The following is a 41,080-nucleotide window of genomic DNA, read 5'->3' as shown; positions in this document are numbered from 1 at the left end:
GTACAATTCGCGTTCTTCTTCGGTCATTTTACTCATTTCCAAAATTCTAAATATTCTTTGGAATAGGAATTATAGCTTTTCTACTTCTTCTACGGAAAGGCCGGTAGTTTTGGCAATCAATTCAGCTGACATACCTTCTTTTTTGAGATTTATAGCGATTTCTAACTTCCCTTCTAATTTCCCTTCTAACTTCCCTTCTAGTCTCGCTTTTTTCTCCGCGTAACGAATACCGGCATTCCAGTCAGATTTTGCTTTCACATCCGAGTGGTACAATTCGCGTTCTTCTTTGGTCATTTTACTCATTTCCGCAATTTTAAATATTTTTTGAAATACTCTTTTGTCCAGAAAATCAGGAATTTTGTCCAAACGACTCAGGTTCTTTAAGAGGTAGAACCATTTATCCAGATCTGTGATTAGCTCGCTTTCCTTTTTATCAAAATTAGGTAATTCTAAAAACTTATAACCCATTCCTTTGTAAAAAATCTTTCCGGTATCCTTGTTGATCAGGGCAATGTTGTGCAGGTAATTGTTATTGATTTTGTTAAACCGGAGCTCCATAATACCAATCAGGTAAACTTCTTTAAGGGGTACATCCCAATTGGAAGTACCTCTGGGCAATTGACTGCTGATGAGCCTCGACATGTAAAACACGCATCTGTCCTTAAAAAACTCCTGATCCGCACGTTGCATTTCTATGATGAAGGTTTCTCCGTCAGCACCTGTACAAGTCAAATCAAATAATACTTTTTTCTCTTTGGAATCTTCACCGGCATGTTCGGTAGGGCGATAAATGATATCCGCAATTGTTTTTTCCCCTTCAAATAAGGCATTTAAAAAATCAATCATGATGTCTTTGTCTGGCTCATTGCCAAAAATGTGTTTGAACCCATAGTCGGTAAGCGGATCAATGTAACGGCTAGCTATATTTGTCATTCTGTTCAGTTTAAATGAACACAAAATACTGCAGATAAAACCGAAAAACCTGAGAATACAAAATAAAGTTTCTGAGTACAAATAGCTGAATTTTAATACAATAAAATGAAGTAAAACAACTAGCCCTGGTTTTATACTAGCTGAATTGAAAATTATCCAGCATATATTTTTGTTGTCTGCTTGCCCCAACCAACAAAGGATGCTCATTTTTAAAAATTTCGGCAAGACGTTCAGCGCTCGGCTGGGGACAGCTTTCCCTGACAATCAGGCAACGATAGGCTACTATCCCATGTTGTTCATCTTCCAAACCGGTAATCAGCCCCTGAAAGCACTGCACTTCAGATAATTTGAATGTTGGTTTAGGCAAACAAAAGGTGATCAACACAGGCTCTTCATCTTTGCCGACATTAGATTTGACCGATTCTTCATTAATGAGGTTCATGATGCAAACATCACTTTTGTTGTGTACAGAAACCTGTCCAAACCATTTTTGGCCAGAACCATCATTTTCTGCAGGTGAATGCATAAATTCCCCATCCGCACGTCCGGTCATTTCATTGAGTGTGATCTTAATATGGTCTTTGACGATCTTGTCATTGGCACGTTTGAAATAAACTTTAAACTTCCCTAATATGTCCTTCGGAAAGAAGAGAAGGTGCTTGTTCTTGACTTTATGTCTTTGAAGAAACTGCCTCAGCTCTACCAGGCTTTGAATTCGGTTATTAGGCTGACTAAGCAGGTTTTTCTTCCGGTCATACAAATAACTTCGGAACTCTACGGGGGTCTTTTTGTAACCTGCCGTTTTATTGGCATAGTTACCAATATCCTTTAATGTGATTTTCGGATTTAGGGCCTGAACGATTACACTTTTGGTGACCAGCCGCTCATTAGCAGCCCTACGGGTATAATGTCCGAGAAGGACAATATAATCATGGGCAACTGCATCGCCCAACCGAATCACCATATTGGTGCGCCGGCCAGTCTCCCCTTCCGGAAGCAAGTCGATAAACATATAATCCGACTTACTATCCCGGGTCGCAATACCAATATTCCTCCGAACCTCTTGTTCAAATTTAAATTCGAGGGTTGCTTCTATATAGTTCGCAGCTTTTGCTAAAGTCAGCATGCCGATTGTGATGCCCCAGCTGCTGTCTTTTTCATCTCCCATTCGCTCATAAACCAAAAACTTACGTCCGGTAAAACTTTCCAATCCGGTATGGTGTTCCAGCAATTCACTACACATGGTTTTAAAATCCTTACCTTTTTCCAGGGCCTGCACCATTTTTCCCTGATTATATAAATTGCGAAAATCATTGATTTTAAGATCGTACGTATCTTTCGCCTCACCTGAAGATTTAAAATAAGTTAAAACACTATTGGCCAGTTTACGGGCATAGTCTGGCGAGAGCGTTACATATTCCTTTTTGGTAATTGGCCTGAACAAATCTCTCTCCAGCATTTTATCGCTTAAAGGTTTCTCATCATTTACCGTCCTTTGACTGAGCTTTACCAGATAATTAGACTTTCCTACCTGCGTTGTAATTTCTTCAGCAATAAAAATTTTTTCCAGTAAACTCATAAAAGCGGCAAGTTTTGGATCGTCAAATTTTATACCGGGGTTAGATTGTCGAGACATTGAGCGTTAGTTTGTTATTACTTTTGACTAAAGTATGAAATAATGAAAAAGTAATGCGCAAAAAGTAACCACAACGCTACAGAATCCACCAAAAATACTGAAATACAGGACATTAAAAATCACTTTATCTTAACGCTGATTAAGTGATAAAGTGATTTTTTCTTCCCATTTCATTTCCCTGCAACAATTCATTTTACCTTTAAGACAATGGACACAGGATTTGGATAATAAAAATCCAGACATCTTAAATAAGACAGGAAAGGAGGAAAAATGAAATTCTAAAAATCTACGCATCATCCCTATTACCCAATATTGCGTAAGACAGCTATTATTCAGTTTAAAAACTAAGCCAAATGAACAACTTTCCGACCTCCATCATCAAATTCAACATCCATCAAAGCCTGTTAATGTTTTTATTTTTAAGTGTAATCCTGGTAACCGGATGTAAGAAGAATACCGATTTGAACCAGACCGATCCACCTAAGGTAGAAGTTCCGGAACCAACCGTCGACATCAATTTCAATAAACTGGGTTACGGTATCGACCTCAGTGGTGAATATGCAAACATCAGCGCCACCCGGTTTAAAATCATCAATGTTGCTGCTTTGTATTTAAGCTCCAAGGACCGGGTCGTCATCGACAAATTATCGGGTCAACGAAACTATATCATTGCCGGTGAAAATGTCCTGGCTTATTCCAAATCACTTTCAGGCAAACTAAAGGCTTCCTCAAGCTTCTTTTCTTTCAAAGCATCGATGTCCTATTTTGATTCCCTTTCTTTCCGGTCAGATTATGTGTACGCCAGTTACAGTCTTCAAATCCGGCAAAAACAATTGAAGTTTAATGCCGATCTCGATTTGTTAAAAAAGAATCTCAGTGCTGAATTCAAGGCAGATATTCAAAACAAAAGTCCGGAATATCTGGTTTCAAGATACGGTACACACCTTATTGTTGACCTGATCCTTGGAAGCAAGTTTGAGGCGGTTTACCGTTCACAAACCACCAATACCGATCGTGAAAAAGCAGCAAAAGCGGGATTGTCCTTTGCCCTGGAAAGCATATTCGATCTGGATATATCCCTTGGTTCAAACTTCTCTTCTTCGCAGCTGAACAGCGATCAAAAATTATTTTATCGCACTGTTGGCGGTAATTCGTCTATCAGTCTGATCGGGGAAATTGATTTGGGGCCTACCGTACCGAAAAAAATCCAGATGGCGCAGTGGCAGGCATCTGTTGATGCTGACAACGCAGAATTGATTGATATCGGCAATGAAGATGGCGTCATTAATATAGCAGACCTGATCTCAGATGAAGCCAAAGCGCTGGCAGTTAGAAATTACGTCAAGCAGTACCTGATTGACCGCCAGGTAAAAATGGTGGATGGTCCTGCTCCCGTATACCAATTCTTTGATGCAGGGCCCTCCAATTTTGCCTACAGTATGGAAAAAGTACCCGCAATATACAGCAGGTTTATATTCCAGACACAAGTTTTCAAGGCTTACAATAAGAGCATCGATGGAGCAAAGCCAGTATATCAATATTACTCAGCTGCCAAGGGCGAATTTATCCTGACCCTGAACGCGAGTGCAAATCTGCCAGGCTACACAAATATGGGCGTTGTATTTTATGCTTATGATAAACAGGTTCCGGGATCAGTACCGGCATTCGAATATTATTATGAAGCAAAAATTAATAAAAAAATCTACAATACGCATTATTATTCGACCAGTGGTACGATTCCTGGCCGCGACTGGCATTACATGGGCTTACCATTCTATGTTTTCAACTGATTTGCCCGATCATTTAAAGTTAAAACAAGGCCGTCTCATTAACAAAAATGAGACGGCCTCTGTTTTTAATAAACCTACTTTTCAATCGGCTTATTAATCCTTATAAGTCCCCACTTCAGCAAGTGCAGCAAACTGCGTCCCGTCATACGAAGACTTCATATTCAATTTAAAATACCTGAAATTTTTCACTGTTGACAATATAATATCCTGTGGATTGGTCGTATCCTGTAAAGTAAACGTCCCCAGGCTTGTCCATGTACTGGCGTCGTTACTTGTCAGAATTTCCATACTTTTTACCCTTCTGGAATCTCTCTGCCAAAAAGTAAACCTGTTTACATCCTTAGCTGCGCCCATATTAATCACCAGGTTATGCGGATAGCTTGTCGCGCTGCTTGACCAGCGGGAATGCCAGTACGTAGAAATGGAATTGTCAATCACATTCGTTGCCGCACCGCTTTCACTGGCCGTCTCCTGTGAACTATAGGAAGTGATGCTCCAGTTTGTTTTACTGTATACCGGTTTATCAGCAATATTGATCTGTGGAATATCATTCGCAAAAGAATAATTAATCACCTGTGAACTGATGCTTCCATTCTCATGACAATACCTGATTGTAAATTCATAACCCGTATTTCCTTTCTCCCTGAAATCACTAACCGGCATACTTACATAAAAACTATCCGTTCCGATCGGTTTGGCGGCAAATGTTACCGAACGATAACCACCGGGATCAGTAGCAGCAATTCTATGGTACAATGCAATATCTTTCACTGCTTTAACAGCGCTAAATTTCCCGGAAACGATGATGTTTCCACTTTGATATTTGGCACTGAACTTTGTCAGCTGAAAACCCGGAGCTGCATACCAGTCAGACCTTGTTGTGCTGCTGAACACCTGGCAATTTGCAAGTATCGCTGCATCTGCAGGAGAAAGGTAAGTTGGTGATTTACCGAAGGTACTGTTACCGGATCCCATCAGGGTGGTTCCAAAGGTTACATTTTGCGATTCAGCTCCCCCATTGTGAGGAAGGTTAATTCCATGTCCCAGTTCATGTGCCAGTCCACCGATCCATATCGTCGAATACTTGTCGTTAGGTTTGCCAAGGTTAAGGGTATCCAAACCTGTATAATCCAGTGCGAAACACCAGCGTCCGATTCCGTAGAAAGGGCCTCCGCTGGGATAACCGTTTGTATCGTAGGAATAGGTTGGCGTAACCACCAGGATATGATCACTTGTTTTCTCTCCGGGATGCGCAGCATAATAAGCATTGATTTCTGTCATCATCTGAGCAGAGCCACCTTCATACGGATATTGCGCTTTTGGATAGGTACCTCTGATCACCGCCATCCTCAGTTTTCCCTGGGCATCGACAGGAATCCCAACCGTTTTATTTGTAAATCCCCAATGGTTCATCCATTTGGAAACAAAATTCTGCGTGTATACCATTACGCCATTTAGCCTTTTCTGATAACCAGGAACGGTATCCAGGTCGGATGGAATAAAATAAACAACATTCAGGTTATTTGTTCCGGACTGCGGCCCGTCACCTGTAGCGCCGAATTTATTTGCCGCTCTTAGGTTTTCTCCGACGGATACATCTGAAACTCTTTTACAACTGGCAAGAACGGCCAATGATGCAATCAGTAAAACTGCAGATAATGAAATTTTGTTCATAGTTTTTGGTTTAGGGTTATGATTGATTGGTTAATTCATCTGAACTGTTATTGAAACCGGCCATTCAAAATACCAACCTCACTCCCACCTACCTTTGAATTCTGATAACCGATAAACAATTACTAAGCAGCGGCTTACCTAAAACTATCGATTAAAAAATGAAGAAGATCCATTACATATTGCGCAAACGTTTGATTCCTGCCCGGAGGCTTGTTTTTCAGTAAAAAACAGAGGATAAACAACAGATCATTGCCATGAAATGATCCGAACCTATAAAACACTCCGGTTTAAGACACCTTTTATCACAGCATCCAGCCTTGTTTCCTATCGAAAACAAGGCAAACACAGCGTATTGACCAAGTATAGCGCAAACGTTTGCCTTACCTGCAAACAGAACAACCTAACGCTGTGGAGCAAGCCTCTCATTCATAAGCATTTGCTTTAAGGGGAAACATCCTGGAATGATACCGGGAAAAGAAAAATCAAACAGATCAGCCCTAATGCTTTTTCAGCAAATTCGGCCCGAGACAACGCACCTGAACGTTCTCGAAGCTCCCTTTGACGGAAATGTTTTTCTCTGCCCCTTCTTCAATGGAGTTTTTTCCGGAGAACTCAAAACTGCCACTGATGATGGCAATGTTGCCTTTTACCTCCACTGTGGTTAAAGTAAAAGTTCCGGTTTCCGCATCTGCGGTGATGTCCTTTGATGAAGCTTCTCCATCACCCGTATCTGAAAAAACCGCAAAGTTCGCAACCGCCTGATCAGCCATCGTACTCAGAACAGTTTTACCTGGTTTAAACTCCCCCATTTTCTTCAGGTCAATCATGAGGTTGATCAGACGGCCATCTTGTTCAAGACTACATTTTAGTCCAAAAATAGCCTTTTTATCTGCGCCGATCAGCGCATGTCCGTTGGTTACTTTAGCCGTATAAGCTTTGCCATTTTGCTGCAAACTGACCAGTCCGGAACGAGGGCCTGTTTGCGCAAAAGCGACAACTAAACTACTAAACATCAATACAATTACACAGGTTAAAATATGATTTATTTTCATGGCGCTGAAATTTAAGAAGACCAACACTACCACTCAAAAATAAATAAAAAACCAGACGATTCCAGTTAAAAATTATTAGTGCTCCTCAAAATCATTAAACATCTGAATCAGGCGTGATGCTGCGTCTTCGGCGTGCAGCATTTCCGTTGAATCCAATGTCATTTTTGTCACTGTTGCAGCCCTGATGAGCATCTGCTCTTCATATGCTGCGATCGCCGCGCTTAGCGTTGGAAATTCTTCATTGCTCAAACATTCGCTCAATTCCATTGCATCCTGCATGGCCATATTTACACCTTCGCCGGCATATGGAGGCATCACATGTGCCGCATCGCCGATCATTGTTAAGTTCGACTGTGTTTCCCATTGCTGATCCAGGGGGAAATGATACTGTGGCCTCGGCACAAAGGAGATCTCTTCTCCCTGAAACAGTTCCTGCCAAATCAAATCCCAGGAGCCAAATTCCTTTTTAAACCATTCAAAAACCTGTGATTTATCCGAAAAATCAATCCCACTCTCCTTTAGCCAGGATTCCTCCACCCTGCAACCGGTATAAAATGAAAGACTGCCATCCCCCTTGGCACTTAAGATCAGCGACTTCCCTTCGCCAAAGGCAAAAATCTTCCCGCCGTCCAGCAGTTTTTGTAAAGCAGGTGCATTTTGATCTGCGTGGTACACGTTTCCTTCAACGATCGTGATTCCGGAATAAACCGGGGCGATAGCCGTGATCAAAGGCCTGATTTTAGACTTTGCACCATCAGCAGCGATTACGATATCTGCAACGGCTGAACTTCCGTTTTTGAATTGTATGTGCCATTGATTTTCATATTGTACCATCGACACATACTGACTGTCCCAAACCACAGTCCCCGCCTCCAGGGATTCGAGTAAAATATTTCTTAACGGACCACGGTCAATTTCCGGACGATCGTCAATCAAGTCTCCGGGTTCATCCCAATCCATTTTTATCACGGCATCTTTGTCCATGATGCGCATTTTTCCTGCTCCCGGGCGAAAATTAGCATAAAATTCAGTCAGCAATCCTGCCCTGCGCAAAGCCTCTAAACCCGATTCCTCATGAAGGTCAAGGGTTGCCCCCTGAATCCTGTTCTCCTGATCAAAATCCCTTTCATATACCTTAACATCTGCCCCTTTGATTTGTAAAAGCCTGGCCAGTGTGAGGCCTCCCGGACCGCCACCTATAATGGCAATTCTCTTGTTCTTTTCCATTTTGATATTGTTACTATTTTATTGTGATTCAAAAGTAGCTGACTTTATCAGAAGAAAATAGCTACATTAGTCTAAAAAACAGTCGCAAATGGCCATCCTATGATTTTTGAGTTTACTGCTGCCGAGCACATCGGAATGCTGGCCGCCTTCGCAAAAGCGATTGGCAGCAAAATAGAAAATGGAATAGTGGAGCTTCCTGAACATTTAGGAAAGGGCTATATGAGAGGGCTCGATCTTGGTCCTCAGATCCGAATGATGATCCGGCAATATGAGCTTAAAGAAGATTTGGTTTTCCGGCGGACTGCTTCAGGAAAGGGGACCAAAGTAGTGGTCATTGCATTTCATAATTTTTTCCATCCTTCATCCGATAAAAAACCCGCTTTGCCTTTTGTACAGATTACCACAGCAGGGATTGATTATGAAGATTTTTTTCCGGTCAATTCAACGATCAATACGATCATTATTGCGGTAAATGTCGATTTACTGAAAGCGCTGCTGCATCCCGGCGAAGAGGACGCGTTGTTCCAAAACATTATCTTCGGCGACCAGCCTTTCCTCTATGAAGAGCTCATATCTCCACAAATGCAGGCCCTGGCCAGCCAGATTGTAACGGCTGAACATACCGGCACATTGCGCCATTTTTTCTACCGCCTAAAAGCAGAAGAGCTGATTTACCTGCTCTTTACAGCCTTGTTAAAACGCAGGGAAGCACCTGCTCAGACGCTGAATGTGGCAGATGTAAAAACGATCTATCAGGTAAAAGACAAGATCCTGGCCCATATAGACCATCCCCCGAAACTGGAGGAACTGGCAAAATTTTCCGGCATGAGCGAATCGAAACTGAAACGCCTGTTCAAACAGATTTTCGGAAAGAATATTTACGACTATTACCAGTCTTTCAGAATGACGGAAGCCGCTTATCTGTTAAAGGAAAAAGGTTTATCGGTATCAGAGACGGGTTACCAGCTGGGCTTTTCCAATTTGAGTCATTTTGCAAGGGTATTTGAAAAATACATCGGACTTAAACCAAAACGGTATTCAACAAAAGGATAAACATTAAAGCGGACTGGCCTTCCTTTTCCTTTCGTCAAAAGCGGCGATAATCTGCTGTGGCTCCCTATCTAAATGATCCGTTGCAAGCCGCAGTACCGTTCCATCCCGCAGGACCACGACCAGGGTATGCGTCGTGTTGAACGTATCCCCTTCCGCAGTTCTGTTTTTAAAGGTTTCTTTCAGAATTTCATAAGATTGGAGCTCCTGCCACTTATAAAATGCTTTGTCTTCAAACTGCACCCCTTCGTCGCTGAGAATAAGGTCCTGTGGACGTCTTAAATAAACGATCACATAAACGCCAATTGCCAATACGACAAGCATATAAATCAGGAGCAATATAAATACAAGGAGGTTTGTCTCGTAAAAATACAGCACCATCATCGCCGGAACAATGAAAACAATCACGTTAGCGACCTCCACAGGTAGGGATTTCCATGATTTCTTAATCACTAAGGGCCTCATAATCCAGGGTTTTAAAGGATGATCTATAAGATAAAGATCCTTAATTTATTTATATTTTCAAGCCTGATGTCTTTTCAAGCCCGATGTCGCAAGTCCCCCCTTTTATTGTCGGGTATGCACTTGATCTCCTTCCTTTAAGATTGGTATCTTAGTATAGCAATATACGTTAACCATAAAGCTTAAAAAACCATGAAAAACTCCATTTATCCTTGTCTGGGCATCAGAGGGAAAATCGCGGAAGCATCAGATTATTACATTCAAACTTTTGGAGAAGGAAAAGTTAGCCAAACCACTCCTTTTGTAATCCAGATTGAGTTGAGCGGCCAGAAATTTATGCTGCTCAACGAAGGGCCTTCTGCTTCCCCTAACCCTTCGATTTCATTTATGGTGGTTTCTGAAGATCCTGAAGAAACAGAAAAATACTGGAACAGACTCATCAAAGAAGGCAAAGCGCTGATGCCACTGGACAATTACGACTGGAGTCCTAAATACGGCTGGGTGGAAGACAAATACGGCGTTTCCTGGCAATTGTATACAGGCAATAAAGCCGATACCCCACAAAAGTTTAGCCCTACCCTGATGTTTACAGGTGCAAACGCAGGAAAAGCATCCGAAGCCATTGCGGTGTATACCAAATTGTTCCCTGATGCTACGATCGAAGGCATCTTAAAATACAGCAAAGAAGATGGGGAAAATGAGGACTTTGTGAAGCATGCGCAGTTTAAGATCAAAGACACGATCCTCATGGCGATGGACAGCTCTGCAGCGCATGCCTTTGCGTTCAATGATGCCGTATCATTGGTAGTGGAGTGTGAAACCCAGGAGGAAATCGACAAATACTGGACGCAGTTAACCAGCAAGGGAGGTTATGAGGTGGCCTGTGGCTGGTTAACAGACCCATATGGCATCAGCTGGCAGATCATCCCCAAAAACATCGTCAAATGGGTTACTGACCCTGAACGCAGCCAAAGGGTAATGAGCGTCATGATGAAAATGAAGAAGCTGATCATTGCAGATCTGGAAAATGCTTAACTGCAGCCATTAGCTTTTTACCGGGAACAGGAACACGACCTGTTCCCTCCATAAACAACCGTTACCCTCAATGCGATTAAATCTGGTGCCAAATCAAAAATTTGATTAATTTGCCGGCCTAAATCTACCGAATATGGAAAGTCTGGTTCTTGAAAACATTGCCGAAAAATGGTTTGATGCCTTTAACAAGCATGACCTTGAAGCACTTCTGGCACTGTATGATGAGGATGCACAGCATTTTAGTCCGAAGCTAAAAATCAGGCAGCCGGAAACCGGTGGATGGGTCCGCGGACAGGCGGCATTGCGGGAATGGTGGAAGGATTCCTTTGAACGTTTACCGACCTTACGTTACCAGCCTACCTCCTTCACTGCCAATAACGAGCGTGTTTTTATGGAATACATCAGAACGGTAGCAGGCGAACAAGATCTGCTCATTGCCGAGGTTTTGGAAATCAGCAAGGGAAAAATAAACGCTTCCAGGGTGTACCACGGATAAACTCAGTTCAACCTTCATTAAAAAATAAAACAATGGGAAAGTACCAGCAGGAATGGAAATCCTTACTTCAGAAAGAAGCAGCATTTCAGGATTGGCAAGTGAGGTCCAGTGGCGGCGATCTCCTTATCCGTGTCCCCGAAGATACCGATATGGATTTACTCAAAATGCAGTTTTCTGACCTCATCGGCCCCATGGCCCCATTGATTAAATCGCCTAAAGCTACCCTTAAATTCTATGTGGGGAACAGCAATGAAGCTGATTTTATATTTACGCTGAATTAGCCGTTTTTTAAAGCCGAATTGGCTTTCATTTAAACAAAATACATCTTCAGCTCCAAAGACAAAGCCAGCAGGAGCTTCAACTGATGCTGTGCAGTACCTTCATCAGCCTGATTTTCTTCGATATTGGCCGAATGTATGGCTTCATTGAGCTTTTGCAAATTCAGTCCGCTGCTGCGTTGAACACAATAGTCCAGGTGATCCAGAATTTCGTCAAATAACACGCCCGAATCCTGTTTTATATTTTGCCTGGCAGACAAAGACAAGGAGGCGATAATGGAATTGATCCTGTAGCTGAGCATCTGGATGGCATAAATCCCCGGCATGTCTACCTGTTTACTTTTCGGTTCCAGGTGCAGGTATTGGAGTGCTTCGGAAAACTTAGCCAGTTGGATATATCCATTTTTCCTGGCCAGTTTCGAGGCATTGATCCCCGTTTGAATGCCCCAGAGCTCTTCCTTTACTTTGAGTAAATAATTGCGGTTAGCTTCCAGAATGTTTGAGATCAGCCCCTTCAAACCTTTGGTTTCCCAGATGGGGAAAAGGAATGCGGCAAGGAAAGCTATGATACAGCCGATAATGGTGTACAAAACCCTCTCGGTAATGATATGGTCGGCATGTCCGTCATAAATACTAAGGCATAAGATCACCATGGAGGTAATGAACATCACACTTACGGCATACCTGATGCGGTTGAAAGTGAAAAAACCGAGCAGCATAAATGCGGAGATCACCAGCAGCACCGCCACCTGTTTAACCACCAGAATCAAAACAATTCCGATCACGGCACCAATGAAAGTACCGGACAAGCGTTCTACATTTCTTTTCCAGGTTAAGCCAAACCTCGGCTTGGCAACGATTACGATCGTGAGTAACAGCCAGTAACTATATTTTCCAAAAGGAAAGACGATGGTGATCAGATAGGCAAACAAACACAAAAGCGCCAGCCTTAAAGAAAACTTAAAAACTGCCGAACTAAAGGAAAAATGTTGTTTTAATGAAGTCAGGCTAAACAGCTGGGGAGATAAAAAATCCCCATAGGTCAGGTCATTTGAACTGAGGTCCGGATGAAGCAAAGAGATAGGCTGATCGCCTTTAATCACCTGAATGTGAAGCGCAATGTCTTCCATATTCCTCAGCACCTTATCCAGGATGCGGGAATTGATTTCATTTTCCTGATGCGCAAGGGCGATGAGTTCTGCCCGGGCCTTTTCAAATTTAAGGAAACGCTGAGAGGCTAAGATCTTCTTTGGCCTTAAAAAAATACCGCTGAGTACATCCAGTTCTTCCGCCAGGATTTCAATCAGCTCAATGATCAGCTGCAGGGCTCCGGTTTTGTCCAGGGCCTTTCTGACATCGGCATAGTCGTAATGAATGGCAGTCACCTGCTCATACAAATCGATTACGCTGATCGCGGTCCGCAACAATTGCTGCCCCCTTTCATTGGCAGGCTTCATGGCTGCTTTATCACTTAACAGCAGGTTTCTTACGAGCTCCTGCTTTTCACTTACTTTAATATGCAGGGCAATGGTTTCGCTATAACATTCATCCAGCGGGGCTTCCGGGTCATAACAGTTCGCTTTAGACCGCAGAAATGAAGCGGTACTGGTGATGCATTCAAAAATGGCCTGGTGTAAAGAACGGTAAGGCCAGATTGCAATCTGAATCAGGCTGATCAGATAGTACCAGCATCCGCCAAGAAAAACATACCAGCTGAACAACAAGGGATGAACCGGATGCAGTCCCAGGGTAAAAATACCAAGGATGATGGCCATGGTGCCGGTTAAGGCCATCCTGTTGCCAAAGATGGCGAACATAGAAAACACAAAAGACAACAGAAAGATCCCTGCCGCGGTTAGCCAGTGGTTGCCCAGTGAGGAAGAAATGATCAGCGCTGTAGCAAAGAAAGATAAAATACTGATGATGGCACTTTTGAATTTATTGGCCCTGTTTCCCGGCGCATCGGTTAAGCTGATCAGCAGGGCACCAACCCCTACTCCTATGGCCATTTTGGGTTGATGGTAAAAGAACAACGTTGCAAAGGGCAGCACAATGGTGATGGTATTTCGCAACGCATCCGTAAAATACTCTCCATAAATCAAACTGATTAACCTGGATGGTATGTTATCCCATTTCACCAAACCCTTACTAAACATAAAACGAACTGAATTAATTATTTCGCCGCAAAATTATTGTATAAAAACGGAATGTGGTTAAAGTTGATGCGATTTATTCGTTTTTTATCATTTCTTCCAATCTTGTCGGGTATCCGGCCGAAATAGCAAATCCTATCCGGAATCAAGGAGGGAAATGTTCTGTACCTTGCAGTACTGGAAATGCTTCCGGCTACACACGCGGCAAACAGGCTCTATATTAGGTCTATACTCGATGCAGCCCCGCTTGTAATCGTGTTAAAGGCGGGTAAGCAACTTGTATAAACCGGATGAAGATCCACTGAAAGCGCAACCGGTTAAAATGTCAGAAGCTGAACAGAAGATTGCTTTTAGGCAGCAACTGCAATGAGCTTAATTTATTAAGATCAGATTTTACTGCTATCGCCCGGCAAAACCAGCAGTGGAATGTTTGTATGTTTCGCCATTTTTTGTGTATCGCTACCTTTCAAAATCACATCGACAAAGTCGTGCGAACGGTGTACCATCACCAGTAAGTCGACTTGTTCTTCTTCACAGCACAAACTTAACCCAATACCTACCTGTTCATTTTCGATAGGTTTATAAAAAATATCAGGATAGCAGGTCTGGGCGATAACTTTTGTAATTAATCTGTTTACTCCCTCCTTATGATCAGCTCTTTCCTCATGAAGGGTATGAATCTTTGTCACCAGAATCTTTGCACTGAATGCACTGGCTAAAGGGACGAGGTTTGCAATAGCTTTAATATCCTGTTCCGGATAGCTGAAATCGGTGGCATACACGATTTTCCCTAATCTACCCAAATCTGCCATTGGAGGAACCAGTAACAAAGGATCTGTTGCGGAGTTGATCATATTTCTGGTATTGTTCTCTAAAAAGAAATGTCCAGTACCTTTACGGTGAGTTCCCATAACCACCATTTCTGCATCACAAATGTCCATTACGTTTTCCAATACATCTGAGAGCCTGCCCGTCTGATTGACACAGCTGATCTGCGGATGAAAACCAGCAGAATGATCGGTATGTTCAAAATGTTTCTTCAGGCGCTTCAGTTCTTCATGACTATCTTCAATGAGTCCGTCAAATCCATTCATTGACCAAACGAATCCTCCCGCCTCGGCAACTGCAACCGGAACAAAGATGGCATTACATAAAAGTACGTCTAACTGTAAAAATTTTGCCAAATGATAACCATATGCTGCAGCATGGTTACTACTCTCGGAAAAGTCTGTTAATAAAACTATTGTTTTCATATGATCTGGTTGAGTAATGGAGGATTTACAACACCAAATGTCCGGAATGATATTCCAGTAAGCTATGACACGCGTCATTTATTAAGCTGATCTGCATCACCCATATGGTTTTCATTTTAGCTGAACTTTATATTAGCGGCGTGCCTTTTACAAGCCATGTTGTTCCCAGCCGTTCGGTAATGATGCACCGCATCAGAAAAGACAAGGGCGGCAATTTATGGTTTACCGAAATGATGACAGACAGGCTGGGTAAGGTCACTTTGTAAAAGCGGCTACAATAACTACCATTTTGGATACATCCCTGCGGCGAAAAGGATAGAATTTTGTGATCAAATCAGAAAAGAAAATGAAAACAATATTCATCACGGGAGCCTCCACAGGTTTGGGAAAAGCAACAGCAAAATTATTTGCATCAAAAGGCTGGAAAGTAATCGCTACCATGCGTAAGCCTGAGGAAGAAAAAGAATTGAATTTAATAGAGAACATCGGCCTGTTGCCCTTGGATGTTACGAACCTTGCTCAGATTGAAGCAACAACCCGGGAAGCCATTGCTTCGGGCGATATCGATGTCGTTTTTAACAATGCAGGTTATGGATTAATGGGCCCTTTGGAGTCGACTAGCGATGCGCAGCTTGTGCGTCAGCTGGACACCAATATTTTAGGGGTAATCCGGGTTACACAGGCCTTCATTCCTTACTTCAGGGAAAGACAGGCAGGACTGTTCATCTCCACCACCTCTATCGGCGGTTTGATCACTTTCCCTTTCAGTTCGGTATACCATGCCACAAAATGGGCTTTGGAAGGCTGGAGCGAAAGCATGGCCTTTGAGTTAAAGAAAATCGGTGTGGGCATCAAGACCGTCTCACCCGGTGGTATAAAGACAGATTTTTTAAGTCGCTCTGCCGATATGTCTACACATCCGGTCTATGAGAAATGGGTAGAAAAGATGTTTTCAGGATTTGACGAAAATCATTTTACCCCGGCAGAACAGATTGCAGATGTGGTATATGAGGCAGCTACAGATGGCAAAGACCAGCTCAGGTATGTGGCAGGCGAAGATGCAAAAGCGCTCTATGCACAGCGACTGGAACTGGGCGATGAAGCTTTCAGAAAACAAATGGGACAGACCTTTTTAGGAAATTAAACTGCTTATCTTTATCAGGTGAAAAGAGAAGAAAACATTCCACATCAGTTCAATTCGATATCAGACTTACATCGGGTGCTGGGCTTGCCAAAGCCTTTGCATCCTCTGGTAAGCCTGGTCGACAATACTGCAATTGCCATAGATAAGGATCAGTTGCCCGGCTCTTTTATACTTAATTTCTATAAGATCTCCTATAAAAAAGGGCTTCATGGAAAGATCAAATATGGGCAAAGTTATTATGATTTTGATGAGGGCGGCATGGTCTTCACCTCGCCCAATCAGGTGCTGGCTACCGCCGATGATGATACAGAATACAAGGGGCATACCCTGCTCATCCATCCTGACTTTATCAGAAACTATCCCTTAGGGAAAACCATCAAAAACTTTGGTTTCTTTTCTTACGACACCAATGAGGCGCTTCATTTGTCTGACAAAGAGAAAAACATTATCATTTCGATCTTCAGGAATATTGAAGATGAACTGCAGTCTGCCATAGACGAGTATAGTCAGGATGTGATCGTTACACAAATCGAGTTGCTGCTCAATTACAGCAACCGTTTTTACAAACGTCAGTTCCTGACTAGGAAAGCGGTCAACAGTGATTTATTAAGCGCATTGGAAAGCCTGTTAAACAATTACCTGAACCTTAAAACAGCATTGGTTAATGGCTTGCCTACGGTACAATACCTGGCCGGGCAGCTCAATGTTTCCCCACGTTATTTAAGCGATATGCTCCGTTCCCTGATCGGTCAGAATGCACAGCAATACATCCACCATCAGCTCATTGATAAGGCAAAAGAGATGTTGTCTACGAGTAGTTTATCGGTTGCGGAAGTGGCCTATCAACTGGGATTTGAACATCCGCAGTCTTTCAATAAGCTGTTTAAAAGGAAAACCAATGTATCGCCCCTGGAATTCCGGCAATCCTTTAATTGATCAGCTGTAGATACTGAATTTAAGTACAATAAAAAAGCACGGACAACTTAGCTGCCCGTGCTTTTCTTTATGATCTTTATCAATTGATACTTATGCTCCAAGGCTCCAGCCCTGGCGGTATTCACGTTTAACAAACTGATTTACTTCATCAAAATTGGTGACCCTAAGGTTTTGCTTGTCCCAAAGTAGCTTAATGTCTCTTCCGGGATAGTCAAAACCATTGCCATCAGCTTTGGTCCTCCTCACGTCCGTTCCCCTGATCGCCAGGTTGGCGATTAGAAGTGTTTCTGTAAGCGGGCCTGCCGTTTCGAATGGTGAGCTCAGGTTTATTTTACCATAACCTGCAATCGCTGCTTCTGCCCATTGGGTATAATGTCCGTCTACCCCACCCGGTACCAAAGGAGTTTTTCTTTTCGTACGGTCTTCTGCATTCTTCGACAATGGCAATAACCTTGGGTTGGCACCATATACATCACACATCATTTTTCCTTTCGTTCCGATGAACAATACGCCATTGGCACCAAAAGCTTCGTTGGCTTCCAGTTCTTCCGGACGTTCGGGTTTAATCCCTCCGTCCATCCAATGAAGTTCCAGGTTACCTTTAGTTTTCTTCGTTTTTTCAAAAGTCATGATCACATGGCTCGATGGCGGACAACTGTCAGGAAAATATCCCCTTTTAAATTCATCTACATAAATGCTGCCCACACTGCACTGCACATCGATTGGTGTATCCAGTCCTAAGATTCTGAAAGGCGGCTCCACAAGGTGACAACCCATATCGCCGATAGCGCCGGTACCGTAATCCCACCAGCCTCTCCAGTTAAAAGGAACCATTTTATCGATATAAGGTTTGTAAGGAGCGCAACCTAACCACAAGTCCCAATCCAGTTCTTTTGGAATCTCTGCAGCTGTTGAGGGCCATAAAATGCCCTGAGGCCATACCGGCCGGTCTGTCCAGCAATAGACTGTTTCCACTTTACCGATCAGCCCGGCATCACACCAGTCCTGCAGCTGTCTTACCCCATCGCCGGATGCGCCCTGATTTCCCATTTGGGTAACCACCTGGTAACGCTTTGCCGCTTCTGTCAGCTTGCGTGCTTCGTAAATATCGTGGGTTAAAGGCTTTTGTACATAGACGTGTTTCCCGAGCTGCATCGCTGCCATGGCAATCATCGCATGGGTATGGTCTGGTGTGGAGATCACCACACCATCAATATTTTTGGCTTCCTTATCCAGCATCTGCCGGTAATCTTTATAATATTTGGCTTTAGGGAACCGCTTAACCGATCCCGCGGCCCTTCTGTCGTCCACATCACACAGAAAGGCGATGTCAGATTTACCTCCACTATAGACCCTTTCCAGATCACTCTCTCCTTTTCCTCCTACGCCAACACCAGCAACCATAAGCCGGTCGCTGGGCGCTAAAAATCCTTTTCCGCCCAATACATGACGGGGTACAATCATAAATCCTGCCGCTGCCAGTGCGGTTGTCTTAATAAAGTTTCTTCTTGAACTATTTGCAGCTGAATCTTTATTTTCTTCAGTCATTTTTATCTTCTTTTGTATTTCCAATACCATTTACCCTTTTTCAGGGTCTTTTATTTTTCGCTTTATTTGTCGTCTCAGGGATCAGCTGACTCCTCGACGGCCGGGTTATTTCCCTTTACTCAGGTCTTTGATTCTGATGTTTCTGAACTGTACCGGAGAACCATGACCAAGGAAGCCAATATGGCCGCTGTTGCGCATTAATCCAGGATGAGGCTGACCATCAGCTGCACCATTCTTTCTGGCATCAGTAATGTCTGCATCCAGAATTACCGTTCCGTTCAGGATCACTTTAATTTTAGGGCCTTTTACAATTACCTCTTCATAGTTCCATTCCCCTACAGGTTTTAAAAAGCCTCGTTTTGCTGGAATTGTACCGTAGATGGAACCATGATACTGATAAACATGCAGGTCTTTATAGATCGGTGCTTCACTATCCAGGATCTGGAGTTCCATTCCCTGGTAAGCGGCATCTCCCTCTAAAGGGGCCCTGATTCCTAAACCATTGTTTGCTCCCGGTGTCAGTTGAAATTCAAAACGGTAAACGAAATCGCTGAATTCTTCTTTGGTAAATAAGTTACCACCAGAACCTTTTCCCGGTTTCGGACGGATGGCAATGTTTCCATCTTCGATCACATAATCGGTGGTATTGCCCATCCAGCTGTGCATATTGGTACCATCAAAAAGCACTTTATAACCTTCCTTTTTTTCCTGTGCAGTCAATTCAAAAGCTTTCACACGTGGAAGCTCCCTGATGTACAGATCGCGGTAAGCTACCGGAGAACCATGCGCCTGCAATTCGATCTGCTCTTCTGCAAAAATCGCCATGTTCTTATCCCAATAATTTTCCAGGATCACATTGTCCGTTACCAGTACGCCGTTCAGATAAACCGTAACACGGTCACCTTTCATCAAAATGCGGAAGGTATTCCATTCATCCAGTTTATTGTCTGCAACCGTCAGTGGTTTACTTTCATTAACCTGGTTGTTATACAAACCTCCTGAGCCTACCTGGGCACCTACTTTTGTACGTGCGTTGTCCCAGATCTGAACCTGAGGTGTACCGCGAAGGTAAATCCCGGCATCGCCCTCTCCTTTTTTATCATCGATGATTTTCCAGTCTACCAGCATTTCAAAATCACCATATTTTTTAGCCGTAACCAGGTTGTCACCATGACTTGCAAACTGTAATTCGCCGTTGGCAACTTTCCAGCTGTCCAATGCTTTTGCATCTGCCTTTTTCTGTTCTGCCTCCAAGGTTTTGGCATCCATTTTTGAACGTTTAATCGGGTCAGCAACAAGACCTTTCCAACCTGTCAGGTCGGTTCCGTTAAACATCGACACGAAACCCGCTCCTGCTTTCATTTCTGAAATGTATTTGCGCATTCCTTCTTTTTGATAACCGCTGTCACCACCAGTGATGACCGCTATGGTTTTATTCAGCAAGCCTTTAACCAGCTCACCGTTATATTCACCAGCCATTGTAATGTTCATTACTGCATTTGCTGCCGACTGCTGTAAAGCAGCATCATCTAAATATTTACCTGCAAAAACGATGGCGTTGAAACATTTAGCCTGTTCTGTAGCTTTTAAGATCTGATTTTTCTGCTCCGGGCTTTGCGCAACAGCCATGGCATTGCGAAGCAATAACAATTTCTGCTCTGCAGGGGCATTGCTTACTTTTATGGCGCGCAGGTAACCATTAATTGCGGTATTCAGGAAAGCCGGATTTTTTGTCTCCCTTGCAATCCTGATCAATGCTGCAGCAGCAGTTCCATCCGTCCAGGCAGATAATGCCTCTAAAGCCGCCTGTTGCGTTTGTTCATTGCCGGAAGCATAACCATCAGACACTGCTTTTAAGGACTGTTCCCCACCTAAATTTGCAAGGACTTTATAGTAGAGTAATTTCTTATTTTCGGGAGCAGTATTCATTTGCTGCAATACAGCATCTACTTGTGCTGTCTTATCACCAGGGCCATTTACTGCAGCAATAATTGCCGCCTGTACTGCCAGTTCCTGCGTTCCGGAATTTTCATTGAGTAATGTAAACAGCTTTGGTAGATCGTTATTTACCACCACGGCACTTAAAGCGGTATAAGCTGCCTGCTGCACCTGAGGGTTTTTACTTCTCATTTGCGCATAAACGGCATTCAATTCTGAATTTGCAGCGCGCGAGGCAAGGATATTGATCAATGCAACCTGTACCTCTGGTTTTGCAGCGGGAATTGCCGCGGCAACTTTTGCCGGAATGCCATTGCCTTTCATCCGGTTAATCACGCCCGAAACGGCAGCAATATCTGTAGCATCAGCTTTGCCCATCACCTGTAATAAATCGCCAAGCACCTGTTCCTGACCTATATTTGTAGCCGCATTGATGGCAGCCAGTTTTACTTTTTGATTTTTACTCTTCAACAGTTTTAGTATTGCAGGTAAAGCTGCTGTAGCATTGCTTTCGCCAAGCATGTATACGATATCTGCCTTTGCTTCCTCATCAGCCTCACCTAGTTTTTTAACCCATGCTCCGGTTGAAGCAGCAGTTACATATGGAACCGCGAACTTTAATGCCGCCGCACGATAAGTTGCATTTTTGTCGCCTGCAGCATCCAGCAGGATTTGTTGGTTGCCTTCTTTATTCGCCTCTACCAAAATCTTTAAAGCAGCAGTACGAACACGTACATGTTCATCAGCCGAAGTTTTTGCCAGTAATTTTTTACCGATTTGTTCCGCAAGGGTAGTATTCCCATTGTCCAGTAACTGTTTGGCATAAATCAGGTAATCGGCCGTCGCATTGCTGTTTTCAAATTTATAACCGCTTTTTTCGGCTGCTGCAGCAAGTACATTTTCCGAAGAAGGATCGGCAATATAGGCAAGCGCATATAGTGCTACTTTGGCTGTATTTATATCATTACTTACCGCCAGGGCATTAATCGCCGGCGCAGCATCCTTAAAACGGCTGTCGCCTAAAGCTTCAATGATGGAAAGCTTTGCAGCACCGTTTGCCTGGCTCAATGCTTTTAACAGTGTTGTTTTCGAGGCAACCGTATTGATTTTAACAAGGGCCCTTCCGGCTGGATCTGCCAAAAGCGGATCTGTTAGAAAACCCTGTAAACAAGAAATCGCATCTTCTTTACCAACCAGCTCCAGCTGGCTGATGATAAATGATTTGTTTTGCGGATCTGAAAGTTTTGGCAAGGCTTTACAATAAGCAGCAACAGCCATTTTCCTCCAGTTTTCCTGTCCCGGCTGCGTAACATAAGCAGAGAAACCACCAATAGCATATTCCAGCAGGGAATTGTTTCCTTTACCCGGAGCAGTAAGCCCGGTAATTAAAGTCACATATCCCTCTTCTCCCAGCTGGGAGATGTCGCTCATGTTATTTTTCAGCAGTGCTGCATCCTTTGCAGGCATTTGAGCAAGCAAATCAGCGATGCGTGTGGTTATTGTACGTTGGTCTTTTTTCTCCTGTGCCTGAGCTATATTTTGCAGTGTGATTACGGCCAGCAGGATAAAGAATATCTTTCTTATCATTATGATATGTGTAAAATGTGAATCTGAATTGTATTTAATACGCTATTTAATTAAATGGAAAAGGGTGCACGCATGACAGGGTTAATCAACCTGTTTGCACCTTCATCATCAATAAATTCCTGTTTTACAGGATCGAACTTTAAAGAACGTCCCAGTCTCAGCGCAACCAATCCCATATTCACAATATTACAGGAGCGATGTCCATTCTCTTCATTCAAAGCAAACTTCTGTCTTGTTTTAACAGAGGTCACAAAATCCGTCATTTGCGGTGCAGGATCAGGGAATGCAGCCAGTTTCCTTTCCAGGTCTGGTATATCCGATTTAAAGCCGGGATATAATTTACCTTTAGGTCCTTCGATGTAAGGGACATTGGTATCCTTTCCTTCGCCATCTAAAATGATCTGGCAACCATCAGCATAAGTATAGGTGATTCTTCTCCAGGTCCCAACGGCATCAGTATGTTGTTGCGGGGCATCTATTTCAACGGAAACCGGGCTGGTATCATCCTTGCCTAAAAAGTACTGGATCGGATCGATATAATGTTGTCCCATATCACTCAGACCACCTCCATCATAATCCCAGTAACCACGGAAAGTCTGATGAACGCGGTGTTCATTGTAAGGTTTATACGGTGCCGGGCCAAGCCATCTGTCGTAATCCAGTTCCGGTGGTACGGGCTGAGGCGCAAGATTGTCCTTCCCTACCCAATAAAACTTCCAGTCGTAACCCGTATGTTTTCCTACGGTAACCTTTAAAGGCCATCCCAATAATCCACTGTCTACCAATTTTTTTACTGGTTTAACGGTGGTTCCCATTCCGTAAAAAGTATCTTTAAACCTAAACCAGGTATTGAGGCGGAACATGCTGCCATGTTTCTGAACAGCTTCCATTACACGTTTCCCTTCACCAATGGTATGTGTCATTGGTTTTTCACACCAGATGTCTTTTCCTGCATTGGCTGCATCGACAGCCATGATCCCATGCCAGTGCGGCGGAGTGGCGATGTGTACAATATCTACTTCAGGTAATTTAAGCAGTTCCCGGTAGTCGCTAAAGGTTTTAACGCCTTTATCTAACATTGATGTTGCTTTTGCAATGTGCCTGGTGTCTACATCGCAGATGGCCACCACCTGTGTTCCATCATATTCAAAATGGCCCCGGCCCATGGAGCCCACCCCGATTACGGCTTTAGTTAACCGGTCACTGGGTGCAATAAAGCCCGTACCGCCCAATACATAGCGTGGCACTATGGTAAATGCGGCGAGCCCAACGGCAGCCTTTGTAATAAAATCTCTTCTGGTATTGGTTTCGTTTGTGTGTTTTGGTTCCATTGTTAACTAATTGGTGTTACGAAAAATTAAAATGTGGTTAGGTTGTTATGGTAAATATGGTATTACTTGCGGAAAATGAACTGTAAATAAGTCGGTTTGGTTTAGGAAATATAATGACATTTTTTATTTAAGTTTATCAATAAACTGATTTTTTTAATAAAAAAATTTAGTTTAATAAAATTTTCAATTAAGTTGACGAACCTTATCTTAATAAATACAATTAGCCAATGGATCTTTCCTTATTAAAAGACATCATATTATCAGAAAGTAAAAACGATAAGCAGCTTAGCCATAAATACAAAATATTAAAGCATCTCTTTTCCACCGGCTCTTCCTCTATATCGGCGCTATGCGATGCTGTGGGTCTGAGTACGCCAAGTATGCTCAAGCTTTTAGCGGATTTGCAGGCTGCAGGCTGGGTCGAAAAAAAAGGCAGTGGATTGTCTATTGGCGGAAGGAGGCCGGATTTATATGCTTTAAAAAATGAAAGGGCCTTGATCATCTGTGTTGACATTGAGCTGTTTCATACTAAAATAGCCATTTTGGACAACAACTGTAATTTTATGTCTGAGGTTGTGACTGTTTCCCTGCCGATTTCTAAAAACAGAACTGATTTCTTTTCAGTTTTACTTCCACACCTCCAGGCGCTGCAGGAAACAGCTGCTATTGATCAGCGCATGATTATTGGTTGTTATGTGGGGATGCCCGGCCTGGTAAACACAGAAAAGGGAGAGAATTACAGTTATCTGATCGACGATCAGGAAAACCATCCCCTGGTAGAAGCTTTTGAACAAGCACTTAATTTACCGGTAATCGTACAGAACGACATGGCCGGATCAGCCATTGCTGAATTTCGGCATGGACTGGCCAAGGGCAAAAAGAATGCCCTGGTCTTACTGATGGATTGGGGTGTCGGACTGGGGATTATTATGGATGGCAAATTAAGAAGAGGTGCTACAGGTTTTGCAGGTGAGTTCGGGCACATCCCCTTCATCGAAAACGGAGCACTTTGTTATTGTGGGAAACATGGTTGTCTGGAAACCATCGCCTCTGGAAATGCCTTATCGAAAACCGCTAAAGAAGGCTTGCTGCAAGGTAAAAACTCGATGTTAAACGAGTTGTCGAAAGAAGAACTGGAGCGGATTAAACCGGAGGCAATTATAAATGCAGCAAACAGAGGTGATCAGTATGCGATTCAGCTGTTGTCTAATGTTGGCGCCAATATGGGCAAGGGAATCTCTATACTTATACAGTTGTTTAATCCGGAACTCATTGTTTTAAGCGGTCAGATTGCCAAAGCAAAGCAGTACATTACATTGCCTATGCAGCAATCGATAAACACCTACTGCATGACGCAGATCAGGGAAAAAATGGTGATCGCTTCTTCTGAACTTGGCGAAAACTCCAGGCTTTTAGGTTATGCAACGGATGGAATTGACCGGTTTTTAGAGGCCTACCTTATTAAAATAAAAAAATGATGCCAGTGATGAAAGCCTATAAAGTAGCTGCATTTACAAAGGCTGATTCCGGTGGCAGTCCGACAGGGGTTGTGCTGAATACGCCAGAGTTTCCTGATGAGCAGTTACAGTTTATCGCCGATCAGATCGGGCTTTCTCATACTGCTTTTGTGACGGAGCCGACCGCGGAAAGTCCGCTCCTTCGCATACGTTTCTTCTGTCCTGCCGGTGAAATTCTGAACTGTGGCCATGGAACAATAGCGGCACATTATGCAAGAATAAAGCATTTTAACCTGCAAGGAAAACAGGTCTTATGTCAACAGGCAAAAAATGGAATCCAGCAGGTAGAGATTGTTGATCAAAACAATCGGGTAGCGCTCTTTTTAAAGCAAGATCCGATTCAGTTCAGTACAGTGGATCTTGCTACGGTATTGCGGTTGCCGGAAATCCTGGGTATAAATCAGGATGAACTGGACGGCAACCTTCCGGTGGTGATGGCTTCACCGGGTTCAAACAGGTTCCTTATTGGCATCAGCTCATTGAGCATTTTGAATCAGATGAATCCAGACTTTGATCAGCTTAAAATCCTTTGTCAGCAGAACCATGCCATCGGATGCTTTGCTTATTATCTGGATCCACTAAATCCAACAGCAGATATGACCGCAAGAATGTTTGCTCCTGTTATTGGAATAAATGAAGATGTCATTAATGGCAATAGCAGTGGTTGTCTGGGTGCTTATTTATTGCAGTTGAGCGGACAACACAGTCTGGAGATCCGGATCCGTCAGGGACATCTGCTCCATCAGGAAGGGATGGTTCATGTAAAGGTAAAAAGAACGGATGGGCATTTTGAGACTTTTATCGGAGGCGAGGCGAAAATAATAGAGGAAATCAGTCTGGCAATACCATTTTGACTTACGGGAAACCGTAAGCATTATAGTAGTTTTTGAAATAATTTTGCTTTCACTAAATACAGAGAAACAGAATTGAAGACCAGCAAAATTAAAGAACTCATCAGTAATCAATTTCAAACGAATCATCCCTGCCTGCAGAATGTTGATGAGGTTATCGTAATTTCAAAAATTCCTTTATTTTTACCGATTAACGCTTTCAAAAATGTTTGAGGATTATTTAAAAGCCATACTTGCTGCTTACGAATATAAGAAAGTCGAAGGTACCCTTCCGCCAAATTTATTACATCCAACACCTGGAAACTTAAAAGAGGAGTGTCTGATCGTTTACCGGGAAAGATATGATTCTGCCGATGATGATGTACTCAGGTTATTTTTTTCTGCTTCAGATAAAGACAAGGGGTACACCAAAAGTATTCAGGACTGTAACGTAAATGATTTCAGGCAGGTAAAAAAAATTTTAAACAGAAACACACCTAATCCGGGATTGAAGTTTATAGAACTGATAGCCTGGCTGATTGATTTCAAACCAAGACCGAGTATATTATACTATAAGCAGGCTGATAGAAATAAGACAACAAATCACTTAGAAAATTCAAACGTTCCACCGGAAGAAACAAATGAACCAAATGTACCTGCACTTCAGGTTACCATTCATGAGGTCAGTGAACAGAAAACCGGAACGCCAGAGCTCAGCATTCATGGTATACCCGGTCCAGGCGGGCAAAAAACCAAGCCATCAATCCGTACCATTGTCCTTGCATGTACTGGTATTTTTCTTGTGGCGGGTGCCACTTTTTTCCTATGGAAGGACAAAACGCCCAGCACGCTTAACGGCTTCCTTCCAGCCCAAAAATGCATGTACTGGAAAGGCGATCATTATGAACCCGTCGACTGCAATGAAAAGATTACAGCATCTCCTGTAGTTCCTTTAAATATTCGAAAATTAAACACTTTTAAAAAAATCACCTTACCCGATACACTCACTAAAAATTCGCTGGGAAAAGTTTGGTACATCAGAACAGGTAATCAGCGGGAGTACTTTACAGATAGTGGAAACCATCCTGTAGATACGGTCAGGACGTTAAGACCGCTATCGGAATATATATTATTTAAATACATCTCCTATTACAGGTACCTGCTAACGCTGTTACTATGGTCAATCTGTGCGGTTGTTTTTATCGGCTTGTGCAGCATTTCGTTAATCGCTTTCCGGAAAAAAAGACGGAGAAAAATGCTGGCTTTGACCAGTCCAAAAATGTTAGCTTAATTGTTTTTTCTTCCCTCTTTTCCACCAAATCAGGACTCCGGTAACCGGCAGTCCCATGGCGATCAGCCCGGCGAAAAGGGCCAGTATCTTACCTGTCAGCCCCAGTACGCTTCCGGTATGAAGGTCATAGTTCATCGTAACCAGCTTTGCTCCTACTGTAAGCTGACTAAATTCAGTTCCTTTCTGGAGTAATTTTCCGCTATACCTGTCGAACCGGTACTGCACCCGATCATATAAATTCATGTCGCTTTGGTAGGCAGAAACATTCACCGTTCCGCTTTTTGCAGATGGAAAATTATACAGAAAATAAACCGTTTGCGGCGAGGCTTTTAAGGCCTGCCCTAAGATCCGGTCTACCGGCATTGTCCCGGCCAGCTGAGTGGTATCAGACAATACCTTTGACTTCTTTTCGGTTGTCAGTTCAAAGGACCACATCAATCCTGTCAATGCCATGATCAATAAGATCAGGAAACTATAAAACCCGAATACGTTGTGCAGGTCATAATTTATGCGTTTGAACTTCGCATCCCATTTCACTTTGAAGCTTTTCTTCAACTGTTTCCACTTCCAGTTTTTTGGCCACCACAATACGATACCGGAAAGCAGTAAAATGACAAAGCAAACTACCGACCAGCGGATAATGAAATGTCCTACAGTATCCCCAAGCAAGAGGTTCATATGCAAAGCCAGTACCACTGTAAAGAATTCCCGCTTTGCATTTTCCTTATATACGACTTCCCCGGTATAAGGGTTCAGGTAAACCTTATCGTAATATTCATAATAATTCCAGTAGCCAAAACCTTTCTTATTTACTTTCAAGGCCCGAAACATATAAGTGCGGTCTTTGGCTTGTGAGAGCTGCCCTCGTGAAATTTTACGGTCTTTACCTATTGCCTGTTCCGCGACTGACAATAATTGACTCAAAGGCAAACGTGCGGTACCCGCCGGAACTTCTATATAAAGCCGGTCTTTATATACCCATTCTTTGATTTCATCCGACAAGGCATAGATGGCACCGGTAAGTCCGAGTATAAACACCACCAGCCCGGAGAATAATCCGAGCCAGAGGTGTAAAAAGTGTATGGTTTTCTTAAAATTTGAACGTGGCATTTGCTGCAAAAGTTCTTGGCATTTGTGGGCTCAACACCCCTATTCCTGTAAAATATAGTTCGTCTGTTAAATTGTCAACTTTAAAACCCAATCTGTATTTCGGTTTATCATAAAACACAGTTGCGGTTGCCATCACATAAGAAGGCAGAGTGAATATGCCTGTGATTGCAGAATTCCCACTTACATGTTTGCCAATATAATTTACGCCGGCACCCAGGCCAATACCTTTCAGGTCACCACGTGGAATGGCATAGCTGATCCAGGAATTGATCAGGGTTGATGGTCCCGCAAAAGCAGGGCGTCTGCCTTCAAGCGCAGGGGTTCCTTCGATCAGCTTGCTGTCGTTATACGCATAACCCGCGATAACGTTCAGTCCTTCAAGTGGGTTGGCAATCAGCTCAAGTTCTACTCCCTTACTTTTTTGAGTACCGCCCTGTAAGGTCACCGGATAGTTTTTACCGTTCACTGAAATGTCTTCTCTCCAGGTCATGTTGTTCACTTCAATATCATAAACGCTGGCAGTAAAACTTAATTTACCCTGGAACAGGTCCATTTTTGCACCTCCTTCAAACTGGTTAGATTGCTGTGGTTTGAAAGTCGACGAAGCGCCAGAACCTTCAGGTTGTGTTACCGGAGCTACATTACTAAAACCATTCATGTAATTTCCGAACAAGGAAATCCGGTCTTTCAATACCTGGTAAACCAAACCGAACTTTGGAGAGATCGCAGTTTGCATATACTGACCAGTACGCAGATTGTTATTGCGGTTAACGAAGCCTTTGTTCTGGAAGCGGTCTACCCGTAAGCTCAACATTGCCATTAAGCGGTCAGTCAGGTTCAGCACATTGGAAGCATAAGCACCGTAAATGTTGTTTTCGCCATAGTTCCAGGTTCTGGTGGCCGTGCCACTCGGCAGTCTGGCTTCCACTGCAGCGCGGTTGATTTTCGCGTAATTTGCATCTGCAGGATTCGTTCCGTCTACACTGTCGAACACAATATAGGCCGAGCTGTTGTTGTTCACCGTCTGGTTCAGGTAATCGAAACCAACCACCATTCTGTTGCGCAAGCCAAACAGGTTAAAATCGCCCGTAAAGTTCTGCTGTAAATCTTTAGATGTATTGATAGAATATTGCTTTGAAAGCGTGCGTTCCATCATATTATCAGTCGCCGCACGTATGAACTGATATTGATAGAAGCCATCAGACTTACGGCTGTTGATTGAATAAATGGTCTGTGAATTCCACTGATCGGAAATTTTATAATTGACCTGTGCTCTGAAATTCAGGGTCGGGTTTTTCATGGTCAGGTCATTGCTGGTATAAGATCTGTTCCAGTCAAAATTCAGTTCCGAAGGCACTGTTGCCACATACTTACGCGTTCTGTTCAGGAAGATCACCGCAGGGCTTGTTCCTTCCAGCTGGTAAAATCCGGCATTCACACTGATGTTCAGCTTTTTGCTCGCACGGTATTCCAGTGAGGGTGCAAAAAATATCGACTTTCTGAAACCGGCATCCTGAAATGATTTTTGGTCCTGGTAGGCGGCATTCATTCTGAACAGCAGTTTTTTATCTTTATCTACACGATCCAGAGGGCCATAAACATCCGCACTAAGGCGTCTAAGGCCATAACTACCTGCCGTGAAACTTACTTCCCCACCTATGGTATCTACTGGTTTTTTAGTGACGATATTAATCAGACCGCCAAAAGAAACGACTGCTCCACCAAACAAAGTACCGGAAGGCCCTTTAATCAGCTCCACACGCTCAATGTTTGCAGGTTCTACCTCGCCATTGGTTTGTGAAGGAACACCATCCATCAATGCAGCTTCTGATCTAAAGCCACGCATACTGTAATAGGAAGCACCTTCACTATTGATCCCTCTGCTGCCCTGAACCTTATATACACCCGGACTATTTTTCAGGGCCATACTGAATTCAGTCACCATTTGCTCTGTTAGTAAAGTCTTTGGAATGGTAGTATAGACCTGTGGATTTTCCAGGTTTCCCAGTGGCATTTTTGCAGAAGTAGTGGTTTTCTTTACCGAGAACTTATTGGTACTTCCACCATTGATCACCACCTCTTCGAGCTGGTCATTGTTTTCTACCAGCACAAAATTCTGGGAGATGGTTTCTCCCGCAAGTACGGTTACTTCTTTTTTCTGAACACCCAAACCAACAAAACTGGCAATCAGGGTATATTTACCCGCTTCAAGATCTTTCAGCAGGTAATTTCCTTTTGCATCTACCTGCGCACTTCTTAAACCTTTAATGCCTACAGTCACAAACTCAGCCGCTTTTCCATCGCTGGTTCTAACCGTTCCTTTAATGCTGCCTTTACCACCCGAAGTCTGGATGGTTACCTGGGTTCCGGTTACGCTAAGACCTTTAAGCTCCTGGCCCAACAAATCGGATAAAGCATCTTTTAGCGACTTTTGTCTGAAATCCACACTCACTCTCCTTTGTGTATTCAACTGCGTACTGCTGTACGAAAACTGTACGCCTGTTTTATCTCCAAGAGCTTTCAGCGCATCTCCTAATGTTACATTCTTCAGCTGGAGGTTCAACGTTTTTTCCAATACCTGGTTTTGCTGCCCGTAACTGCTATAGGGCAGGTATAAAATACTGCATATAAAAAACAGGAATTTCAGTAATTGTTTCCTTTGGGTACATCTTTTGTACATACTTTTGTTTGTTGTTAAATTAATGATGAATTGATTTTTCAATAGCCCGGTATGAAGTTTGCAGACCGAAACCGGGTTTCTTTTTATTATTGGTTGGAGATGATCAATAGAGTATAAATGTCTGTCCGTTTTGCTTATAGCTACATTTCAGGGCAAAGCTCATGCTTCCCAGAACTTCTTTTAAAGATGGGTTTTTGAAGCTTCCGGTATAACGCTGTCCCTGCAATTCCTCACTGTCTATGCTGATCTTCACGTTGAACCAGCGTTCCAGCGTCCCGGCGGCCTGTTCTATGGTTAAATTGTCCATTAACAACTCGCCGTTTTTCCAGGCCATGTACTTGCCGGCATACACCTCATCTGTTTGCATGGAGGGTACCGCCCCTTTGGTTTCAAAAACACCGCGTTTATTGGCGGTTAAAATCGTTTGATGATGATCTGGTGTTCCGGAAAACTGGATTTTACCTTCCTCAACGACTACCGTTGTCGCGGTTTCGCTTGCCATCGACCTTAAATTAAACTTTGTGCCCAGCACTTGTATTTTTGTTTTTTCTGTGCGAATGATAAATGGCTTCGAGGCATCTTTAGCCACGCTGAAATAGGCTTCACCACTAAATTCCAATTCCCTGGTATGACCTTTAAAACTTTCAGGAAAGCGTAAAACACTTTCTGAATTTAGCCAGACAATGGTCCCGTCGGCCAGGCTTACGCTCAGCTTCTGTCCTTTAAGCGTTTTGATTTCCTTGTAAACGACAGCCTTGTGTTGCGCGGTATTTTTCCAATCTGTATTTAAGTAGTAGAAAGTCGCGGCACCAAGAATCAGGGTCATACAGGCAGCAAGCTGCCAGATCATTTTATAATTACGGGATTTGACAACGGCAGCCGGACGATCAGTTTGGGTATCGATATGATAACGTCCGGAGATTCGCTTCCAGCCCCGCTCTTTGATGGCATTGATATCCGCATTTTCCGGAAAGCTCATTTCCAGCTCTTCGGAATCCAGCCATTGTTCAACAATATGCTGTTCCTCCAGGCTACATCTCCCCTGATGGTAACGCTCAATGATCTCTTTACTAATCTTCATAAGTATCGGGCTCCCCTATGTGCCCATATACCTTTAAGCCGGATAACCAGGGAATTCTCCTAGGTCAATTTTGTAAAAAAATGAGATTATTTTACAACTATCTGTATTCCTGTAAATTAATTCTTAAAAAACTCATGGCTTTATACAGGTGGTATTCCACTGTTTTTTCAGAAATCATCAATCGGGAAGCGATCGCTTTGTTGTTCATGCCCTGTTCCTGGCTCAATCCGTATACCTCGCGACAGCGGCATGGCAATTCTTCCAATAACTGGTTCAGGTTTCCGTTCAGTTCATTAAACAACACTTGCTCTTCGGTGCAGTTGTGAGCATCACATAGGTTTTGTAAAGCACAATTGATGTGCTCCCGCCTGCTGTTGCTGCTCCGCAAATAATCAAAAGCCTCCAGCTTTGCTGCCCGGTTCAGGTATTGCTCAACCGTAGTTTTAATGACGAGCTTTTTTCTGCGCTCCCAAAGTGAAGCGAACAGGTCCTGGCTGATTTCTTCCGCAATTTCCTCGTCCTGCGTGTAATGAAAGATAATCCCAAACACATTTTTCCAGCAGTTGCGGTAAACCTGTTCAAAGGAATAGGCGTCCATGTACGGCAGGGCAAGTTGGATATCCTGATTTGAGTTAGGTGCTGGCACTTGATCAATTTTCCCCAAAGCTAACAATTAACTGGAATCAATCTAAATAAAAAAGTTGTTTTATTTATGCTCCTAAATGTCTGCTATATTTAGAGGCCGGTATTTACGGCATTTCTATAGGAAACAGAGAAGCAGATTCAGGTATTTCAGCATCACATAGAAATCAACATTTAACGCATTTGGATATAAAATGAAATCAGCAAACAGCAGCTTCAGGATCAGGTTGATCTATGCCTTATTAATTCTTAGTGTGATTGTTTTAGGCCTCCTGTCCAGAAAAACAACAATGGTCCCATTGATCGTCGGAGACCTGTTATATGCGGTGATGATGTTCCTCAACATCCGGTTTTTGTTCCCTCGTTTAAGTTACAGAAACACCGCGATGATCAGTTTATCGATCTGTTACCTCATTGAGTTTTTCCAGCTTTATAACGCCCCCTGGATTGAACAGATCAGAAATACGACCTTGGGTGCATTGGTTTTAGGAAGAGGATTTCTCTGGAGTGACATGGCCGCTTATACGATAGGAACCGCCATTTGCCTGCTGATATTTTACAAAGTCAAAGCGTTTAACCAGCTTAAGCCGGCCTGATCGTAAACCTGTTTCCAATGAAAGCAAGACCATAAAACAGCTTATCATAAAAAAGAAGCGCATCTCTGCGCTTCTTTTATCTCGGTTCAATGATTTCTGGTCAGTTCAATTAGCATAAACTCCAGTCTTTATTCAGAAACTCATCCTCTCCCGGCTTCCGTTTTTTGTAACCGATAGCTTCAGGGAAAGAGGTCTTAGGCAAATGAACGTGTACAATGGTATTTTCTTTAATATCGCCCAGCTGAGCCAGTACAGTTTCCAAAGCCTCCATATCGCTCACTTCAAATCCCCGGCCACCAAACACATCAACGAGTTTGGCGTATTTCCAGGGATGCATTTCATTATAGGCATAGACCTCATTCAAATCGGGTAAACTATAATCGATTTTATCTTTACCGCGGAAAGGGTTCGGGTTCACCAATAACTGCTCAATGCCATAAATCTCATTGTCGAGCACAAATACAATTGTATTGTGCTTTAATTTGTTGTGGGTCGACACGGCCTGACAGGTTTCCTGAAAAGCACCATCCCCTACAAAAACAACAGCTCTTTTATCTGGCCTGGCGCATTTCACACCTGTGGCTGCCGGTACAGAATAGCCGATAGAAAGCCAGGAAGCCTGTGCAATAAAGCCATCTGCTTCTGCAATATGAATGCCCTGACAGCCAAGTAAAGGGAAGCCGGCATCTGCCACCACAATATGGCTGCCATCGATGAAGTCGTTTATTCTCGCAAAAAACAGGTCATACGTAATGACTGTCTTTTCTTTTTTCGTTTCAGGAGCATCAGCCACAAAGAAAGATTCCGACAACAGTGCGGGCCCATACATTTGATAGGCCTCAAATTTCACCCTCATCAGCTCTTCTTTCAAATGGTATATAAAGTCTTTGAGCGAAACATTGGGTTCGTAAGCGGGCCCAATTCTTACGCCGCTGTGATTTGCAAGAACGGTATCGTCCTTCCAGACATCAAAGCCGCCGAGGTTTTTCCCGGTCGTCCATACGCCAAGTCCGATTTTCACTTCTGCCTTTTCAAACCGCTCTTTCACATCCATTGGAGAAGCATTCCCGTTAAAAACACCTTTAAACTTGGGATGGTCTTCAGACACGATTGATTTCCCCAATATCGAGGTAACAAATTCAGTATCTGTGGTCTCAATTAAGTCCAGGAATTCCTGCTGTAAACCATAGCGCTGGATCTCTATTCCTCCCCAAAAGATGATTTTCTTTCCAACGGCCAATGTAGCGACACTCTTAGCCGCTTTTAGGGCATTTTCTTTACATCCTTTAAAAGACTCTTTAATTAATTCTGCAACAGGTGCCTGGCATTTCATCCGCCAGACATCTTCAAAAACCTCCAGATAAACGGGCTTTCCATACAAGATACAGGCATTCAATATCGCATCGATCTTGTAAGGTGCATCTGCGGCACTGGTTACCTGTTCTGCGGCGACCGTGACATTTCTGTAGACATTGATATTGCTGTACATATCACCTGTCATGTGTGAGGCCAGCATTCCCTGCGCGATATTCTTTAGCTGATCGCTGCTGGTTGGTGCACCATTGATGACCAACACCGGACAATGCTCCACATAGGAACCAGCTACAGAATTGAGTAAGGTAAAAGCACCTACTCCATAGGTAACTGCTACAGCGCCAAATCCGTTCAGTCTCGCATAAGCATCCGTGCAATGACCTGCATTTATTTCATTGGTATCATTGATGACCTGAATTTTTGCCTGTTTATCTTCCAGAATGGTATTTAAAAATGGTGCAGTATAGTTACCGGCTATACCGAATAAATGACGGAGGCCCATTTGCTCCAGTCTGATCTGCAGGTATTTCGCGACTGTTATTTGTGTCTCTCCCATACTATTTCGGATTGTTTAAACTGGCCATATCTTCATTTACTTCAAGCGCAGCGCGAATCCCTGATTCAATTGCACCTTCAATCCAGGCATGTTTAAGCGAGGTGTGCTCACCGGCAAAATGTGCTTTTCCGCCCCATTCCGTTGAGATGATGTGTTTCTGCAGCAAATGCAACTGACCGGGATTGAAAATCGCGGCCTCGCCATAGGCATAAGGATCACGCATCCAGCTCTGGGTAGCCGCACCGATTCGGCCTTCCGCTCCTTTTTTATTTTTAGTGGATGAAGTAATCACCGCAAGATTCATAATCCGCTCGCGTTCTTTCTCATCATCGCTGTGCATGATCGCCAGGTTTTTAAGTGCATAAAAGTACCTGTCATCATCATCCATTGAATCCCAGCGGCTGGCCTCATCAGACCAGCAATAAGAGGCCAGGATCACTCCGTGTTCCTCATCTGCAATGTCCTGACTTGGATAGTATACAAATCGGTTAGAAAAGTCGGTAATGCTTCCGCCACCTACAATATTATAAGGTGCTTTCTGCCACCATTTCTCCCTGAATTCCAATAATATCTTGGTCGCAGAATCGTAATGAAGTTCCCGGATCGCCTTGCGTTTTAACTGCGAAAAGCCTGGGGTTACATATACATGTCTCAGTGCCGAGAAAGGGATGGTGACAATCACTTCATCAAACTCCAGGTCCGTAACCGGAGTTGTTAATGCTTTGAAGCCTGCTTTTTCGTAGAACTGATGGTCTCTTTCCACCTCTATATCTACGCCGATTTTGATTTTGCCCGTTTCCGGAATCTGCTTCAGGCTGGTTACCCGGCAGTCGAAATAAGTATTGTCTTCCAGCTGATGTGCTTTGAAAAACTCTGTTGTCAGCAAGTCTGATCCGCCCACGATTTCTACAAAACGGGTGCTGTCTTTAATGATATTGGATTCAATAAAGCTTTGAATAAAATCATAAGCCATCCTTGATTCCAGATTTTGTAAAACACCGATCATTTCAATCGCATTGTCCGAGTACAGGGTCTGCTCTACCAGGAAGCGGCGCATGGAATACTCTCCAAAACGTTCAATAAGCAAGGGCCAGTTTTTCTCCGGGTCCTGTGCGATAAACGCTTTTAAAGGACTCATGATATTCGTCAGCAAAACATCGGCACGCTGGTTTTCATACAGGTTGCGTTCGCTGGTCTCCAGGTTATAATCCAGCAATTCATTGATGTTTGCCTTATCTTTGAAATAGACGTTTTGAACCACCCTTCTGTAATTCACATACAAAAGGGAATTTCTGGTGATACTGGGAAAAGGATTCTCAGGATCTTTCTGATGGGCAATGGCCTGGTCTTTATCTACTGAGATGTAATAAAATGGCTGCGTTTTCAGCTTCAGCTGATCGATGTATTTCAGTACCATTTGATGAATGGTGGGAATGCGCATCGCTCCTGCTTCCGCATACACTTTGTCGCTTTCAAAATACTTCTTGTCTTTTGTATTTCTGAATGTTTTGATCCTCCCGCCTACACGGGTATTCGATTCAACAATTGTGACCTGATGACCTGCCTGTTTTAACATGCTTGCAGACACCATTCCGGCCATTCCGGCACCAATGATTAAGACGTTTTTGGGATTTCGGGTTTTGGGGATACCGTTGTCAATAAATTTCAGGTATTCCTGGATGATCGGATCATTGTCCTCATCCAGCAAACCATGCAGGTAATTTTCCATAAATCTTAAGAGATTAAGAGCGTTAATAAATATGTGAGTGTTAATGCGAAATAAATATACAGAATTATTAATTAAACAAAAAAGCAGGTCTGCTCTGCCATTCTGAATCATTTCCTTCCTTTTTCATGGCTGCTTGTTCCGGTAAGGCTCAGGGTCCTTTTCAACTGAAATTCAAAATCAGATGGGAATTCTTCGGAAAAACAGGAATAGCAGCATTTGGGGCGAAAATATCGGATAAATTATTTAACGGTTAAGCAGGGTGTACACTGCAGGATATATTTAACTCAACATATCTATGTTATCTTTATTAAATTTCATTTTTCATTAAATATTTACAAAATAATTACCAAAGAAGTAAAGCCTAAAGTTCAATTCCTCCTGGTTTCCAAATCAGCTTCCTCATTAAACAGCTCAATAAATTCGCTCAGATCGCTAAATTTGTTCAATCCCAGAACCCCTTTATTTTCAAGTTCAGCTTTTTGGGCAGCATCCTTCATTACAAATACGCAGAAATCTTCCCTCAGGGCTAAATCAATCCCCATATCACTGCTATCCAGGACTGCGCATTCACACGGCTCAAAGCCCATGGATTTAACCGCACGAAGGAAAATAAGCATCCCGGACGGGAAGTCTGTCAATTGTACTGAAGCGCTAAACATGCGGTCTTCTCTAAAAAAAGGAAGCAGGCCTGCTGCATTCAGCAGCTGTTCCATATTGGCTTTGGGTTTAACCGAAACAACAGCATAAGGTAAATCTAAATTCAGGAGCAGGTCTTTAATATCGGCCGACTGATTTAATTCATCAAGGCTAAACAGGACGCACTTTATTTTTGATGTCAGAGATGGCTTTTTCATGTTCTTTTATGTTTAATCGATAGCAGCTAAAGCCCTCTTCCAGCTTTTGTGCCATGAACGATAAAAAACATAAACAGATGTACAACAATAAATTACAAAAAAGCATGGTACAGCGCATGTCCGATACCGAACACCCGCATGTACCATGCTGAACAGTTATTGTAACAGGCAATGTCTTTAAAAATCCATTGAAACCGGTTAACGTAGGGATTTAAAGGCTGCACGAAGTTCTTCCGCAAACAATTGTGGTTCTTCCCACGAAGCAAAGTGGCCACCTTTTTTAACTTCATTAAAATAGATCAGGTTTTTGTAGGCACGTTTGGCCCAGCTTTTCGGCGCCTGATAGATCTCTCCCGGAAACACCGTAATTGCTGCCGGAATAGAGATGTCTACGGCATTGAAGTTATTGGCATTGTTTTCCCAATAAAGCTGTGCGGAGGAAACTGCGGTATTTGTAAGCCAGTAAAGTGAAATATCATCCAGAATTTCATCTCTGGTTAATGATTTTTCGGCATCTCCGCCACTAAAAGTCCATTCGTTCATTTTATCATAGAAAAAAGCAGCGAGTCCTGCAGGAGAATCTGACAATCCATAACCCAGGGTCTGTGGACGGGTAACCATCATTCCGGCATATCCCCCACCTTTGGTGTATAAATGATTCAGCAACTTAAAAGCTTTTTGCTCCTGGGCAGACAAACCTTCCGGTGCTGGATCACCATTTTTCAATGCTTTGGCGATATCTGCAGGTACGGTAGCGGGCATATTGACATGGATTCCCAATAAACCTTCCGGTTTTTGCAGGGCCATCTTATCCGCAACGACCGAGCCCCAGTCGCCACCCTGTGCTACATAATGCTGATACCCCAAACGTTTCATCAATACATCCCATGCAACAGCGATGTGATCTGCATCCCAACCGGTACCTTTTGGTTTACCAGAAAAGCCATACCCCGGCATAGAAGGCAATACCAGATCAAATGCATCTTCTGCCCGTCCGCCGAAAGCGGTTGGATCGGTAAGCGGGCCAACAATTTTCAGCAGTTCAAAGATAGAACCAGGCCAGCCATGGGTAATGATCAGCGGCATGGCATTCGGATGTTTGGAACGGATGTGCACAAACTGGATCTCCAGACCGTCAATGCTGGTGATAAATTGTGGCAGGGCATTCAGTTTGGCTTCTGCCTTTCTCCAGTCGTACTCCCCGCCCCAGTAAGCCACCAGTTTTTGGAGCTTCTCCAGCTTTACCCCCTGACTCTGATCACTTACGGTTTCTTTGTCCGGCCATCTGGTAGCCAGGATCCGCTGGCGAAGGTCCTTTACTGCCCCTTCCGGAACCTCAATATGAAATGGACGGATAGAAGCCGGTGTTGCAGGCTCAGTGCTGCTTTGTGCAAAACCTGATGTTCCCAATAGCATGAATGCGGCAGTAACAATTGTACCGGCCAGCTGAGATTTGTTATTTTTCATTGTTTAAGTCTTAGATTATGTAAAATTTATTTGATTACTGATCCAAAACTACCCTCAGTCTCCTCGCCGATCAACCGGCAAATGGACCAAGCGGACCAGGCCGATCCTGAACTGGTCATTTTGAACCCTGAACAACAAAAGCCCCTGCTCCCGGAGGTACCGGAAACAGGGGCTTAAGAAAACAATGATTAAACAGAGGGCTTACCTCGGTTGTTGTTGTGTTACACAGTGAACCATTCCGCCATTGGCGAATAAGTTACGGCAATCGATACCGATCACCTGTCTGCCAGGATAAAGTTTCTGAATAATCGCATTGGCAACGGCATCGTTCGGATCGTTATAATTCGGTACCAGTACCACATTATTCCCGATATAGTAGTTGACATAAGAGCCTTTACCTACATTTTTACCATACTTCGTGATCACATTGTTTCTGGTCAGCGGAACTTTTACAAAGTTATAAGGTACTGCATTCCTGTTTGCTGCAGCGTACAAGGTATTGATGTCGTTCTGAGGTACCTGCCAATAATTCAGATCCTCTTCAGACATGGTTACGATGCTCGAACTGTTGGCAAATCTCGCGAAACCATCGATGTGCATATCGGTAATATCCAGTCCAGCTTTTCCTTCCAGCCAGATGAATTTGGTAACACCCAGGTATTTAGTGAATATCGCTTCAGCCTGTTGCTGGGTCATTCCTTTATTCCTGTTGTCATTTAAGATGGAGCTTTTGCAGGCCATTAAAACGCCATTCCCGTCAATCTCAACGCTTCCCCCTTCGTTGATCATTACGTTATTAAGGTCTATTCTCTGCGTGTTTTTATCCAGCGCAATTTTCGAAGGTACCTTATCACAGCTTTCATAGCCTGCTTTTCTGCCCCAACCATTAAATCCCCAATCCTGGATCAGCAATTTTCCGTTTTTGTCCTTTACATAGATCGGACCATTGTCGCGCACCCATACATCGTCTGTCGGACTGATCACAAAGTCTACATTCGCAAGCGGAACCTGGAAACTGCTCAGCAGCTCGGTTACCCTTGTCTTTTCAGTTTGATCGTAGACTACAAGATGTACCTTTTCGCCCTGTACCAGTGCTTTAGTCATCGCCACCCAGGTTTCATCCAGGCGGTTGCGGTAAGTTTTACCATATTGATGTTCATGTGGCCATTGTAACCAGGTACCCTCATGCGGAGCAGACTCCTCAGGCATGGTATACAATACGGTAGAATCGGCAGCAGGACCCGGTCCGATATCTGTACCATTCTCTGCGCCTTCCTTGGCACAGGATAAAAATAATGTTGTTAAGATCATTAGTGAAACTGACATTTTGTTCATGATTGTTAGAGTAAGATTTTGATACTGCAAAACTATCAAGACCAAAACACGAACTATTGTCCAAAATTGACAACCTTATTTTTTTAGCTCAGGGGCAGACAGATATAGGTCAGCTGTTCCTCTATTGACATTGTATTGCCCGGATGTTTGCTGTATTTTTCGATCACAGGTCCGGGTCCGAATTCGAGTCCGGTTCCCAGGATCCATCCTGAATAGATCCTTGTATAGGTTTCTTCGATCGTTTCATAAGCCCCGAAATGTGCAAACTGTGCGTATTTCCCGCCCCCTATTGTCTTCGAAGGCAGGCGGCTGTTCTTTGCCTGCAAAGAAGAACAGGTATCATACCTGCACTTTAAGTTTTCACGGATCAAAGGCTCATCAGCTATAATCCCGTAAAATTCATTTCCATTTTCCGGAAATTCATTCTGAAGGAACTTATCCCACAATGCTTCTACCTCTTCATCTATATAATTGATAAATGCAGTTCCGTAATAGACGGTTACCGGCCGGAGGTAAACAATTTCCGGTTTCAGTACTGCTGATGCTTCGATGGGA

The 41,080-nt window shown here is 43.3% G+C and carries 32 protein-coding genes (1 of these 32 running past the window's edge); 11 read left to right on the top strand and 21 right to left on the bottom strand.

The window, feature by feature from the left end:
* Positions 1-69 precede the first annotated feature (69 nt).
* Together DBR43_RS26675 and DBR43_RS26670 are read right to left on the bottom strand one after the other, a co-directional pair.
* Positions 70-933: an Rpn family recombination-promoting nuclease/putative transposase gene (locus DBR43_RS26675; RefSeq protein WP_124586391.1), complete on the bottom strand. Its 864-nt coding sequence runs from the start codon at positions 931-933 to the stop codon at positions 70-72.
* A 136-nt stretch (positions 934-1,069) separates the two neighbouring features.
* On the bottom strand, positions 1,070-2,569 hold the full coding sequence (locus DBR43_RS26670; protein WP_124586390.1) for a hypothetical protein: 1,500 nt from the start codon (positions 2,567-2,569) through the stop codon (positions 1,070-1,072).
* A gap of 353 nt (positions 2,570-2,922) precedes the next feature.
* Between DBR43_RS26670 and DBR43_RS26665 the strand changes: the two genes are divergently transcribed.
* On the top strand, positions 2,923-4,359 hold the full coding sequence (locus tag DBR43_RS26665; RefSeq protein WP_124586389.1) for an MAC/perforin domain-containing protein: 1,437 nt from the start codon (positions 2,923-2,925) through the stop codon (positions 4,357-4,359).
* 93 nt (positions 4,360-4,452) lie between these two features.
* Here DBR43_RS26665 and DBR43_RS26660 read toward each other — a convergent pair whose 3' ends face one another.
* The 3 genes from DBR43_RS26660 to DBR43_RS26650 all read right to left on the bottom strand — a co-directional run bounded on the left by DBR43_RS26660 (position 4,453) and on the right by DBR43_RS26650 (position 8,312).
* A complete protein-coding gene (locus DBR43_RS26660; RefSeq protein WP_124586388.1) occupies positions 4,453-6,033 on the bottom strand; it encodes a discoidin domain-containing protein in 1,581 nt (526 codons plus the stop codon).
* A 497-nt stretch (positions 6,034-6,530) separates the two neighbouring features.
* Positions 6,531-7,085, bottom strand: a complete 555-nt coding sequence (locus DBR43_RS26655; protein ID WP_124586387.1) for a hypothetical protein — start codon at positions 7,083-7,085, stop codon at positions 6,531-6,533.
* Between the two features lie 75 nt (positions 7,086-7,160).
* Complete coding sequence (locus tag DBR43_RS26650) at positions 7,161-8,312, bottom strand: FAD-dependent oxidoreductase (RefSeq protein WP_124586386.1); 1,152 nt, start codon at positions 8,310-8,312, stop codon at positions 7,161-7,163.
* A 99-nt stretch (positions 8,313-8,411) separates the two neighbouring features.
* On the opposite strand from DBR43_RS26650, the gene DBR43_RS26645 reads away from it, so the two are divergent.
* Positions 8,412-9,365, top strand: coding sequence for a helix-turn-helix transcriptional regulator (locus tag DBR43_RS26645; protein WP_124586385.1), 954 nt, complete (start codon positions 8,412-8,414; stop codon positions 9,363-9,365).
* 3 nt (positions 9,366-9,368) lie between these two features.
* Here DBR43_RS26645 and DBR43_RS26640 read toward each other — a convergent pair whose 3' ends face one another.
* Entirely contained in the window at positions 9,369-9,827 is a 459-nt protein-coding gene (locus tag DBR43_RS26640) for a hypothetical protein (RefSeq protein WP_124586384.1), read from the bottom strand.
* A 189-nt stretch (positions 9,828-10,016) separates the two neighbouring features.
* On the opposite strand from DBR43_RS26640, the gene DBR43_RS26635 reads away from it, so the two are divergent.
* The 3 genes from DBR43_RS26635 to DBR43_RS26625 all read left to right on the top strand — a co-directional run bounded on the left by DBR43_RS26635 (position 10,017) and on the right by DBR43_RS26625 (position 11,636).
* Positions 10,017-10,859 carry a VOC family protein gene (locus DBR43_RS26635; RefSeq protein ID WP_124586383.1) on the top strand — a complete coding sequence of 281 codons (843 nt, stop codon included), beginning with the start codon at positions 10,017-10,019 and terminating at the stop codon, positions 10,857-10,859.
* Between the two features lie 133 nt (positions 10,860-10,992).
* Positions 10,993-11,355, top strand: coding sequence for a nuclear transport factor 2 family protein (locus DBR43_RS26630; protein WP_124586382.1), 363 nt, complete (start codon positions 10,993-10,995; stop codon positions 11,353-11,355).
* 32 nt (positions 11,356-11,387) lie between these two features.
* Positions 11,388-11,636 (top strand): hypothetical protein, encoded by a 249-nt coding sequence (locus DBR43_RS26625; RefSeq protein ID WP_124586381.1) that lies wholly within the window; start codon positions 11,388-11,390, stop codon positions 11,634-11,636.
* 29 nt (positions 11,637-11,665) lie between these two features.
* Here the strand turns inward: DBR43_RS26625 and DBR43_RS26620 are convergent, their stop codons facing one another.
* Together DBR43_RS26620 and DBR43_RS26615 are read right to left on the bottom strand one after the other, a co-directional pair.
* Entirely contained in the window at positions 11,666-13,789 is a 2,124-nt protein-coding gene (locus tag DBR43_RS26620) for an FUSC family protein (RefSeq protein WP_124586380.1), read from the bottom strand.
* Positions 13,790-14,172: 383 nt separating this feature from the next.
* Positions 14,173-15,039, bottom strand: a complete 867-nt coding sequence (locus DBR43_RS26615; RefSeq protein ID WP_158622605.1) for a universal stress protein — start codon at positions 15,037-15,039, stop codon at positions 14,173-14,175.
* Between the two features lie 346 nt (positions 15,040-15,385).
* Here DBR43_RS26615 and DBR43_RS26610 point away from each other — a divergent pair, with 346 nt between their 5' ends.
* Together DBR43_RS26610 and DBR43_RS26605 are read left to right on the top strand one after the other, a co-directional pair.
* Positions 15,386-16,183, top strand: a complete 798-nt coding sequence (locus DBR43_RS26610) for an SDR family oxidoreductase (RefSeq protein ID WP_124586378.1) — start codon at positions 15,386-15,388, stop codon at positions 16,181-16,183.
* A gap of 18 nt (positions 16,184-16,201) precedes the next feature.
* Complete coding sequence (locus tag DBR43_RS26605; RefSeq protein WP_124586377.1) at positions 16,202-17,119, top strand: helix-turn-helix domain-containing protein; 918 nt, start codon at positions 16,202-16,204, stop codon at positions 17,117-17,119.
* Between the two features lie 90 nt (positions 17,120-17,209).
* Here DBR43_RS26605 and DBR43_RS26600 read toward each other — a convergent pair whose 3' ends face one another.
* From DBR43_RS26600 to DBR43_RS26590, 3 genes are all read right to left on the bottom strand, one after another.
* On the bottom strand, positions 17,210-18,667 hold the full coding sequence (locus DBR43_RS26600; RefSeq protein ID WP_124586376.1) for a Gfo/Idh/MocA family protein: 1,458 nt from the start codon (positions 18,665-18,667) through the stop codon (positions 17,210-17,212).
* Between the two features lie 105 nt (positions 18,668-18,772).
* The gene (locus tag DBR43_RS26595; protein WP_124586375.1) at positions 18,773-22,192 is read right to left on the bottom strand and encodes a DUF1080 domain-containing protein; all 3,420 of its coding nucleotides are present in this window, start codon (positions 22,190-22,192) and stop codon (positions 18,773-18,775) included.
* A 50-nt stretch (positions 22,193-22,242) separates the two neighbouring features.
* Complete coding sequence (locus DBR43_RS26590; RefSeq protein ID WP_124586374.1) at positions 22,243-23,523, bottom strand: Gfo/Idh/MocA family oxidoreductase; 1,281 nt, start codon at positions 23,521-23,523, stop codon at positions 22,243-22,245.
* 227 nt (positions 23,524-23,750) lie between these two features.
* Between DBR43_RS26590 and DBR43_RS26585 the strand changes: the two genes are divergently transcribed.
* The 3 genes from DBR43_RS26585 (at position 23,751) to DBR43_RS26575 (ending at position 27,161) form a co-directional block, all read left to right on the top strand.
* Positions 23,751-25,001, top strand: coding sequence for an ROK family transcriptional regulator (locus DBR43_RS26585; protein WP_124586373.1), 1,251 nt, complete (start codon positions 23,751-23,753; stop codon positions 24,999-25,001).
* Between the two features lie 8 nt (positions 25,002-25,009).
* The gene (locus DBR43_RS26580; RefSeq protein ID WP_158622604.1) at positions 25,010-25,894 is read left to right on the top strand and encodes a PhzF family phenazine biosynthesis isomerase; all 885 of its coding nucleotides are present in this window, start codon (positions 25,010-25,012) and stop codon (positions 25,892-25,894) included.
* Between the two features lie 202 nt (positions 25,895-26,096).
* Positions 26,097-27,161: a hypothetical protein gene (locus tag DBR43_RS26575; protein ID WP_124586371.1), complete on the top strand. Its 1,065-nt coding sequence runs from the start codon at positions 26,097-26,099 to the stop codon at positions 27,159-27,161.
* On the opposite strand, the gene DBR43_RS26570 is transcribed toward DBR43_RS26575, so the two are convergent.
* The 4 genes from DBR43_RS26570 to DBR43_RS26555 all read right to left on the bottom strand — a co-directional run bounded on the left by DBR43_RS26570 (position 27,153) and on the right by DBR43_RS26555 (position 32,630).
* A complete protein-coding gene (locus DBR43_RS26570; RefSeq protein ID WP_124586370.1) occupies positions 27,153-28,271 on the bottom strand; it encodes a PepSY-associated TM helix domain-containing protein in 1,119 nt (372 codons plus the stop codon). The genes DBR43_RS26575 and DBR43_RS26570 overlap by 9 nt on opposite strands.
* Entirely contained in the window at positions 28,252-30,951 is a 2,700-nt protein-coding gene (locus DBR43_RS26565; protein ID WP_124586369.1) for a TonB-dependent receptor, read from the bottom strand. The genes DBR43_RS26570 and DBR43_RS26565 overlap by 20 nt, the downstream gene beginning before the upstream one ends.
* A gap of 103 nt (positions 30,952-31,054) precedes the next feature.
* The gene (locus tag DBR43_RS26560; RefSeq protein ID WP_124586368.1) at positions 31,055-32,032 is read right to left on the bottom strand and encodes a FecR family protein; all 978 of its coding nucleotides are present in this window, start codon (positions 32,030-32,032) and stop codon (positions 31,055-31,057) included.
* Positions 32,033-32,129: 97 nt separating this feature from the next.
* On the bottom strand, positions 32,130-32,630 hold the full coding sequence (locus DBR43_RS26555) for an RNA polymerase sigma-70 factor (RefSeq protein ID WP_148090770.1): 501 nt from the start codon (positions 32,628-32,630) through the stop codon (positions 32,130-32,132).
* Between the two features lie 238 nt (positions 32,631-32,868).
* On the opposite strand from DBR43_RS26555, the gene DBR43_RS26550 reads away from it, so the two are divergent.
* The gene (locus DBR43_RS26550; RefSeq protein ID WP_124586366.1) at positions 32,869-33,270 is read left to right on the top strand and encodes a DUF2809 domain-containing protein; all 402 of its coding nucleotides are present in this window, start codon (positions 32,869-32,871) and stop codon (positions 33,268-33,270) included.
* Positions 33,271-33,379: 109 nt separating this feature from the next.
* Here the strand turns inward: DBR43_RS26550 and DBR43_RS26545 are convergent, their stop codons facing one another.
* The 6 genes from DBR43_RS26545 to DBR43_RS26520 all read right to left on the bottom strand — a co-directional run.
* Complete coding sequence (locus tag DBR43_RS26545) at positions 33,380-35,140, bottom strand: alpha-keto acid decarboxylase family protein (RefSeq protein WP_124586365.1); 1,761 nt, start codon at positions 35,138-35,140, stop codon at positions 33,380-33,382.
* A 1-nt stretch (position 35,141) separates the two neighbouring features.
* Positions 35,142-36,869 carry a flavin monoamine oxidase family protein gene (locus DBR43_RS26540; RefSeq protein ID WP_124586364.1) on the bottom strand — a complete coding sequence of 576 codons (1,728 nt, stop codon included), beginning with the start codon at positions 36,867-36,869 and terminating at the stop codon, positions 35,142-35,144.
* Positions 36,870-37,237: 368 nt separating this feature from the next.
* The gene (locus tag DBR43_RS26535) at positions 37,238-37,723 is read right to left on the bottom strand and encodes a hypothetical protein (RefSeq protein WP_124586363.1); all 486 of its coding nucleotides are present in this window, start codon (positions 37,721-37,723) and stop codon (positions 37,238-37,240) included.
* 198 nt (positions 37,724-37,921) lie between these two features.
* Positions 37,922-39,190 carry an epoxide hydrolase family protein gene (locus DBR43_RS26530; protein WP_124586362.1) on the bottom strand — a complete coding sequence of 423 codons (1,269 nt, stop codon included), beginning with the start codon at positions 39,188-39,190 and terminating at the stop codon, positions 37,922-37,924.
* Between the two features lie 201 nt (positions 39,191-39,391).
* Positions 39,392-40,516: an agmatine/peptidylarginine deiminase gene (locus tag DBR43_RS26525; protein WP_233603229.1), complete on the bottom strand. Its 1,125-nt coding sequence runs from the start codon at positions 40,514-40,516 to the stop codon at positions 39,392-39,394.
* A gap of 92 nt (positions 40,517-40,608) precedes the next feature.
* Positions 40,609-41,080, bottom strand: partial view of a GyrI-like domain-containing protein gene (locus tag DBR43_RS26520; RefSeq protein WP_124586360.1) — the 3' portion only. 365 nt of this gene lie beyond the right edge of the window; 472 of the gene's 837 nt are visible here — the last part of the coding sequence; the start codon falls outside the window, past its right edge — the gene reads right to left on this strand; it ends in the stop codon at positions 40,609-40,611.

The organism is Pedobacter sp. KBW06 (genome assembly GCF_003852525.1).
GTDB lineage: Bacteria > Bacteroidota > Bacteroidia > Sphingobacteriales > Sphingobacteriaceae > Pedobacter.
The sequence above is the reverse complement of the archived record's forward strand: the minus strand, read 5'-3'. Positions and strand labels throughout refer to the sequence as shown.

Coding starts and splice junctions, on each gene's coding strand:
- DBR43_RS26675 (WP_124586391.1), bottom strand. CDS start 933: ATGACAAATATAGCTAGCCGTTACATTGATCCGCTTACCGACTATGGG.
- DBR43_RS26670 (WP_124586390.1), bottom strand. CDS start 2,569: ATGTCTCGACAATCTAACCCCGGTATAAAATTTGACGATCCAAAACTT.
- DBR43_RS26665 (WP_124586389.1), top strand. CDS start 2,923: ATGAACAACTTTCCGACCTCCATCATCAAATTCAACATCCATCAAAGC.
- DBR43_RS26660 (WP_124586388.1), bottom strand. CDS start 6,033: ATGAACAAAATTTCATTATCTGCAGTTTTACTGATTGCATCATTGGCC.
- DBR43_RS26655 (WP_124586387.1), bottom strand. CDS start 7,085: ATGAAAATAAATCATATTTTAACCTGTGTAATTGTATTGATGTTTAGT.
- DBR43_RS26650 (WP_124586386.1), bottom strand. CDS start 8,312: ATGGAAAAGAACAAGAGAATTGCCATTATAGGTGGCGGTCCGGGAGGC.
- DBR43_RS26645 (WP_124586385.1), top strand. CDS start 8,412: ATGATTTTTGAGTTTACTGCTGCCGAGCACATCGGAATGCTGGCCGCC.
- DBR43_RS26640 (WP_124586384.1), bottom strand. CDS start 9,827: ATGAGGCCCTTAGTGATTAAGAAATCATGGAAATCCCTACCTGTGGAG.
- DBR43_RS26635 (WP_124586383.1), top strand. CDS start 10,017: ATGAAAAACTCCATTTATCCTTGTCTGGGCATCAGAGGGAAAATCGCG.
- DBR43_RS26630 (WP_124586382.1), top strand. CDS start 10,993: ATGGAAAGTCTGGTTCTTGAAAACATTGCCGAAAAATGGTTTGATGCC.
- DBR43_RS26625 (WP_124586381.1), top strand. CDS start 11,388: ATGGGAAAGTACCAGCAGGAATGGAAATCCTTACTTCAGAAAGAAGCA.
- DBR43_RS26620 (WP_124586380.1), bottom strand. CDS start 13,789: ATGTTTAGTAAGGGTTTGGTGAAATGGGATAACATACCATCCAGGTTA.
- DBR43_RS26615 (WP_158622605.1), bottom strand. CDS start 15,039: ATGAAAACAATAGTTTTATTAACAGACTTTTCCGAGAGTAGTAACCAT.
- DBR43_RS26610 (WP_124586378.1), top strand. CDS start 15,386: ATGAAAACAATATTCATCACGGGAGCCTCCACAGGTTTGGGAAAAGCA.
- DBR43_RS26600 (WP_124586376.1), bottom strand. CDS start 18,667: ATGACTGAAGAAAATAAAGATTCAGCTGCAAATAGTTCAAGAAGAAAC.
- DBR43_RS26595 (WP_124586375.1), bottom strand. CDS start 22,192: ATGATAAGAAAGATATTCTTTATCCTGCTGGCCGTAATCACACTGCAA.
- DBR43_RS26590 (WP_124586374.1), bottom strand. CDS start 23,523: ATGGAACCAAAACACACAAACGAAACCAATACCAGAAGAGATTTTATT.
- DBR43_RS26585 (WP_124586373.1), top strand. CDS start 23,751: ATGGATCTTTCCTTATTAAAAGACATCATATTATCAGAAAGTAAAAAC.
- DBR43_RS26580 (WP_158622604.1), top strand. CDS start 25,010: ATGAAAGCCTATAAAGTAGCTGCATTTACAAAGGCTGATTCCGGTGGC.
- DBR43_RS26575 (WP_124586371.1), top strand. CDS start 26,097: ATGTTTGAGGATTATTTAAAAGCCATACTTGCTGCTTACGAATATAAG.
- DBR43_RS26570 (WP_124586370.1), bottom strand. CDS start 28,271: ATGCCACGTTCAAATTTTAAGAAAACCATACACTTTTTACACCTCTGG.
- DBR43_RS26565 (WP_124586369.1), bottom strand. CDS start 30,951: ATGTACAAAAGATGTACCCAAAGGAAACAATTACTGAAATTCCTGTTT.
- DBR43_RS26560 (WP_124586368.1), bottom strand. CDS start 32,032: ATGAAGATTAGTAAAGAGATCATTGAGCGTTACCATCAGGGGAGATGT.
- DBR43_RS26555 (WP_148090770.1), bottom strand. CDS start 32,630: ATGGACGCCTATTCCTTTGAACAGGTTTACCGCAACTGCTGGAAAAAT.
- DBR43_RS26550 (WP_124586366.1), top strand. CDS start 32,869: ATGAAATCAGCAAACAGCAGCTTCAGGATCAGGTTGATCTATGCCTTA.
- DBR43_RS26545 (WP_124586365.1), bottom strand. CDS start 35,140: ATGGGAGAGACACAAATAACAGTCGCGAAATACCTGCAGATCAGACTG.
- DBR43_RS26540 (WP_124586364.1), bottom strand. CDS start 36,869: ATGGAAAATTACCTGCATGGTTTGCTGGATGAGGACAATGATCCGATC.
- DBR43_RS26535 (WP_124586363.1), bottom strand. CDS start 37,723: ATGAAAAAGCCATCTCTGACATCAAAAATAAAGTGCGTCCTGTTTAGC.
- DBR43_RS26530 (WP_124586362.1), bottom strand. CDS start 39,190: ATGAAAAATAACAAATCTCAGCTGGCCGGTACAATTGTTACTGCCGCA.
- DBR43_RS26525 (WP_233603229.1), bottom strand. CDS start 40,516: ATGTCAGTTTCACTAATGATCTTAACAACATTATTTTTATCCTGTGCC.